49 protein-coding genes are annotated in these 50,532 nt (G+C 73.6%); 24 read left to right on the forward strand and 25 right to left on the reverse strand.

Annotated features, from left to right (window positions below; all coding sequences use genetic code 11):
* Window positions 1-196: 196 nt before the first annotated feature.
* Together CFP66_RS44840 and CFP66_RS44845 are read right to left on the reverse strand one after the other, a co-directional pair.
* Window positions 197-577 (reverse strand): DUF3040 domain-containing protein, encoded by a 381-nt coding sequence (locus CFP66_RS44840; RefSeq protein ID WP_094931495.1) that lies wholly within the window; start codon window positions 575-577, stop codon window positions 197-199.
* A 385-nt stretch (window positions 578-962) separates the two neighbouring features.
* Complete coding sequence (locus CFP66_RS44845; protein ID WP_094931496.1) at window positions 963-1,727, reverse strand: bifunctional 2-polyprenyl-6-hydroxyphenol methylase/3-demethylubiquinol 3-O-methyltransferase UbiG; 765 nt, start codon at window positions 1,725-1,727, stop codon at window positions 963-965.
* A gap of 85 nt (window positions 1,728-1,812) precedes the next feature.
* On the opposite strand from CFP66_RS44845, the gene CFP66_RS44850 reads away from it, so the two are divergent.
* Window positions 1,813-2,685: a ParA family protein gene (locus tag CFP66_RS44850; RefSeq protein ID WP_094931497.1), complete on the forward strand. Its 873-nt coding sequence runs from the start codon at window positions 1,813-1,815 to the stop codon at window positions 2,683-2,685.
* Between the two features lie 228 nt (window positions 2,686-2,913).
* On the opposite strand, the gene CFP66_RS44855 is transcribed toward CFP66_RS44850, so the two are convergent.
* Entirely contained in the window at window positions 2,914-3,447 is a 534-nt protein-coding gene (locus tag CFP66_RS44855; RefSeq protein ID WP_143517617.1) for an SAV_6107 family HEPN domain-containing protein, read from the reverse strand.
* Window positions 3,448-3,466: 19 nt separating this feature from the next.
* Window positions 3,467-3,781, reverse strand: a complete 315-nt coding sequence (locus CFP66_RS44860; protein WP_094931499.1) for a hypothetical protein — start codon at window positions 3,779-3,781, stop codon at window positions 3,467-3,469.
* A 278-nt stretch (window positions 3,782-4,059) separates the two neighbouring features.
* On the opposite strand from CFP66_RS44860, the gene CFP66_RS44865 reads away from it, so the two are divergent.
* On the forward strand, window positions 4,060-4,644 hold the full coding sequence (locus tag CFP66_RS44865; protein WP_094931500.1) for an N-acetyltransferase: 585 nt from the start codon (window positions 4,060-4,062) through the stop codon (window positions 4,642-4,644).
* Window positions 4,645-4,766: 122 nt separating this feature from the next.
* On the forward strand, window positions 4,767-5,429 hold the full coding sequence (locus CFP66_RS44870; RefSeq protein WP_094931501.1) for a DUF3153 domain-containing protein: 663 nt from the start codon (window positions 4,767-4,769) through the stop codon (window positions 5,427-5,429).
* Window positions 5,430-5,503: 74 nt separating this feature from the next.
* Here CFP66_RS44870 and metF read toward each other — a convergent pair whose 3' ends face one another.
* On the reverse strand, window positions 5,504-6,415 hold the full coding sequence (gene metF / locus CFP66_RS44875) for a methylenetetrahydrofolate reductase [NAD(P)H] (RefSeq protein WP_233160258.1): 912 nt from the start codon (window positions 6,413-6,415) through the stop codon (window positions 5,504-5,506).
* 188 nt (window positions 6,416-6,603) lie between these two features.
* On the opposite strand from metF, the gene CFP66_RS44880 reads away from it, so the two are divergent.
* The 4 genes from CFP66_RS44880 to CFP66_RS44895 are packed head-to-tail and all read left to right on the forward strand — an operon-like array spanning window position 6,604 to window position 11,953.
* Window positions 6,604-7,827 (forward strand): polyprenyl synthetase family protein, encoded by a 1,224-nt coding sequence (locus CFP66_RS44880; protein ID WP_094931502.1) that lies wholly within the window; start codon window positions 6,604-6,606, stop codon window positions 7,825-7,827.
* On the forward strand, window positions 7,824-9,362 hold the full coding sequence (crtI, locus tag CFP66_RS44885; RefSeq protein ID WP_094931503.1) for a phytoene desaturase family protein: 1,539 nt from the start codon (window positions 7,824-7,826) through the stop codon (window positions 9,360-9,362). Before CFP66_RS44880 ends, crtI begins: the two co-directional genes overlap by 4 nt.
* A 28-nt stretch (window positions 9,363-9,390) precedes the next feature.
* Entirely contained in the window at window positions 9,391-11,034 is a 1,644-nt protein-coding gene (gene mptB / locus CFP66_RS44890) for a polyprenol phosphomannose-dependent alpha 1,6 mannosyltransferase MptB (RefSeq protein ID WP_198962124.1), read from the forward strand.
* The gene (locus CFP66_RS44895) at window positions 11,012-11,953 is read left to right on the forward strand and encodes a phytoene/squalene synthase family protein (protein ID WP_094931505.1); all 942 of its coding nucleotides are present in this window, start codon (window positions 11,012-11,014) and stop codon (window positions 11,951-11,953) included. The genes mptB and CFP66_RS44895 overlap by 23 nt, the downstream gene beginning before the upstream one ends.
* Window positions 11,954-12,135: 182 nt before the next feature.
* On the opposite strand, the gene CFP66_RS44900 is transcribed toward CFP66_RS44895, so the two are convergent.
* Complete coding sequence (locus CFP66_RS44900; protein WP_233160259.1) at window positions 12,136-12,492, reverse strand: Rv2175c family DNA-binding protein; 357 nt, start codon at window positions 12,490-12,492, stop codon at window positions 12,136-12,138.
* An 80-nt stretch (window positions 12,493-12,572) separates the two neighbouring features.
* On the opposite strand from CFP66_RS44900, the gene pknB reads away from it, so the two are divergent.
* On the forward strand, window positions 12,573-14,318 hold the full coding sequence (gene pknB / locus CFP66_RS44905; protein ID WP_143517618.1) for a Stk1 family PASTA domain-containing Ser/Thr kinase: 1,746 nt from the start codon (window positions 12,573-12,575) through the stop codon (window positions 14,316-14,318).
* A gap of 119 nt (window positions 14,319-14,437) precedes the next feature.
* Here the strand turns inward: pknB and CFP66_RS44910 are convergent, their stop codons facing one another.
* Window positions 14,438-15,826: a class II 3-deoxy-7-phosphoheptulonate synthase gene (locus CFP66_RS44910; RefSeq protein ID WP_094931551.1), complete on the reverse strand. Its 1,389-nt coding sequence runs from the start codon at window positions 15,824-15,826 to the stop codon at window positions 14,438-14,440.
* A 156-nt stretch (window positions 15,827-15,982) separates the two neighbouring features.
* Between CFP66_RS44910 and CFP66_RS48860 the strand changes: the two genes are divergently transcribed.
* Window positions 15,983-16,126, forward strand: coding sequence for a GPGG-motif small membrane protein (locus CFP66_RS48860; RefSeq protein ID WP_198962125.1), 144 nt, complete (start codon window positions 15,983-15,985; stop codon window positions 16,124-16,126).
* A 25-nt stretch (window positions 16,127-16,151) separates the two neighbouring features.
* Here CFP66_RS48860 and CFP66_RS44915 read toward each other — a convergent pair whose 3' ends face one another.
* The 3 genes from CFP66_RS44915 to CFP66_RS44925 form a co-directional block, all read right to left on the reverse strand.
* Window positions 16,152-16,640, reverse strand: a complete 489-nt coding sequence (locus CFP66_RS44915) for a polyadenylate-specific 3'-exoribonuclease AS (protein WP_094931507.1) — start codon at window positions 16,638-16,640, stop codon at window positions 16,152-16,154.
* Window positions 16,641-16,699: 59 nt separating this feature from the next.
* Window positions 16,700-17,464, reverse strand: coding sequence for a hypothetical protein (locus tag CFP66_RS44920; protein WP_094931508.1), 765 nt, complete (start codon window positions 17,462-17,464; stop codon window positions 16,700-16,702).
* 631 nt (window positions 17,465-18,095) lie between these two features.
* Window positions 18,096-18,869, reverse strand: a complete 774-nt coding sequence (locus CFP66_RS44925) for a 1-acyl-sn-glycerol-3-phosphate acyltransferase (protein ID WP_094931509.1) — start codon at window positions 18,867-18,869, stop codon at window positions 18,096-18,098.
* A 198-nt stretch (window positions 18,870-19,067) separates the two neighbouring features.
* On the opposite strand from CFP66_RS44925, the gene CFP66_RS44930 reads away from it, so the two are divergent.
* Complete coding sequence (locus tag CFP66_RS44930; RefSeq protein WP_094931510.1) at window positions 19,068-19,535, forward strand: hypothetical protein; 468 nt, start codon at window positions 19,068-19,070, stop codon at window positions 19,533-19,535.
* Window positions 19,536-19,544: 9 nt separating this feature from the next.
* Here CFP66_RS44930 and CFP66_RS44935 read toward each other — a convergent pair whose 3' ends face one another.
* Genes CFP66_RS44935 through CFP66_RS44960 form a run of 6 tightly spaced genes read right to left on the reverse strand, consistent with a single transcriptional unit; the run spans window position 19,545 to window position 23,770 of the window.
* The gene (locus tag CFP66_RS44935; protein WP_094931511.1) at window positions 19,545-20,498 is read right to left on the reverse strand and encodes an ROK family glucokinase; all 954 of its coding nucleotides are present in this window, start codon (window positions 20,496-20,498) and stop codon (window positions 19,545-19,547) included.
* Entirely contained in the window at window positions 20,492-20,851 is a 360-nt protein-coding gene (locus tag CFP66_RS44940) for a hypothetical protein (protein ID WP_094931512.1), read from the reverse strand. Before CFP66_RS44940 ends, CFP66_RS44935 begins: the two co-directional genes overlap by 7 nt.
* The gene (locus CFP66_RS44945) at window positions 20,848-22,071 is read right to left on the reverse strand and encodes an ArsA family ATPase (RefSeq protein ID WP_094931513.1); all 1,224 of its coding nucleotides are present in this window, start codon (window positions 22,069-22,071) and stop codon (window positions 20,848-20,850) included. The genes CFP66_RS44940 and CFP66_RS44945 overlap by 4 nt, the downstream gene beginning before the upstream one ends.
* A gap of 37 nt (window positions 22,072-22,108) precedes the next feature.
* Window positions 22,109-22,549, reverse strand: coding sequence for an SRPBCC family protein (locus CFP66_RS44950; RefSeq protein WP_094931553.1), 441 nt, complete (start codon window positions 22,547-22,549; stop codon window positions 22,109-22,111).
* 35 nt (window positions 22,550-22,584) lie between these two features.
* A complete protein-coding gene (locus CFP66_RS44955) occupies window positions 22,585-23,382 on the reverse strand; it encodes a metallophosphoesterase (protein ID WP_094931514.1) in 798 nt (265 codons plus the stop codon).
* A gap of 10 nt (window positions 23,383-23,392) precedes the next feature.
* The gene (locus CFP66_RS44960) at window positions 23,393-23,770 is read right to left on the reverse strand and encodes a polyketide cyclase / dehydrase and lipid transport (RefSeq protein ID WP_369805290.1); all 378 of its coding nucleotides are present in this window, start codon (window positions 23,768-23,770) and stop codon (window positions 23,393-23,395) included.
* A gap of 150 nt (window positions 23,771-23,920) precedes the next feature.
* On the opposite strand from CFP66_RS44960, the gene CFP66_RS44965 reads away from it, so the two are divergent.
* Window positions 23,921-25,744, forward strand: a complete 1,824-nt coding sequence (locus tag CFP66_RS44965; protein ID WP_094931515.1) for a long-chain fatty acid--CoA ligase — start codon at window positions 23,921-23,923, stop codon at window positions 25,742-25,744.
* Window positions 25,745-26,360: 616 nt separating this feature from the next.
* Here the strand turns inward: CFP66_RS44965 and CFP66_RS44970 are convergent.
* Both CFP66_RS44970 and CFP66_RS44975 read right to left on the reverse strand, forming a co-directional pair.
* Complete coding sequence (locus tag CFP66_RS44970; protein WP_094931516.1) at window positions 26,361-27,509, reverse strand: glycosyltransferase family 4 protein; 1,149 nt, start codon at window positions 27,507-27,509, stop codon at window positions 26,361-26,363.
* A gap of 94 nt (window positions 27,510-27,603) precedes the next feature.
* Window positions 27,604-28,599 carry an NlpC/P60 family protein gene (locus CFP66_RS44975; RefSeq protein ID WP_094931517.1) on the reverse strand — a complete coding sequence of 332 codons (996 nt, stop codon included), beginning with the start codon at window positions 28,597-28,599 and terminating at the stop codon, window positions 27,604-27,606.
* A gap of 938 nt (window positions 28,600-29,537) precedes the next feature.
* On the opposite strand from CFP66_RS44975, the gene CFP66_RS44985 reads away from it, so the two are divergent.
* Genes CFP66_RS44985 through CFP66_RS44995 form a run of 3 tightly spaced genes read left to right on the forward strand, consistent with a single transcriptional unit; the run spans window position 29,538 to window position 32,761 of the window.
* Entirely contained in the window at window positions 29,538-30,539 is a 1,002-nt protein-coding gene (locus CFP66_RS44985; RefSeq protein WP_369805291.1) for a sigma-70 family RNA polymerase sigma factor, read from the forward strand.
* Between the two features lie 52 nt (window positions 30,540-30,591).
* Window positions 30,592-32,010, forward strand: coding sequence for an MFS transporter (locus CFP66_RS44990; RefSeq protein WP_094931520.1), 1,419 nt, complete (start codon window positions 30,592-30,594; stop codon window positions 32,008-32,010).
* A gap of 1 nt (window position 32,011) precedes the next feature.
* Window positions 32,012-32,761 carry an isocitrate lyase/phosphoenolpyruvate mutase family protein gene (locus CFP66_RS44995; protein WP_094931521.1) on the forward strand — a complete coding sequence of 250 codons (750 nt, stop codon included), beginning with the start codon at window positions 32,012-32,014 and terminating at the stop codon, window positions 32,759-32,761.
* A 9-nt stretch (window positions 32,762-32,770) separates the two neighbouring features.
* Here the strand turns inward: CFP66_RS44995 and CFP66_RS45000 are convergent, their stop codons facing one another.
* Window positions 32,771-34,108 carry an NYN domain-containing protein gene (locus tag CFP66_RS45000; RefSeq protein ID WP_094931522.1) on the reverse strand — a complete coding sequence of 446 codons (1,338 nt, stop codon included), beginning with the start codon at window positions 34,106-34,108 and terminating at the stop codon, window positions 32,771-32,773.
* A 108-nt stretch (window positions 34,109-34,216) separates the two neighbouring features.
* On the opposite strand from CFP66_RS45000, the gene CFP66_RS45005 reads away from it, so the two are divergent.
* The 4 genes from CFP66_RS45005 to CFP66_RS45020 all read left to right on the forward strand — a co-directional run bounded on the left by CFP66_RS45005 (window position 34,217) and on the right by CFP66_RS45020 (window position 38,831).
* Window positions 34,217-35,932 (forward strand): DEDD exonuclease domain-containing protein, encoded by a 1,716-nt coding sequence (locus CFP66_RS45005; protein ID WP_094931523.1) that lies wholly within the window; start codon window positions 34,217-34,219, stop codon window positions 35,930-35,932.
* Between the two features lie 48 nt (window positions 35,933-35,980).
* A complete protein-coding gene (locus CFP66_RS45010; protein WP_094931524.1) occupies window positions 35,981-36,259 on the forward strand; it encodes an Lrp/AsnC family transcriptional regulator in 279 nt (92 codons plus the stop codon).
* Between the two features lie 96 nt (window positions 36,260-36,355).
* Window positions 36,356-37,837 carry an MFS transporter gene (locus CFP66_RS45015; protein ID WP_198962126.1) on the forward strand — a complete coding sequence of 494 codons (1,482 nt, stop codon included), beginning with the start codon at window positions 36,356-36,358 and terminating at the stop codon, window positions 37,835-37,837.
* 199 nt (window positions 37,838-38,036) lie between these two features.
* Window positions 38,037-38,831: a methyltransferase domain-containing protein gene (locus tag CFP66_RS45020; protein ID WP_094931525.1), complete on the forward strand. Its 795-nt coding sequence runs from the start codon at window positions 38,037-38,039 to the stop codon at window positions 38,829-38,831.
* 16 nt (window positions 38,832-38,847) lie between these two features.
* Here CFP66_RS45020 and trpD read toward each other — a convergent pair whose 3' ends face one another.
* Both trpD and CFP66_RS45030 read right to left on the reverse strand, forming a co-directional pair.
* On the reverse strand, window positions 38,848-39,894 hold the full coding sequence (gene trpD, locus CFP66_RS45025; protein WP_094931526.1) for an anthranilate phosphoribosyltransferase: 1,047 nt from the start codon (window positions 39,892-39,894) through the stop codon (window positions 38,848-38,850).
* Entirely contained in the window at window positions 39,887-40,342 is a 456-nt protein-coding gene (locus CFP66_RS45030; protein ID WP_094931527.1) for a hypothetical protein, read from the reverse strand. Before CFP66_RS45030 ends, trpD begins: the two co-directional genes overlap by 8 nt.
* 76 nt (window positions 40,343-40,418) lie before the next feature.
* Here CFP66_RS45030 and CFP66_RS45035 point away from each other — a divergent pair, with 76 nt between their 5' ends.
* From CFP66_RS45035 to CFP66_RS45050, 4 genes are read left to right on the forward strand one after another with little or no spacing between them, the layout of a single operon-like run.
* Window positions 40,419-41,042, forward strand: a complete 624-nt coding sequence (locus CFP66_RS45035) for a heme-copper oxidase subunit III (protein WP_094931528.1) — start codon at window positions 40,419-40,421, stop codon at window positions 41,040-41,042.
* A 33-nt stretch (window positions 41,043-41,075) separates the two neighbouring features.
* Window positions 41,076-41,915 (forward strand): c-type cytochrome, encoded by an 840-nt coding sequence (locus tag CFP66_RS45040; protein ID WP_094931529.1) that lies wholly within the window; start codon window positions 41,076-41,078, stop codon window positions 41,913-41,915.
* A complete protein-coding gene (locus CFP66_RS45045) occupies window positions 41,912-43,072 on the forward strand; it encodes a ubiquinol-cytochrome c reductase iron-sulfur subunit (protein ID WP_094931530.1) in 1,161 nt (386 codons plus the stop codon). The genes CFP66_RS45040 and CFP66_RS45045 overlap by 4 nt, the downstream gene beginning before the upstream one ends.
* A complete protein-coding gene (locus tag CFP66_RS45050; RefSeq protein ID WP_094931531.1) occupies window positions 43,069-44,775 on the forward strand; it encodes a ubiquinol-cytochrome c reductase cytochrome b subunit in 1,707 nt (568 codons plus the stop codon). The genes CFP66_RS45045 and CFP66_RS45050 overlap by 4 nt, the downstream gene beginning before the upstream one ends.
* A gap of 51 nt (window positions 44,776-44,826) precedes the next feature.
* On the opposite strand, the gene CFP66_RS45055 is transcribed toward CFP66_RS45050, so the two are convergent.
* The 3 genes from CFP66_RS45055 to CFP66_RS45065 form a co-directional block, all read right to left on the reverse strand.
* Window positions 44,827-45,960 carry a glycosyltransferase 87 family protein gene (locus CFP66_RS45055; protein ID WP_158228465.1) on the reverse strand — a complete coding sequence of 378 codons (1,134 nt, stop codon included), beginning with the start codon at window positions 45,958-45,960 and terminating at the stop codon, window positions 44,827-44,829.
* Complete coding sequence (locus CFP66_RS45060; protein WP_233160260.1) at window positions 45,960-46,166, reverse strand: DUF397 domain-containing protein; 207 nt, start codon at window positions 46,164-46,166, stop codon at window positions 45,960-45,962. The genes CFP66_RS45055 and CFP66_RS45060 overlap by 1 nt, the downstream gene beginning before the upstream one ends.
* Window positions 46,167-46,281: 115 nt before the next feature.
* Window positions 46,282-47,202 carry an alpha/beta fold hydrolase gene (locus CFP66_RS45065; RefSeq protein WP_094931535.1) on the reverse strand — a complete coding sequence of 307 codons (921 nt, stop codon included), beginning with the start codon at window positions 47,200-47,202 and terminating at the stop codon, window positions 46,282-46,284.
* An 89-nt stretch (window positions 47,203-47,291) separates the two neighbouring features.
* On the opposite strand from CFP66_RS45065, the gene CFP66_RS45070 reads away from it, so the two are divergent.
* The gene (locus CFP66_RS45070; protein ID WP_094931537.1) at window positions 47,292-47,747 is read left to right on the forward strand and encodes a MarR family winged helix-turn-helix transcriptional regulator; all 456 of its coding nucleotides are present in this window, start codon (window positions 47,292-47,294) and stop codon (window positions 47,745-47,747) included.
* A 120-nt stretch (window positions 47,748-47,867) separates the two neighbouring features.
* On the opposite strand, the gene CFP66_RS45075 is transcribed toward CFP66_RS45070, so the two are convergent.
* Window positions 47,868-49,325: a carboxyl transferase domain-containing protein gene (locus tag CFP66_RS45075; RefSeq protein WP_094931540.1), complete on the reverse strand. Its 1,458-nt coding sequence runs from the start codon at window positions 49,323-49,325 to the stop codon at window positions 47,868-47,870.
* Window positions 49,326-49,602: 277 nt separating this feature from the next.
* Here CFP66_RS45075 and CFP66_RS45080 point away from each other — a divergent pair.
* The coding region (locus CFP66_RS45080; RefSeq protein WP_143517619.1) for a DUF222 domain-containing protein at window positions 49,603-50,532 on the forward strand (930 nt) is incomplete at its 3' end.

Consider the following 50,532-nt stretch of genomic DNA (forward strand, 5'->3'; position numbering starts at 1 on the left):
TCACGCGAGTCGGGGCCCCAGTCACGCGAGTCGGGGCCCCAGTCACGCGAGTCGGGGCCCCAGTCACGCGAGTCGGGGCCCCAGTCACGCGAGTCGGGGCCCCAGTCGCGCGAGTCGGGGCCCCAGTCGCGCGAGTCGGGGCCCCAGTCGCGCGCAACCGCCCGGGACGGGCGGTGCGCGGGGAGTGCGCGGAGTGCTACTCCTGCTCGAAGCGGCGGCGGAAACGCTCTTCCATCCGCCCCGTGAAACGGTTCTTGTCGGGCTCGGCCGGCTTCGCCTCCGGCGCCTGGGTGCCGGAGGCCGACGACGTCACGGTGAGCACCGCTCCCCCGAGCATCATGAGGAATCCGACGACGCTCAGCACCGGGAAGCTGCCCAACCACAGCTGGGGCACGGCGACGCCCACGACGAGCAGCACGAGGCCGACGACGAACAGGGCCACGCCCTGGAGCCGACGCCGGCGTGTGGGTTTGCGCAACCGCCCACCGCGGACGGTCGACGCGAACTTGGGGTCCTCGGCGTAGAGCGCGCGCTCGATCTGTTCGAGCAGCCGCTGCTCGTGCTCGGAGAGGGCCACGGCTTCACCTCCGGCACTGGTCATTCCTGTCGGGTCATCTTCCATGGTGCCGGAACGACGCGACGAGCGCCCAGGCTGGGCGTCTAGTGCAGAGGATACGAGTCGGAGGGCCCGGCGACCACCCGGACTCGTCGAGCGGATGGGTCGATCTTCCGCGGATCGGTGGACGCGGAGCGTGCGCGGGGGCAACCGGGCCCCGCTCGCACGACGTCATCGCTGGTACAAGGGGTGGTGGAACCCCGTGCCGCACCCGTGGGCACAGCACGTGCCGACCTCATCACACCCGGTTGGACGAGCAGAATGTCGCTGGTGTCCGGAGCGTGACGATCAGCGGGCCACAGCGCGACGCACGGGATGTGGACGTGCGGAACCCGTGCCGGCCCCCTCAGCGCCGGCGGGCCAGTGCGTGCAGCCGCGCGGCCACGTCCAGCAGCGGCGCGGCGGCTGCGGCCAGGTTCTCCAACTCGGTCACCTCGCGCACGGTCGCCGGGCCACCGTCGCGCACCGATCCCGGCGTCCAGCCCTCGAGCACACCGTCGCCCTGCAGGACCTCCACCCGCAGGTTCCCGCCCGCCTCCACGAGCGCGCGCAGCGTGTCGGCGTCCAGCCGCCTGCGCAGCGCGTCGTCCGGGCCGAACCGCCCGTCGGGATCGGTGAGCACCGCGCGCGCCTCGTCGAGCCTGCCGGCGAGGGTCCTCGAGAGGACGGCGGCGTAGCGACCCGTGACGAGCACGGAGACGGCGCCGCCCGGCGCTGTCGCCGCCGTCAACGCGGCGAAGGCGGCTGCCGCGTCGTCGACGACCTCGAGCAGGCCGTGACCCAGCACGAGATCTGCGCCTCCGGTGGGGGCGACGTCCGCGAGCGCGTCGACGTCACCCTGCACCGGCGTGACGAGCTCGTGCACGCCCGCGTCCCGTGCCCGGCGGTGCAGGGCCGCGAGGGCGTTGGGGCTGTAGTCGACGACAGTGACCGCACAGCCCAGCAGGGCGAGCGGCACCGCCCACGCGCCGCTGCCGCCACCGACGTCGAGCACGCGCGGCGCGCGCTCCGGCCGCCGGTCGCGCACGCGCGTGACCTCGGCCGTGATCACACGGTGCACGGGACCACCGCCGGCGACGCCGGGCACCTCCGCCGTCGGACCACTCAGCATGCGAGCCTCACGGCGGCAGCGTAGAGCGTGGCCCTTCCCGCGGGGCACGCCCGGGCGTTCACCGGAAAGGGGGTAGGTTGGCGCCGTGCTGGTGGTCGCCACGTTGAGCCTGAAGGGCGGAGTCGGCAAGACCACCGTCGCACTCGGGCTGGCCGGGGCCGCCCAACAGCACGGCGTGCGCACGCTGCTCGTGGACCTCGATCCACAGGCGAACTCCACGATCGCCCTCGACACCGCGCCCACCCTCGCCACGGTGGCCGACGTGCTCGACGAACCCCGTCGGTCCGTGCTGGACCGCGCGATCGCGCCGAGCGGGTGGGGCGACGGGCTCGACGTGCTGGTGGGCGCCGAGCAGACCGAGCGGCACAACAACCCCGATCCCACTCCCAAGCAGCTGGGCCGGTTGCGGCGGGCCCTGCAGCGCCTCGTGGAGAACGACGGGCTGCTCGGCGACACGTTCGGCTCCGCCGAGGTCGACGACCCCTACCGACTCGTGATCATCGACTGCCCGCCCTCGCTGGGCCAGCTGACCCGCAGCGCGCTCGCCGCCGCTCACCGCGCCGTGCTCGTGACGGATCCGACGATGTTCGCCGTGTCCGGTGTGCAGCGCGCCTTCGACGCGGTGCAGACGGAGCGCCAGCGCGGCAACTCCGAGCTCCAGCCGCTCGGTGTGCTCATCAACCGCGTGCGCCCTCGCAACTCCGAACACGAGTTCCGCATCGGCGAGCTGCGCGAGCTGTTCGGACCACTGGTGCTCAGCGGGGTGCTCCCCGACCGCTCGGCGATCCAGCAGGCCCAAGGTGCGTGCCTGCCCATCCAGCGCTGGGACACCCCCGGCGCCCGCGAGGCTTCGGCGGTGTTCACCCTGCTGCTCGGCCGGGTGCTGCGCAGCGACCGCGTCCGCCGCGACGGCACCGCCCCCGAAGCCGCACCCATCGCCCCGCCGGCCACACACTGACCCCTCTGGGCGGGAGCACGATCAGCCCTCACGACCAGCCACAGCGCAACACGCCGCTCACCGCCCGTTGATCGTGCCGATCCGCACACCACGGCGATCGCCACGACACCGACGTACGCCTCAGAAAGATCGATCGCTGCGACTCGCACACCACGACGCCCGAACGACCCTGACGTACGCCTCGCAAAGATCGAGCGTTGCGACTCGCACACCACGGCGGCGCGGGGATCAGCGCAGCGGCACCGCGGCCGTGACGATGCCGACGAACTGTTCGGCCTGCCGCAGCAGGTCGTCGGCATCGCGGCGGCTGACGAGCCGGGCGATGCCGGCCTCGGCCGCCGCACGGGTGTCGGAGCACGAGGCGAAGAACAGCGCCCACTCCGCGAACTCGGGCGCGACCTCGGCGAGCAACTGCCAGACGTTGCGCGTGGAACCCCTGCGCGGCCGGGGCCGTGCGCGGACCGCGAGCACGGCGGCCCCGGCCCGCAGCGCGGCGAGGTACGCCGCCGGGTAGCGGAGCAACGGGTCCTCCACGCGGTGGGCCTCCGCGAGCCCGTCGGCCGCCTGGCGCAGCAGGCCCAGCGCGGCCCGCGAGGTGGGCGCCGGCGCCGGGCGCGCACCCGGACGCCCCGGAGGAGGTCCGCTACCCGCCGCCCGCGACCGCGGCGCGGAGGGGCTGCGCGGCTGTGGCACCCGCGCGGCGCCCCTGCCCACGGTGGTGGACGTGGTGGTGGATGTGGTGGTGGACGTGGCGGTCGTCATCATCGCCTCCCGAGGTCTCTCACTCCGCAACCCGCACGAGGTCCCACACCCCGGGGCCGGCACGCATGCGCAACACGAACTCGCGGGCCGGCGCCTCGGGCTCCCCCGCCGAGCGGGCGACCACCCGCCAGCAGCGCATGCGGTCACCTCCGACCGGCATCGGGGACGGGAACGGCCAGGGCGACTCCTCGATCCAGCGCTCCCGCACGTCGGTGACGAGGTAGCGCGGACTGCGACGCATCGGCCTGCGCTGGAACTCGACGGGCTCGCCGTCCTGCCACCGCACCTGGATGGGAGTCGGCTGCCGGGATCCGAACAGGCTGAACGCATTCATCGCATGTCTCCCCGCGCCTCTGCCGTGCACCCGCTCGACCGGCACCGGAACAGCGCGACTGCCTCGGACCGCGACCTCACCAGCTCGCCCACCGGCATACGCTCCTCCCGCCCGGCTTCGCCGCACCCGGTGGCGGGGCGCTTCCCCCGCCCCACCGACCGGGGCGTCGAGATCGAACACATGTTCGATCGATGTCCAGTACAGCGCGCCCCGGGCTCCGCGTCAAGTCCGGGGACCGCGAGCGGGACTCCTGACACCGGACGTGGTGTGATGGACGGGTGACCAGGGCACCGGCGCGCCAGCTCGTCCAGCTCGGGCCGGACGACCTCGCCGACCGGCTCACCGAAGCCCTGCACGTCTACGTCTCGGCCATGGGCTACCCCAGCAGCACCGCCCGACATCGACGCACTCTCTGGCTGGAACACGTGCAGCGGCCCGGTTGGCGGGCGGTCGGCTGGCTGGACGCGTCCGACACGCTCCTGGGCATCGCCTACGGGTACTCGGGCGGGCCGGGCCAGTGGTGGTACGAGGAGGTCCGCAGAGGGCTGGCCCCCGCGGGGCCGGCCGCGCAGAGCTGGCTGCAGGACTACTTCGAGCTCACCGAACTGCACGTCCACCCCGACGCGCAGGGCCACGGGCTCGGCGAGTCGTTGTTGCGCGCGCTGCTGAACGGGGTCCCCAGCGCACGCGTCCTGCTCTCCACCCCCGAGTACGGCGTCGACACCCCCGGCCGCGCGTGGCGGCTCTACCGCCGGGCCGGTTTCCAGGACGTGCTGCGCCAGCACCGCTTCACCGGCGACTCCCGCCCGTTCGCCGTGCTGGGCCGCCACCTCCCCATGGATCCGCCGCCGCCGCGGACGTGACCGCACGCGGCCGTCCCCGCAGCGGGGCCGAACCGGACGCGACCGTCCACCGTCCGGGGCCGATCCGGCGACCCGTGCGCCGCGGCGCGGGAGGCGTCGGTGGGGTTTGGCACGATGCACGCGTGCCGACCGTCGCCTCCCGCCCTCGCGTCCTGCCACTGTTGCTCGTGCTGCTGGTGGCCACCGTCGCGCTGAGCGGGTGCGCACGGGTGCGCGCCGCGCTGGCCGTGCAGCCCGACGACACCGTCACCGGGCAGGTCGTCGTGGCCACACCGGAGACCGGCCCGGACGACCCGGGGCCCCCGATCGCCCTGCCGCCCGACCTGGAGTCCGAGGTCGACGTCTCGGAGTACCAGCAGGACGGCTACACCGGGTCGATCCTGCGGTTCGACGGGCTCACCTTCCCGCAGATGAGCGAGCTGATCGCCGCGGCGGGGCCCGGGGGCGACGCGGTCCGCTTCGAGATGCGGCGGGCGGGCAGCCGGGTGCTGGTGAACGGGGCCGTGGACCTCACCACCGTGGCCGTCGACCGGGCCGATTTCCAGCTCAAGATCGGCTTCCCCGGGCAGGTCCTCGAGTCCAACGGCGACGGCGACTCCAGCGAGGTGAGCTGGACGTTCACGCCGGGCGAGGTGGGCGATTTCTCCGCGGTGGTGGCCTATCCCGACCCGGGGGCGCCGTCACCGGTCAACTGGACGCTCGGGCTGTTCGCCGTCGTGGCGCTCGCGTCCGGCGTGGTGGTGCTGCTCGCCCGCCGCACCCGCAACACCCCGGTCAGCCCCTAGCTCGCTGGGGCCGGGCATGGTCAGCTGCGAGGCATGCGCGGTGACGACCGCCCGCAGGACCGGCGCCATCACGATCAGCCGCTGACGGGCACAGCCCCCGCCGGCTCGGCACGGCGGGCGCCCAGCCCGAGGCGCTGCACCAGCTCCACAGTGGCCGTGGAGCGGTTCAGCGTGTAGAAGTGCAGCCCGCACACGCCCTCCTCGAGCAGGCGGCTGCACATCTCGGCGGTGACGTCCATCCCCGCGGCGCGGAACGCGGCCGGGTCGTCGGCATAGCGCTCCATGCGCTCCACCAGGCCCGGCGGCAACGGCGCGCCGGAGAGCTCCGGGCCGCGGCGCAGGGTGCGAACGGTGGTGAGCGGCATGATCCCGGGCAGCAGCGGCACGTCGCAGCCGGCCGCGGCCATCCGGTCACGCAGCCGCAGGAAGCCCTCCGGTTCGAGGAACAGCTGGCTGATCGCGAAGTCGGCGCCGGCGCGGACCTTGGCGACGAGGCGGGCCAGGTCGTCCTCCGGGCTCGGGGAGCGCGGGTGGCCGTAGGGGAAGGCGGCCACGCCCACGCAGAAGTCACCCAGCCTGCGCACCAGCTGCACGAGCTCGTCGGCGTAGTTCAGGCCCTCCGGGTGGGCGATCCACTCGCCCAGCGGGTCGCCAGGGGGGTCCCCGCGCACTGCGAGCACGTTGGGGATCCCCGCCGCGGCGTAGGCGCCGATCACCTGCCGCAGCTCCGCCACCGAGTGCGAGACGGCGGTGAGGTGGGCCATCGGCACGAGGGTGGTGTCGGTGGCGATCCGCGCGGTGGTGCGGATCGTGCGGTCCCGGCTGGAGCCGCCCGCGCCGTAGGTGACGGAGACGAACGCGGGATCCAGCGATTCGAGACGGCGGATCGCCCGCCACAGGTCGGCTTCACCGGCCTCGTCCTTGGGCGGGAAGAACTCCACCGAGAAGACGGGCCGATCGCCGCGGATCCGCTGGGTGACCTTCACGCCGTGCAGCGTAGTCGGGCGCTGCGCGCGGCTGCCTCCGCTCCGCTCCGGCGGGCTCGCGCGCCTGGTCAACCGCCGACCGGCTGCGCCTTCAACGCGCCGGATGTCGCATCCGCCGTTAGGCTCGCCCCCGTGGCCCGCTCACGAGGACCTCGGCTCCCCCGCCCGCGACGTGCCCGGATCCAGCGATGAACCGGGCCGAGGCCGTGCGGCGCGACGGCTCCGCGCCCGGCGGTCCGCCGTCCCGCGGACCCGGCACACCGGGTGGTTGGCCCGACGGCAGCGGGCCCCAGAACAGCGGGCCCCAGAACAGCGGGCCCGACAACAGCGGCCCCGACGACTCCGGTCTCGTCGCCGCGGTCGAGGCCGCACTCACGACCTACCTGGCGGGCCGCACCAGCGAGGCGGCCGGCATCGACCCGGCGTTCGGCGAGGCCGCCGAGGCGCTGGCCGCGTTCGTCCTCGGCGGCGGGAAGCGGGTGCGCCCGACGTTCGCGTGGTGGGGCTGGCGCGGCGCGGGCGGTGCGGTCGAGTCCCCCGAGGCACTGGCCGTGCTGCGCGCGATCAGCGCGCTCGAGCTCATCCAGGCGTGCGCGCTCGTCCACGACGACCTGATGGATGCCTCCGCCACCCGGCGCGGCCGCCCGACGGTGCACGTCGAGTTCGCCCGCAAGCACGCCGCGGCACGGTGGCGCGGGCAGCCGGCGCGCTTCGGCGCTGCCGCCGCGATCCTGCTCGGCGACCTCGCGCTCTCGTGGGCCGACGACATGATGCACGCGGCGGGGCTGTCCCCGGCGGCGGAGCGGCGCGCGGCGCCGGCGTGGCGCGCGATGCGCACCGAGGTGCTGGGCGGGCAGTACCTCGACGTGCTGCACCAGTCCACCGGCGACACCTCCGCCCGCGCCGCCTTGCAGATCGACCGCTACAAGACCGCCGCCTACACCGTCGAGCGCCCGCTGCACCTGGGCGCGGCGATCGCCGACGCGCCTGCCGAGCTGGTGAGCGCCTACCGCCGCTTCGGAGCCGACATCGGCGTGGCGTTCCAGCTGCGCGATGACCTGCTGGGGGTGTTCGGCGATCCCGAGGTCACCGGCAAGCCGGCGGGCGACGACCTGCGTGAGGGCAAGCGCACGCTGCTCGTGGCGGTGGCCGTGGAGCGCGCGGAGCAGCGAGGCCTGCGGGCGGCGCACGAGGCGATCCTCGAGGCCGTCGGCGATCCGCGGCTGGACGCCGACGGCGTCGAGCGCGTGCGCGGCCTGCTCACCGAGCTCGGCGCCGCGCAGGCGGTGGAGCAGCGGATCGCCGCTTTGACCGGGTCCGCCCTCGACGCGCTGTCGGCCGCGGACGTCGCCGAGCCGGCCGCGGCGCAGCTCGCCGAGCTGGCGATCACGGCCACGCGACGCCGGAGTTGACCCGCCGGATCCCCGGGCGCACCGATCACGTGGTGGTCGTCGGCGCCGGGCTCGCCGGCCTGTCCGCCGCGCTGCACCTGCTCGGCGCGGGCCGGCGGGTCACGCTGCTGGAGCGCGCCCAGCACCCCGGCGGCCGGGCCGGACGGCTGGACCTGCGCACCGAGCGCGGCACCTACCGGGTGGACACCGGGCCCACCGTGCTGACGATGCCCGACCTGCTCGACGAGGCCTTCGCCGCCGTCGGCGAGAAGACGCGGGAGCGTCTCGACCTCGTCGCGCTCGACCCCGCGTACCGCGCGTGCTTCGCCGACGGCTCCACGATCGACGTGCACACCGACGGCGCGGCGATGGCCGAGGAGGTCCGGGCGACCTGCGGCCCGCGTGCCGCGCAGGGGTACGTGCGGATGCGCGAGTGGCTCACCCGGCTCTACCGCGCGGAGATCGACTCGTTCATCGGCGCCAACCTCGACTCGCCACTGGACCTGCTGGGCCGCGACCTGGTCCGGCTCGCGGCGCTGGGCGGGTTCGGCCGGCTCGGGCCGCAGGTCGCCCGGATGCTCCCCGACGAGCGGCTGCAACGGATCTTCTCCTTCCAGGCCCTGTACGCGGGCGTGCCGCCGCACCGCGCGCTGGGCGCGTACGGCGTGATCGCCTACATGGACACGATCGGGGGCGTGTTCTTCCCCCGTGGGGGGATGCGACAGGTCGGCCAGGCGATGGCCGACGCGGCGGTCGCGGCCGGCGCGGAGATCGTCTACGGGCGCGCGGCCACCGGCTTGGAACGCCGCGGTGAGCGGGTCAGCGCCGTCCGGCACGAGGCGGCGGCGGGTGGCGACGGCGACCGGACGCCGTGCGACGCGGTGGTGCTCACCCCGGACCTGCCCGTCGTGCACCGCCTCGTCGGGCGCGCACCGCGCCGGCCGGTGCCGCTGCGGTGGTCCCCCAGCGCGGTGGTCCTGCACGCGGGCGTGCGCCGGGCCCGCTCCCAGCCGGCCCATCACACGATCTCGTTCGGTGCGGCGTGGGAGCGCACGTTCGCTGAGATCATCGACGAGGGACGTCTCATGAGCGACCCGTCGTTGCTGGTCACGCGGCCCACGGCCACCGATCCCGGGCTGGCGCCCGACGGGTCGGACCTGCTGTTCGTGCTGGCGCCCTGCCCCAACCTCGACCGGGGCCGCATCGACTGGGCCCGCGTCGGCCCGGCCTACCGGGACGAACTGCTCGGTGTCCTCGCCGCCCGCGGCCTCGACATCCCGGCCGGCGAGCTCGAGGTGTCCCGCCTCGTGACGCCGGCGGGCTGGGCCACGGCGGGGCACGCGGCGGGCACCCCGTTCTCCGCGGCCCACACGCTCGCGCAGACCGGACCGTTCCGACCCCGCAACCTCGTTCGCGGGCTCTCCAACGCGGTGCTCGCAGGTTGCGGCACCACACCGGGTGTCGGGATCCCACCGGTCCTGATCTCCGGCCGGCTGGCGGCCGAGCGTGTCACCGGCCCGCTCCCGCGAGGCCACAGGGTACCCACCGGCCCCTGACACCAGGCATGCGAGCATGGATCGCGTCATGAAGCCACCACCACCGGTCGACGGGCCGACGCTCCCCGACGCGGCAGCGGAGCGCGCACTCGCCCACGACGACGCGCCCACGGTCCGCGACGCGCTGCCTGCTGCGCCCCCGGACGAGCCTGCCGCTGCGCCGCAATCGTGGCGCGACCGCTTCGGTCGCCCGCCCCGCGGCCCGCTGCTGCTGGGTCTCGCCGCGTCCCTGCTGATGGTTATCGGCGGCTTCGGCGCGGGTGGCGTCCTGATCCACGACCCGCTGCTGTCGAACTCGCCCCTGGGCTTCTGGCGCTACGGCCACGGCCGCGATCTGGCCGCCTTCACGGTCTACCTCGGCGTCGGGCTGATGGTGTGGGCCTGGGTGCGTCTGGGACGCGACGTGCTGGCGCACCGCGTCGGCGGGCGGGGCGTGCTCACCGTCTCGGGTGTCTGGATGGCGCCGATGCTGGTGTCGACCCCGCTCTTCACCCGCGATGTGTACAGCTACCTCGCGCAGGGCGGGCTGCCGCTGGCCGGCTTCGACCCCTACGCGGTGGGCCCCGAGGTGATGCCGGGGCTCTTCTCCGACAACGTGCACTACTTCTGGCAGGACACGCCCGCCCCGTACGGGCCGCTGTTCATCCTGATCGCCAAGGCCGTGGCGTGGCTGGCCGGCGACGGGATGATCCTCGGGGTCGTCCTGATGCGGCTCGTGATGCTGCCGGGCCTGCTGCTGCTGGTCTGGGCCCTTCCGGAGCTGACCCGCCGCCTCGGCGGCCGCGTCCCGGTGGCACTGTGGGTGGCCGTCGCCAACCCCCTGATGGTCGTCCACATGGTCGGCGGGGGCCACAACGACCTGCTCGTGGTCGGCCTCCTCGCCGCCGGTGCGCTGGTCGCCCTGCGCGGCGGGCACATCGCGGGGATCGCGCTGGTCACCGCCGCGATGGCCACCAAGGCGAGCGCGGGCATCGCCCTGCCGTTCCTCGTACTGGTGTGGGCGGCGCACATGTCCGGCTCGCAGCGGGCCCGGATCGTCAAGGCCACCGCGGCGGGTGTGGGCGTCTTCCTGGTGGTGTTCACGGCCTGCACGGTGGCCGCGGGCGTCGGGCTCGGCTGGCTGCCCGCGTTGAGCGCTCCGTCGATGATCGTGAACTGGATGTCGATCCCCACGGCCGTCGGCGAGTTCACCCACACGTTGGTGGCCGGGATCGTGAACGTGCCGAAGCAGCCGTTCATCAACGTCGCCCGCGCGCTCGGCGGGCTCCTGCTCGTCTACATCGCCGCCACCCAATGGTGGTCGGCCCGCGACGGCGGCCCCGACGCGGTGCGCCGGGCCGGCGTCGTGCTGCTGGCCGTCGCCGTGCTCTCCCCCGCCACCCTGCCGTGGTACGTGAGCTGGGGCATGGCGCTGCTCGCGGCCACCGCCTGGTCCCTGCGCGGCCTCACGGTCACCGTGTTCCTCTCGGTGATGCTCACGATCGCCTACTACTCCCACGGCGAGGACGCCCTCTACGACGCGCCCTACCTCCTGACGTGGGCCCTGGTTGCCGTCGTCGCCGCGGTGTCCCTGCGGCGGCCGGATCCGCTGCGGCTCGCCGGAGCCGCTCGCCGGCGTCCCCGGCAGGCGGCCGACGCGGTCCCCGCCGGTGCCGGGTCCGGGGCACGCTGAGCTCGACGCCGCCGGCGTCGACGATCCGGCGCTGCGGGTCGCCTACGCGACCTGCCGCGCGCTGAACGCGCGGCACGGCCGCACGTACTTCCTGGCCACCCGACTGCTCCCGCCGCAGCGGCGGCCCGCGGTGCACGCCCTCTACGGGTTCGCGCGCTTCGCCGACGAGATCGTCGACGACCTGGGCGACGGCTCGCCCGCCGCCGAGCGGGCGGCACGGCTCGACCTGCTGGACACGCAGCTGCGACGGGCGCTGGCCGGCGCTCCACCCGCGCACCCCGTGCTCGCCGCGGTGGTGGACACGGCGCGGCGTTTCGCCATCGACCCCGCCCACTTCACCGCGTTCATTGCGTCGATGCGGATGGACACCGCCGTCACCGACTACGCCACCTTCGACGAGCTCGCCGCCTACGTCCACGGTTCGGCGGCCGTCATCGGGCTGCAGATGCTGCCGGTCCTGGGCACGACGGTCCCGCGCGCCGAGGCCGAGGGGCCGGCCGCGGCGCTGGGGGTGGCGTTCCAGATCACCAACTTCCTGCGCGACGTCGGCGAGGACCTCGACCGCGGACGCATCTACCTGCCCGCCGACGAGCTGGCCGCCTTCGGGGTCGACCGGGAGCTGCTCACGTGGTGCCGGCGCACCCGGCGATCCGACGCCCGGGTGCGCCGGGCCCTCGCACACCTCGTGGCACACACGCGCGCGGTGTACCGGCGCGCGGCACCGGGCATCGACATGCTGGAGCCGGCATCCCGGGCCTGCGTGGCATGCGCCTTCGCCCTCTACCGCGGGATCCTCGACGAGATCGAGGCCGCCGGGTACCCCGTCCTGCACCGGCGCGTGTCGGTCCCGGCCCGCACCCGTGCCGCGGTGGCCGTCCCCGGCCTGGTCCGCGCCCTGGCGGCCCGAACGCGCACCTGACGGGCGACACCGCTACCCCCACACCCCGACTCGCGGGTGAGGGGCCTCGACTCGCGGATAGGTGCCCCGCCTCGGCGAGTCGGGCCCTGAGGCGCGCGAGTCGCGTCCCCCCACCCGCGAGTCGGGGCCCTCCACCTGCGAGTCGGGGTGTGGGCGCGCCGATATCGCGCTGCGGGTGCGTGTCAGAAGGCCATGGCCTGCGCTCGTCGCTTGACCTCGCGGTGCCGGCCCGCACGCAGGGAGGCGACCGGTGTGCCCGGCAACGAGTCGTCCTCCTCGAAGAGCCAACGCAGGATGTCGGGGTCGGCGTAGCCGCCGTCGCGCAGCACGGTGATCGTGCCGGCGAGGCCCTTGACCACCGCACCGTCCTCGCCCAGGAAGGCGGACGGGACGACGACCTCGCCTTCCCGTCGGAAGGACAGCAGCTGGCCGTCCTTCACGAGCTGGTGCACCCGCGACACCGGCTGGTTGAGCAGCTCGGCGACCTCCGCGACGGGCAGCGTCGCTACATCCTCGGACAGCCCGAACACCTCGTTCACGGGGCGATACCTTGCCACACGAAGGGGCATGCAGGCGCGGCGCGTCGAAGAAGATCCCACAGCAGCGGTACCGTCATCACGTGAACGCCCCGCCCGCCGCGCTGCTCGACGCGCGCTACCGGCTGGGCCCGCTGCTCGCCCGCGGGGGAATGTCCGCCGTCTACCGGGGCACCGACATCCGGCTGGACCGACCCGTCGCGATCAAGGTGATGGAGCCGCGGCTCGCGGCCGACCCCGCCTTCCGCGCCCGGTTCGAGCGCGAGGCCCGATCGGCGGCGCGGATCGACCACCCCGCGGTCGTCGACGTCCACGACCAGGGCGAGCACGTCAGCGACACCGAGATCGGCTTCGGCGACGGCCCGCTGCTGTTCCTCGTCATGGAGCTGGTGGAGGGCGGCACGCTGCGCGACGTCCTGCGCTCCCGTGGGGCGCTCGGCGTGCCGGCGGCGTTCGCGGTGATGGAGCCGGTCCTCGCCGGGCTCGCCGAGGCGCACCGGCTCGGCATGGTGCATCGGGACGTCAAGCCGGAGAACGTGCTGATCAGTCGCACGGGCGAGGTCAAGGTGGCCGACTTCGGGCTCGTCACCGCGGCCGCCCAGTCGGGCGCCAGCAGCGCCGGCATGATCATGGGGACCGTCGCGTACCTGTCTCCCGAACAGGTGGCCACCGGCGCCGCCGACGCCCGCAGCGACGTCTACGCCGCCGGCATCCTGCTCTACGAGCTGCTCACCGGCGCCCCGCCCTACACCGGCGACACGGCGATCTCGGTGGCGTACCGGCACGTGAACTCCGACGTGCCGCCGCCGTCGCAGATCGCCGGCGACGTGCCTCCCGAGCTGGACGCGCTGGTGGTGCGCGCCACCCGTCGTGACCCCGCCGCACGACCCGCCGACGCCGCGGCCCTGCTGGCCGAGCTGCACCGGGTGGCGGTGCGGCTCGACGTGCCGCGGGTCCCGCCGCCGGTGCCGCCGGCGCGCCCCGTCGAGGAGCAGGACACGGTTCCCGCAGCTCCGCACCGTCTCTCCGGCGGCACCACGACGAGCGCCGCCGCCGGGCCCGGCGGCACGCGCACCATGCCCCGCCCGGTCGACGACGGCCCGCCGCCCCACCTACGCGCCCGCAGGCGCAGCAGGCGGGCCTTCGCGGTCTGGATCGCGATCGTCCTCGTGCTGGCGATGCTCGTCGGTGTCTCGGCGTGGTGGCTGGGCAGCGGCCGCTGGACGGCGATGCCGCGGCTGGTCGGCCTCGAGCAGTCCGCGGCGCAGCAGGTGCTCGCCGACGCCGACCTCGTCGGGCGCCTGGCCGAAGCCCACCACGACGACGTCGACGCGGGGCTGGTCAGCGCCACCGACCCGGCGCCGGACGCGCGGCTGCTGCGCGGCAGCACGGTGACCCTCACGGTCTCCTCAGGACGCCCGACCGTGCCCGAGATCGCCCCGGGCACCGCGGTGGCAGCGGCGGAGCAGGCGATCCGTGACGCCGGGCTCACGCCCGTCCGCAGCTCGGAGGCCGTGGAGGACAGCGAGTCGGTGCCCGAGGGCGCCGTGGTGCGCACCGATCCGGAGGCCGGCGACGAGGTCGCGACCGGCGGGCCCGTCACGATCGTGGTGAGCAGCGGCGAGGGCGAGTCCGAGACCGTCCGGGTGCCGATGGTGATCGGCGAGGACTACGAGGACGCCGCCGACATCCTCGACGACCTCGACCTGGACGCCGAGGAGGAGGCCGCGTTCCTCATCGGCCGGGAGAACGGCCGCGTGATCGGCCAGGACCCCCCGGCCGGGGCAACGGTGGACAGGGGAACGACGATCCACCTGAGCACGGTCTAGCGGCAACGCCCAGCTCGCACCTTGGAGCCTTTCTGCTGTTCAGCGGCCGAAAGACAGCAGTACGGCTCCAATGTGCGGTCAGGAAGGTGCGGTCAGCAAGGCGCGGTCAGCAAGGCGCGTCAGCCGCGCAGCATCTCCGCCACCAGGAAGGCCAGCTCCAGCGACTGCTGGGTGTTCAGGCGCGGGTCGCAGGCCGTCTCGTAGCGACCCGCCAGGTCGGTGTCGGAGATCTCCTGCGCACCGCCGAGGCACTCGGTGACGTCCTCCCCGGTGACCTCCACGTGGATGCCGCCGGGGTGGCTGCCCAGCGCGCGGTGGACCTCGAAGAAGCCCTGCACCTCGTCGACGATCCGGTCGAAGTGGCGCGTCTTGTAGCCGGTGGTGGACTCGACGGTGTTGCCGTGCATCGGGTCGCACTGCCAGATGACCTTGTGGCCGGACGCCTCCACCTTCTCCACGATCGCCGGCAGGACGTCGCGGACGCGCCCGTTGCCCATCCGGCTGACGAGCGTGAGGCGGCCCGGCGTGGCGTGCGGGTCGAGCCGCTCGACGTACTCGACCGCCAGCTCCGGCGTGGTGCTCGGGCCGATCTTGAGCCCGATCGGGTTGGACAGCAGTTCGGCCAGCGCGATGTGGGCGCCGTCCAGCTGGCGGGTGCGCTCCCCGATCCACAGGAAGTGCGCGGACAGGTCGTACAGCCGCGGCTCGGGACGGCTGGCGTCCAGGCGCAGCAGCGCCCGCTCGTAGTCCAGGAGCAGCGCCTCGTGGCTGGCGTAGAACTCCACGCTGTGCAGGTTGTGGTCGTCCACCCCGCACGCGTCCATGAACCGCAGCGCGCGCTCGATCTCGGCGGCGATGTCCTCGAACCGCTCCCCCGCGGGTGAGGTGCGCACGAAGTCCTTGTTCCAGTCGTGGACCATCGTGAGGTCGGCCATGCCGGTGGCGGTGAGCGCGCGCACCAGGTTCATCGCCGCGCCCGCGTTGGCGTAGGCCCGCACCATCCGCGACGGGTCGGGCACCCGCGCCGCCGGGTCGGCCACGAGCGAGTTGACGATGTCACCGCGGTAGGTGGGCAGGCCGAGCGCGTCGAGCGGGGCGCTGCGCGGCTTGGCGTACTGCCCCGCGATGCGACCCACCTTCACGACCGGCAGCGACGCGCCGTAGGTCAGCACGATCGCCATCTGCAGGATGGTGCGGATCGTGGCCCGGATGTGCGGCTCGGTGTTGTCGACGAAGGTCTCCGCGCAGTCGCCGCCCTGCAGCAGGAATGCCTCGCCCCGCGCCACGGCCGCCAGCCGCTCCTGCAGCCGGTCGACCTCCGGCGGCAGCGTCACCGGCGGCACGCTCTCGAGCACCGTGCGGACGTGCGCGACGTGCGCGGGGTCGGGCCACTCGGGCTGCTGGGCCGCCGGCCTGGCGAGCGCCTCGTCGAGCCGCGCCCGCAGGTCGGACGGCAGCGGGGGCAGCTCGGGCAGCACCTCGACCGGTGCGTCGACGGTCCAGTTCACGAGGTCCAAGAGTAGGCCGTGCGCCCCCGGCGCCGAGCGCCGGACCCGCACTGGTCCGGACGGCGCCCTCCCGCGGCGCCCCCGGCGGACCGGGAGTGGCTGTGATCACCCGATCGGCCCGATTCCACACGGGACTCCACGGGGCACTCCTTCGCCATGGCAACTCTTCTGTGGATCCTCGCAGTGGTCCTCGTCGTCGCCGGCGTCTTCGCGATCCTGCGCAAGCAACTCATCTGGGGCATCGTGCTCATCGTCGTCGGCCTGCTGGTCGGCCCCGGTGGGGTGAGCATCTTCGCCTGATCCTGGCGGCGGTGCCGGCGCGCTGCTACCGCGCGGCCACCGCCGCCTCGATGGCGTCCCAGCGTCTGAGGTTCAACCTGGCGTCCGCGAGCGCATCGTGGGCGTCGGGGGTCGGTGACGGGAGCGGAGGACGCCCGGCGTCCTCCCACCGTTGCCGCAACTCCCGGGTGAACCGCGGCAGCGCCCGCGGCAGGGCCGGCATGGCCCCCCACAACTGGCACAGCGCCACGTGGTCGTACGCCGCGATCCACGCCCACAGCTCGACCTCGCCGGGCGCACCGGTGAGGAACTCCAGCAGTTCGGCGCGCAGCCGCGTGCGCGACCGCCACGACTGATCAGCGGGCGAGGGCAGCTTGGGTAGCACGTTGGCACGCACCCATGGGCCGGCCCGCTCCGGGTCGAACTCCGTGGAGACGGCGTAGAACTCGCGCCCGTCCTCCCCGACCACGCCGATCGACACCAGGTCGATCGTCGTCCCGTCCTCGATGAACTCGCAGTCGTAGAAGAACCGCACTTCCGCAGGTTAGAGGACGCGGTTCGCGACGCTGCGGGCGCTGCCGTTCGCCTGCGTCGTCACTCGTCCTCCTGCTCGGAGGCGTCCGCCGACTTCTCCGACTTCTCGGCCTCGTCGGAGTCCTCGTCCTCGTTCTCGCCGGCCTTCGCCGCGGCGGCGCTCTCGGCCACCGACGGCGGCGCCGGCGACGACGCCGCGACACTCGCCGGGGCCGAGGACGGCGCGGTCGTCGGCGCCGGCGCATCCGCGGCAGCCGAGGGTCGCCGCGGCGGGTCCTGGGTCTGTGCCCGCGGCGCCCGCGTCCGCTCCCGGGTGGCACGGGGCGGCTCCGTGGCACGCGCGACGGGCTCGGGCTCGGCGCTCGGCTCGGGGCTCGGTGCCGCAACCGCAGAAGGCGGCGGTGGTGGCGCCGAGGTCTGCACCGGGGCGATCCGCGGTGTCGCGGCGTGCTGGTCGGTCGTGGGGCCACGCAGCCAGGACGCCCACGCCGACGTCGCGGCGATCACCACCACCGCGACCACCGCGAACACCGCCCACGGGGCGAGGTTCGCGATCCCGGACCGCTGCACGACGGGCGCTGTGACGACCCTCGGCAGCTCCGTGGTCGGCCGGTCGTCGTCCAGGACCATTGCCGTCGGCTCGTCGATTCCGGCCGGGTCGTCGCGGACGGGGTCGCGGGCCGGGTCGTCGTCGGTGGCGTCGTCGAACGGTCGTCGGTCGCTCGAGGCCTCGTCGCGGGCGTCGTCGAACGAGATGTCGGTGCGGAGGAAGTCCTCCGCCGAACCCGGGACGAGTGCGTCGTCACGCAGAGGATCGTCCGACACAGCCACACCCCATCATCGCCCCGCGCGTTCGGCGTATTACATCCTGCGACCGGCGGAGCGGTGGTTGGTACTCCCCGGTGTGTGGTCGTGGACGTTCACCAGGCCCCTGCCGCGCCCACGCACCCCCTTCGCCGCCCACGCCACCCGTCGACGGGTGGGCGGCGCGAATCCGGGGCGTGACCGGACACGGGCGCGGTGTGGGGCAGCGGTTGCGAGCCGGGGACGGCGCGCCCACAGGAGTTTTCATGACCAGATGGACGTGAGGGTTGTTCCGCGGACGTGAGAGGCGGACTTGATCAGCGAGAGTGACGCCAGGGCTGCAGATCGAGGGCGTTGCCGAATCGGACCCGGGGATGCCAGACGGTGATCGCGGCGAGAAGTACCAGACCGTCGCCGCGACAGCACCCACGCACCGCTCGGACCGATCACCAGGCTGCGGTCGCTACGAGAAGCACACCACTGCGACAGCGCCCGCACCCAGGTACTGATCGGATCGATCACTGCCGGCCGTATGCCGGTCTGATCGAAACGGCCACGAGCTCGGCCTGACGCCCTCACACCACTCCTGGCGGTCCTCACAGCGAGCAGCACGCGAGCGCCACGGCGTGCAGCGGCTCACATCGGCGAACGCCTATCCGGCACGGGTCCCGGGGACGCGGCTCGCGTCGCGGCCGTCACCGCCTTCGCCGTCAGCCGCCGCCGGAGGGTCGGTGGGGGCCTGCTCCGCCGCGGCCGCCCGTTCCTTCACCGACGCCGCGTAGAGGTCGACGTAGGTCTGCCCGGAGAGCTCCATCAGCGCGTACATGATCTCGTCGGTCATCGACCGCTCGATGAACCGGTCACCCGCCATGCCGGCATACCGCGAGAAGTCCAGCGGCGTGCCGATCTTGATGCGCACCTTCCGAGGCCGCCAGATCCGGGAGCCGATCGGGTTGACGCGGTCGGTGCCGATCATCACGACCGGGATGACCGGCACCCCGGCCTCCAGCGTCATCCGTGCGACGCCGGTCTTGCCCTTGTACAGCCTCCCGTCGGGCGACCGGGTGCCCTCGGGGTAGATGCCCAGCAGCTTGTCCTCGCGCAGCAGCCGGACGGCGGTGTCCATCGCGGCCTGCGCCGCCGACCCCCCTGACCGGTCGATCGGCACCTGGCCCACGCCGGTGAAGAACACCTTCTTGATCCACCCGATGAGCCCCGGTTGGGTGAAGTACTCGCGCTTGGCGAGGAACGTGATCCGCCGCGGGACGAGCAGGGGCAGGAAGAACGAGTCGGCGACGGCGAGGTGGTTGCTCGCCAGGATGGCGCCGCCACGTTCGGGAACGTGCTCGAGGCCCTCGATCGAGGGCCGGAAGAACAACCTCAGCAGCGGACCGAGGAGCACGAACTTGGACCACCAGTACAGCACTGGGCGTGCCCCCTCCACCTCGACCGCGCCAGCCTACGGACGCTCCCGATGCGCCGACAACGGGCACTTGCGATCGAGGGCGAACTCCTCCCCATCGTCGCCGCGGCGTGTCAGGATGGGGGCCCCCGCCGCGTGCGCTCCCCGGCTCCACGGCGACGCGCCCGGGCCGAGCGGCCCGTGCAACAGGGAGGAGGCCGCGTGAACCGGGATCCCGACGAGCGCGCGCAGCCCGACGGCGCCGGGCCCGACGAGTTCGAGGCCATCGTCGCCGGCTGGCGCCGCGAGGGACAGGTGCCGGAGTGGCCGCCGGACATCGATCCGGCCGCCAGGTCGTTCGAGTCACCTCGGGCCCTCGACCCGTCGCCGCCCCCTGACCCGGCGCCGCCCGCTCCGCTGCCCACCCCGCTGCCCGACGACGAGCACTTCGTCCCACCCGAGCCGCCGCCCCTGCCCCGGCTGGGCCCGCCGGCGCTGGTCGGGCTCACCCTGCTCGCCCTGGGCCTGGTGCTCGTCGTGTCCCCCGGCCTGCTCGGTGTGTCGGAGCAGTACGGGCTCCCGCTGGGGCTCGTGGGGCTGGCCGCGGGGCTCGGCTGGCTGGTGCTGCGCCTGTGGCCCGACCCGCCCGACCGCGGCGGTGGCGAGGACGACGACGGCGCGATCCTCTGACCCGTCCCGTCAGGGTGTGGGCCCGGCCAGGTCGCGGGCCAGCTGTGCGGCGCCGACCACGGCGGCGGCCTCGCCGAGCTGCGCGGTGCGGATGCGGGCCAGCGGGCGGCGGCCGGCGCCGGTCACCGTCGCCGCGTAGTGCTCGCGCGCCTCGTCCAGGAACAGCGGCGCCGACACCGACACCCCGCCGCCGATCACCACCAGCTCCGGGTCGAAGACGTCGGCCACCAACGCGAGCCCCTGCCCGAGCCAGCGGGCGAGCTCGTCCATCGCGGCGCAGGCCACCGGGTCGCCGTCGCGCGCCGCTCCCGCCACGCGCTGCCCCGTGACCCGACCCGGGTCCCCCGCCACGAGGCGGCGCAGCAACGGTGACCGTCCCGGGTCGCGCGCCAGGAGCTCCACGGCCGTGGTGGCCAGCGCGGTGCCGCTGCAGTAGCGCTCCCAGCAGCCGTTCTTCCCGCACGGGCACGGCCGGCCATCGGGCACGACCTGCAGGTGCCCCAGCTCGGGGGCCACGCCGAACGCGCCGCGGTAGAGCTCGCCGTCGATCAGCAGGGCCGAGCCGATGCCGGTGCCCAGCGCGACGAAGACCACCGTGGACGCGCCGGATGCGGCCCCGAAGTGCCGCTCCGCCAGTGCCGCGGCGTTGGCGTCGTGCTCGACGACGACCGGGAGGCCGATCCGCTCGGCGACGCGGTCGGCCACCGGCGTGTCCCGCCAGGACAGGTGCGGCGCGAACCGGACGCTGCGCCGGTCCGGTGTGACGAACCCGGCGAGCGCGAGGCCGACCGCACCGACCCGGTGCCGGGCCGCGAGCTCGCCGATCACGCCGGCGAGCGCCGCCTCCAGGGCGGCCTGGCTGCGCGGCGTCGGGGTGCGCGCCGTGTCGTGGACGTTCCCCTCGGCGTCGACCACCCCCGCCCGGACGCTCGTGCCGCCGACGTCGACACCGATGGTCAGCACGAGGCCTGCCGTTCGACGTGGATGCGCTGCACCCGCCGCGTCGGCGCCGGCTCGGGCGGGGCGGCGGGCGGCCCGGCGTCGGGTGCGCCCTCCTCCAGCGCCGCGCGCAGGACGGCGACGAGGCCCGTCGCGTGCTCGGCCAGGCGTGCCGCCAGCTCCGGGCGCTCGCCGCGCACGGCCGCGACGACGGCGCAGACCGGGCACACGGCGCAGGTCTCGGCCCCGGTGGCAGTGGGTTCCTCGCGGAGGCGCGCCAGCACCGGGTCGACCTTGTCGAGGGCGCTCAGCGCGAGGGCGCGCAGCTCCTCACCGATGTCCGCGCCGGCTCCCGGGTGCGCGTCGCAGCCCGTCACCGGAGCCAGACCGCGGGATCGGGCACGAACGCGACGCGCAGGTCGTCGCCGTCGAGTTGCGCACCGGTGGCGATGCAGCGCCGCAGCACCGCCGGCAGGGCGAGCACCCGACGCGTCCCGCCTGCCGTGACCGCCAGCTCGTCGTCGATGCGGGTGATGTCCAGCTGCCCCTGACCGGCCCCGGGCAGCGCCACGACCAGCTCGAACGCCGAGTCCGGAGAGGTCCCGCTGCCCGCCGTGCGCCGGACCTGCAGCAGTGGCTGCGCCACCTCGTCGGGGGTGGCCGCCGGGTCGTCGGCCTCGTAGAGGGATCGGGCGAGTTCGTGCAGCGCCGGCAAGCCGGTGGGTTCGGACGCGGTGTACTCGGCGACGCGCAGCGCCACCGGGAGCACTTCCAGATCGGCGAGGACCCTCCGCTGCTCGGCGTGCCGCTCACGCAGCCACCGCCCGGCGGGCCCGCGCAGCGACGCCGGCGCCTCGGGCAGGACCCGGTTGGCCACCAGCCCGTCCACGCGCAGCCCGTGCAGGGCCAGCGCGGTGAGGGTGCGGCGGGTCTCGGCGACCACCACCCGTTCCGGGGTGAGCACGAGCCGGATCGACGTCTCCGGGGCGGCCAGCAGGTCGCGCAGGCCCGTCAGCTGCTCGGCCAGCGCGTCCAGGGCGTCGACGGCGCGGTCCCAGGCCGGCTGCGCGTCGCGGCCCGCGCCCGCCAGGCCGGTGAGCAACCCGCGCACGGCGCGGCGGTGGGCCGGGAACAGCCGCTCCAGGTAGGCGGAGAACGCCTCGGGCAGGCCGAGAAGGCGCAGGGTCTCCGCGGTGGGGCCGCAGTCGACCACGACGACCTCCCAGAGGCCGCTCTCGGCGAGCCTGCGCACCTCGCCGAGGGCGAGCATGTCGTCGACGCCGGGCAGCACGGTCAGCTCGTCGGCCACCAGCTCGTCGACGCCGGCGCCGGCCAGCAGCGTGCTCAGGTGCCCCTGCAGCCGCGCCCACGCGCCGTCCAGCAGCGTCCTGGCGTCGACGTGCGCGGCGTACAGGCCCGCCTCCAGCTCGACGGGCTCACCGCCCAGCTCGACCTCGAACGCGTCGCCGAGCGAGTGGGCGGGATCGGTGGAGACCACCAGCACCTTGCGGCCGGATCGCGCGAGCGATGCGGCGGTGGCCGCGGCGAGGGTGGTCTTGCCGACGCCTCCCTTGCCGGTGAACAGGACGACGCGCACGACGCGGAAGGGTAGCCGCGGGATCAGGCGCGAGCTGTCACGGGGCGCTCTCCACGCGGCGCTTCAGCCCCTTGAGCGCGGTATCGATGATCACCTTCTCCGCCTTGCGGCGCAGCATGCCGATCATCGGGATGTTCAGGTCGACAGCCAGCGAGTAGGTCACGGTGGTCCCGCCACCCTGCTCCACGAGCGTGTACGAGCCGTTCTGCGCCTTCTGGATCTGCCCCTTGACCAGCGTCCAGCTGACCGACCGGCCGCCGGGCGCCCAGGTGTAGTCCAGCGTGTAGGAGTCCTTGATCGGCCCGGCGTCCATCGTGAACCGCACGCGCTCCGCGTTCCCGTCGTCGCCGTTGCTGAGCACCTCGACGCTCTTCACCTGCGACGCCCAGTCGGGGTAGGCGGGAAAGTCGGCGATCACGGCCATCACGCGCTCCGGTGGCGCGGAGATGGTGATCGAGGAGGTCGTCGCGTCGGCCATGCCGGGCACGTTACCGGTGGGTTCGCCGAGCGCGGTCACCAGCGCAGTACGTGAGGGACGCCGGTGGTCCGGAAATGCCCGACGTTCACGCACTCGGTGCGCCCCACCCGCACCCGGGGCGCGAGCGGCTGGTGGACGTGACCGAACAGCGCGGCCCGCGGACGGTCGCGGCGCACGACATCGAGCAGGGCCCGCGACGCCGCCTCGGCACGCCGGGTGACCACGTCGTACGCCAGCTCGGGCACGGCGGGCGGCACGTGGCTGCACAGCACGTCGAGCGGCTCGATGCCGTCGAGGCCGTGCACGGCCGCCGCGAACTGCTCGGCCGGCACCACGTGCGGCGTCCACGGGCCGCTCCTGCGCGGCGAGACGCCGGGCGGCAGCGGCGCGCCGCCCACGAACCCGAAGCGCAGCCCGCCGATCGTCACGACCTCGCCGTCGACCAGCTCGAGACCGGGACGGGAGTACTCCGGCCACAGCTGCGGCACGTCGACGTTGCCGGGGATCGCGTAGGTGGGCGCGGTGATCGCGGCGAACACCCGGTCGTACTGCTCGCGCACCGCCTCCTGCACGACGGCGGGCGCGTCGGGCACGCGGGCCCACGCGTCGCGGATGTAGGCGATGAGCTCGTCCCGGGCACCCGCCGTGCGCAGCCGCGCGAACTCGCTGCTCACCTGGGCGCCCAGCACGCGACCGAGGATGCCGCCCGTCGGGTCGCGGTAGTCGACGTAGTCGACGAGGTCACCCAGGACGATCAGCGCGTCGGCGCCCTCCCCCGCGCGCGCCAGCGCGTCCGCGGCGCCGTGCACGTCGGAGACCACGTGCACACGCATGGCACCCAACCTACCGACGCGGAGGCTCCCCCGGCTCACGACCCGCCTCCAGGCGCTGCTTGCACGCGAACGCGATCGCCTTGGCGGCTCGCCGGCGACGGCGGACCTCGGCCGCGGCGCGCCGCGGCGACGCCGGACGCGGGTGGCCGTCGGGGCCCGGCGGATCGGCGCGCAGGTAGTAGTGCAGCACGGTGCCGTCCAGCACCGGCTCCAGCCAGACCTCCATGCTCCCGACGAGCGCCCCGAGCACCGTCCAGCGCATGCCCTCGTCGCCGCGGTCGGCCATGACCTGCAGGTGCAGGTCCGGCCAGAGCCGCGGCCACTGCGCAGGCGCGGCGAACTCCGCCGCCACGACCGCGGGCGGCACGGCGAGGAACGTCTCGTCCATCACGTCGACCGAGGGCACGGACGCCAGCCTGCCCGACGCGGAGCGTGCACACGGATCCCGACCCGCCACGACGACGTTCGGCCCTGACGGCCGGGGCTACCGCGGGGTAAGTTGCGCTCACCAGAGCCAGTGCCGGTCAGGAGGTCCTGCGTGCGCGAGTACAGCGTCCCCGCCACCGTTCGCGTCGGTGACGAGGAGAACCTCCTCGACGCGGTGTTCGACAACGCCGAGCGACACGGCTCCTCGGTCGTCTACCGGCTCCGCGACGGCTCCGGTGGCTGGTCCGACGTCACCTGCGCGCAGTTCGCCGAGCAGGTCGTCTCCGCCGCCCGCGGTCTGGTCGCCGCGGGTGTGCAGCCGGGGGACCGCGTCGCGTTGCTCTCGCGCACCCGCTACGAGTGGACGCTGCTCGACTACGCGATCCTCGCGGCAGGCGCGGCCACCGTGCCCATCTACGAGACGTCGTCGGCCGAGCAGGTCAGCTGGATCCTGTCCGACTCGGGTGCGGTCGCTGTGGTCGTCGAGTCGGGCAAGCACGCCGCGGTGGTCGAGAGCGTGCGCACCGGCTGCCCGGATCTTCGGCACGTGTGGCAGATCGAGCCCGGCGAGGGCGGGCGCGCCGCCGTCGACGAGCTGGGCGCGCTGGGCACCGACACCCCGGCCGACGAGGTGCGCGCCCGTGCCGCTGCCGTGCGCGCCGACGACCTCGCCACGCTGATCTACACCTCCGGCACCACCGGCCGGCCCAAGGGCTGCGAGCTGAGCCACCGCAACCTCGTCAGCGAGGTCACGGCGTGCGTCGCGGTGCTGAAGGAACTGCTCACCGACGAGGGCTCGGTGTTGCTGTTCCTGCCACTCGCGCACATCTTCGGCAAGGTCATCCAGTGCGGCGCCCTCGCCGAGCGCACGGTCGTGGCGCACACCCCCGACGTCTCCCAGCTGCTGCCGGACCTCGCGGCCTTCCGGCCGACGTTCCTGCTGGCCGTCCCCCGCGTGTTCGAGAAGGTCTACAACGGGGCGCGCCAGCGCGCCCACGACGACGGCAAGGGCCGGATCTTCGACGCCGCCGCCGACACCGCCGTCGCCTGGAGCCGTGCGCAGGACACCGGCGGACCCGGGCTCGCCCTGCGGCTGCGGCACGCGGTGTTCGACCGGCTCGTCTACGGCAAGCTGCGCGCCGCCGTCGGCGGCAACGTCGTGGCCGCCGTGTCCGGCAGTGCCCCCCTCGGCGAGCGGCTCGGGCACTTCTTCCGCGGGATCGGGCTGCCCATCCTCGAGGGGTACGGGCTCACCGAGAGCACCGCCGGCGTCACCCTCAACGCGCTCGGTGCCCAGCGCATCGGCAGCGTCGGGCGTCCGGTGCCCGGCCACGCGGTCCGGATCGCCGACGACGGCGAGGTGCTGCTCAAGGGCCCGATCATCTTCCGCCGGTACTGGCGCAACGAGACCGCCACCGCCGAGGCCCTCGAGGACGGCTGGTTCCACAGCGGCGACCTCGGCGAGCTCGACGACGCCGGCTTCCTGCGGCTCACCGGCCGCAAGAAGGAGATCCTGGTCACCGCGGGCGGCAAGAACGTCGCCCCCGCCGTGCTCGAGGACCGACTGCGCGCCCACCCCCTGGTGAGCCAGTGCATGGTGGTGGGCGACGGCCGGCCGTTCATCGGCGCGCTCATCACGATCGACGCCGATGCCCTCCCCGGATGGCGCGAGCGCGCCGGCAAACCCGCGGGCGACGGCGTCGCCGACCTCGTCGACGACCCGGACCTGCGGGCCGAGGTCGCCGCCGCGGTCGAGGAGGCGAACAAGGCCGTCTCCCGCGCCGAGCAGATCCGCGAGTTCCGGATCCTCCCGGTCGACTTCACCGAGGCCGGCGGCGAGATGACCCCGACGTTGAAGGTCAAGCGCGCCGTGGTCGCCAAGACGTTCGCGGACGACATCGCGAGCATCTACCACACCACGAAGACCCCCGCCTGACCCACTCCGCGTGCCACGCCCACGCCTCCGCACAGCCACTCCCAGGCCTCCGCACGAGCCACTCCCAAGCCCTGCCGCGAGTCGCGCGCTCGGCGTACACGAGTCGCGATCCGGGTACCGCGACACCTCGGCTCGACGTGCTGGGGTGCCGGCTCGGGCCACGGCAGGTGTCGCGCGGCCTGCGTTGGCAGACGATCACCGGCAACGTCGGCCCCGGCTCGACGAATCCGGGAGCGCGTCGCACCGAAGCCGCCCCTCGGCGCCCAGGTCTTGATCGTCGGATGGGCGCACAACCGGCCAGATACGGCCGCGACCGCGCCCGAACGACGATCAAGCGCCTCCGTCGTCCCGGGAACGGGCAGCAGATCACCGGTTCGGCGCAGGGACGGCGAGATACCGCCGCAGCTGCACCCGAACGCTGATCTTCGCCACCGGATGCCGCGGGGACGCTCCCTCCCAAGAGATGCAGCCCGCGCCGCCCGACTCGCGCCCCCAGCTGCCCGACTCGCGATGTCAGGTGCCCAACTCGCGCCCCCAGCTGCCCGACTCGCGGTGTCAGGTGCCCAACTCGCGCCCCCAGCTGCCCGACTCGCGGTGTCAGGTGTCCGACTCGCGGTCAGGGGGGTGTGGGGAGGGGGGTGCCGGCGAGTAGGGCGCGTAGCCGGGTCACGCGCGCCGGCCACGTCCACTCCCGCTGCATCCAGGCCCGGCCGGCCGCGCCCATCGCCCCAGCCCGGTCCGGATCGGCGAGCAGGCCCGACAGCGCAGCGGCCACCGCACGCACGTCCCGCCCGTCGACGACGTGGCCGGTGCGGCCCTCCTGCACCGTCTCCGGTGCGCCGCCGGAGGTGCCGGCGACGACGGGCAGCCCTGCGGCGGCGGCCTCCAGCGCCGCGATACCGAGGCCTTCGACGTCGAGGCCGCCGCCCCGGGTGCGGCAGGGCAGCGCGAAGACGTCGCCGACGGCGTGGTGGGCCGGCAGCTCCGACGCGGGGACGGGCCCGGTGAAGACCACGTGCGCGGCCACGTCGGCGGCGCGCGCGATCCGGTGCAGCCGCGCGGCGTCCGCGCCGCCACCGACGACCAACAGGCGCGCCCCCGGCACCCGAGCCCGCACCAGGGGCAGTGCGCGGATCAGAGCGTCCTGCCCCTTGCGCGCCACCAGGCGGGACACGCAGACCACGAGCGGCGCGTCACCGAGGCGGTGGCGGTGGCGCAACTCCGCGCGCGCGGCGGGGTCCGGCCGGAAGCGGTCGGTGTCGATCCCGGACGGCAGGACCTCCAGCGCCGCGCTGCGGCCGAACGCGGCCGCCACCCGGTCCCGGGTGTAGCGGGAGATGGTCGTGAGCACGTCGGCGTCCGTCCCGATCCGGCGCAGTGCCTGCCGCGCCCCGGGCAGCATCGACCACCCCACCTCGTGGCCGTGGGTGCTGCCCACGACGCGCTCGACCCCGGCCCGCTCGCGCAGGTACGGGCCCAGCAGGGCGAGCGGGGCTGCGGCCCCGAACCAGACGGTGCGCGCACCCTGTTCCCGGGCCAGTGCCGCGGCGCGCCGGGCGACGTCGGGCGTCGGCAGCATCAACGAGGTCGGGTGGCGGTACACCGGGTAGGGCGCCGCGGCGTCGAACGCGGCCGCTCCCGCCCACGCCGGCGCGTAGACGGCGATCTCACCCGCGGGCACACGGTCGGCGAAGGCCCGGAGGTAGGTCTGGATGCCGCCGGTCCGGGGCGGGAAGTCGTTCGTCACGAGCAGCGTGCGCTCCACCGCTCGACGCTATCGCCGCGGTCGAGGTGAGCGGGCGGCGGCCGGTCGCCCGGCCGGCCGCCGCCCGTTCCGGGGAGCGGACGAGGTCCGTGTCTTACAGGCGTCGTGCGCTGGCGAGCTTGCGGGAGGTGATGCTCGAGTACTTGACGACGTCGCCGGTCTGCGGCGCGTTGATCATCTTGCCGTCGCCGACGTAGATGCCCACGTGGCTCACCGGTGAGTTGAAGAAGACCAGGTCACCCGGGCGGAGCTCACTGCTGGAGACCGGGGAGCCCACCCGTGCCTGCTGGCTGCTCGACCGCGGCAGCGTGACGCCCGCCTCCTTGAAGGCCCACGACGTGAGACCCGAGCAGTCGAACGAACCCGGCCCCTCGGCACCCCAGCGGTAGGGCTTGCCGAGCATCTGCTGCGCGAACCGGATCGCTTCCACGCCCGCTCCGCTGCCGGTGATCGGGCCGCTCGGCCCCCCGACGTCGGAACCCCTGCGCGCGCGCTGCTCCTCCGGGGTGAGGCGGTCCAGGAGGCGCTCCGCCTCGTCGATGCGCTTCTCGGCATCGCGCTTGCGGTTCTCGATCTCCTCCTCGGCCTGCGCGGCCTCGTCGGCAGCGCCTTGCGCACGCGACACGGCCGCGTCGGCCTCCGCCTGCTTCCGTGCGGTGTCGTCGACCGTGGCGAGCAGCTGGTCGAGCGCTTCGCGGTAGTCCATCGCGACGGTCTCCAGCGCGGACATCTGGTCGAGGAACTCCTGCGGCGAGCCGCTCGCGAGCAGAGCGTTGAGCTGGTCGAGGTTGCCGCTCTCGAAGGCCGACATCGCCATCGCGTCGACCTGGGCGCGGAACTTCTCCTCCTCCGCGCGCGCGGAGTCGACGGCGGCGCGCGCGGGCTCGACGGCGGCCTGCAGCTCGGCCAGCTCGGACTGCCGCGCCGCGAACGTGTCCTTCGCGGCGTGCCACTCCTCGGTGAGGCCTTCCGCCTCTTCCTGCACCTGCTTGAGCTGTGCGGCGGCACCGGCCGCGTCCTCGGGCGGCGCGGGCTGGGCGACCGCGGGAGAGGTGGCGAACAACATCGCCATCACCGCCAGCAGCACCACCGATCCGACCGCGGCAGACCTGCGGCGGTGACGTACTCGTCGCTCGGACGGTCGCACCCGGGACCGGGGACCCGGAGAGGTACGTCGACGCGGCTCCACGCGGACGGAACTCCTCTCAGCACTCCGCGCGGCCGCCCGATCGGGCGAAGGACGGCACCGATCGGCCTAGTGCGCGGTGACCTCACGTTGCCATCCGCGGTCGAATGGCTGACGAGCCGCAAGGTCTCGCGGAGATTACGGAGCAGCGACCCGAGCCTCCAAATCGGGGGTGCCTCGGCGTGGCGCGTTCCCGCCCGTCACCCACAAGCACGGAGCGAAGCGATCATGCGTTCTACAACGCCGTGATATCACCCTGCGTCACGAACCGTTCCCGCTTCTCCGGCGTCCGGGGGCGTTCGGCGCGTACGGGGAGCCACCAGCCGCAATCTCGGCACCAGCCCTTGATCGGCGAGTACGGCGAGCGCTCGTCGCTCTGGTGCGTCGAGCTGCACGATCGGCGCGCCGGACGGCGCCTCCGGCAGCCCCGGTTCGTCGGTGCTCTTCGTCTCGGACCCCGCGGGCGGGCCCAGCAGCACGCCGATCACGCAGTCGCCACAAGCCGATCCGCGTACCGCGCAGCCATCACAGTCGATGATCATTTCTGCTCCCTCGACGGTTCGGCCGGCTCCATGGCCGTCCGATTCCCAGCACGTTAGGAGCGACCTCCGACAATTCCGGGCCGTCACGGCGCACGCACCCCCGGCCGGGCGACGAGCCGCGACGGAACGGCCGCGCTCAGTTCGGTGGAGGTCGGGTCGGCTCGCCCGCCCCTGTCCGACCAGTTCTGGGTGCCGGCGGTGTCCATACGTGGGAGAGGGACTGCAGGAGAGGGAGGAGTCACCATGCAAGGGCCACTACCGACCGGGGACACCGATGGTTCGGCCGGCGCCGAGGACCTGATGGAGCAGGCGCAGCGGGGTGATGGCGAGGCGTTCCGCAACCTGGTCGAGCCGTACCGACGTGAGCTCCAGGTGCACTGCTACCGCATCCTCGGCTCGGTGCAGGACGCCGAGGACCTCCTCCAGGAGACGTTGCTGGCGGCATGGCGGGGGATCGGCGGCTACGAAGGACGCGCGTCGGTACGGACCTGGCTCTACCGGATCGCGACCAACCGCTGTCTCAACGCACTGCGTGCCGGCGCTCGCCGCCCGCGCGAACGCGTGGCCCACCAGACGGAGGTCCCGTTGCCCGAACCGTCGCACCGCCGGCCGGAACCGAGCTGGCTGGAGCCGTATCCCGATGTGATGCTCGACGAGATCATCGACCAGCGGCCCGGACCGGCGGCGCGGTACGAGGTCAGGGAGTCGCTGTCGCTGGCGTTCCTGGCAGCGCTGCAGCAACTTCCACCGAGCCAACGGGCTGTCCTGGTACTGCGCGACGTTCTGGGGTTCCGGGCTGCCGAGGCGGCGGACATGCTCGACATCAGCGAGAACGCGGTGACCAGCGCGCTGAGACGGGCGCGGGCCACGCTGGCGGACGAGCTGCCCGGTCTCGACCGGGAGAGCGCCCCTCTCCCGAACTCCCCGCAGGAGCGCCGGATCGTGGACGACTTCGCGCGCGCCTTCGAGGCCGGAGATGTCGATGCGGTCGTGGCCCTGCTGACCGACGACGCGTGGTTGACCATGCCGCCACTGACTCTCGAGTACCAGGGCCTGGACGCTGTTCGGCGATTCCTGGCCACGGTCGCGATGCGGGACGACCGTCGGTACGTGCTCGTCCCCACGCGCGCGAACGGCCAGCCCGCGTTCGGCTGCTACCTGCGTGACCCGCGTACTCCGATCCTGCACGCCCACGGGTTGTTCGTGCTGACGCCGGCGGGCAACCGGATCGCCGCGCTGACCCGGTTCGTGGACAACTCGCTCCTCGCGAGATTCGGACTCCCCCGATCGCTGCGCGTGTGATCGACCCTCGAAGAGCCTTCGGCGGAGGAGAGAGATGAGTGGCGGAGAGCGAATGTCATCGAGGCAGGCCTGGGTGTTGGGGCTCGCCTCGCTCGGGTCGTTCATGATGGCCCTGGACAGCATGGTCGTGACGACGGCGCTGAGCTCGATCCGGCAGGATCTGGCGGCGTCGGTCGAATCGCTCGAATGGGTCGTCAACGCCTACAACCTGACGTTCGCGGTGCTGCTGTTGACGGGGGCCGCGCTGGGCGACCGGTTCGGTCGCCGACGGGTGTTCGTGGTCGGGCTGGCGGTGTTCACGGTCGCGTCGGTGGCCTGCGCGCTGTCGCCGGACGTCGGGGTCCTGATCGCGTCCCGGGCGCTGCAGGGTCTGGGCGCCGCAATGGTGCTGCCGCTGTCGCTGACCCTGATCAGCGCCGCGTTCCCGCCGCAGCAGCGGGGCCGGGCGATGGGGTTGTACCTGGGGCTCACCGGCCTGGCGACGTTCAGCGGCCCGTTCATCGGGGGCGCCGTCTCCGAGGGGCTGACCTGGCAGTGGATCTTCTGGCTCAACCTGCCGATCGGCGTGATCGCGATACTGCTCACGGCGCATCGGGTCGACGAGGGCGTCGGCCCGAACAGCAGGCTCGACCTGGCCGGGGTCGTCCTCGTGACCTCGGGGGCGTTCGGCATCGTCTGGGCTCTGGTGCGTGGGAACGTGGCGGGCTGGAACAGCACGGAAGTGCTGTGCGCGCTGGTGCTCGGTGTCGTGCTGGCGGTCGCGTTCGTGTTCTGGGAACGTCGCGCCGCGGCGCCGATGCTTCCCATGCGGTTCTTCCGGCTGAGGGCGTTCGCCACGGCCAACCTGGCGAACTTCCTCGTGTTCGCCTCGCTCTACGGCACGATGTTCTTCCTCGCCCAGTACTTCCAGGTCGTGTGGGGGCAGGGGCCGCTGGTCGCCGGCCTGATGCTGATGCCGTGGACCGGCACGCTGATGGTGTGCGCGCCGATCGCCGGGCGGTTGGCGGACAGGGTCGGCGAGCGGAATCTCGTGGTCGGCGGGCTGCTGCTCCAGACGCTGGGTATGGGCTGGATCGCCATGACCGCCGATACCGACTCGGGCTATCTCGACCTGCTGCCCGCGCTCGTCATCGGCTCGGTCGGGACCACCATGGCGATGCCGGCGGCACAGAAGGCGGTGGTCGCAGCGGTGCAACCCCGAGAGATCGGACAAGCGTCCGGCGCGTTCATGATGCTGCGGATCCTCGGAGGCGTGTTCGGCACCGTGGTGACGGTCGCGGTCTTCGCAGGTGTCGGCGGCTACGGATCGGCGGAGGAGTTCGGTGCGGGTTTCTCGGCGGGGATGACCGCAGTCGCGGCATTCGCGTTCATCGGCATGCTCATCGGCCTCGGTATGCCGGGCAGGCGGCCGGTCGCCACGGCCGCATCAGCGCAGGCGGCGAGCGCCGCACCACAGCGTGGAGGTTCCTGACATGGCAGATCTGAAGGCGGCGGCCGAGAGGCTCCGCGAGTTGCACGACGGCGAGATGCTCGTGCTGCCCAACGTGTGGGACGCCGCCAGCGCGGCGGTCGTCGCCGATTCGGGGTTCCCCGCGGTGGCCACCGCCAGCAACGCCATCGCGGCGATGCTCGGCTACCCCGATGGTGAGGGTGCGCCCTGGCAGGAGATGTTCGCGGCAGCCGGCCGGGTCGCGCGGGCGGTGTCGGTGCCGGTCACGGTCGACGCCGAGGCGGGGTACGGCATGCGGCCACGTGAACTGGTGGACCGGCTCCTCGAGGTCGGTGCCGTCGGCTGCAACCTGGAGGACACCGACCACCGCGCGGGCGGCCTGGTCGAGGCGGGTGCGCAGGCGACGTGGCTCGCCGGCGTCCGCTCCGCCGCAGACGACGCCGGCGTCCCGATCGTCGTCAACGCCCGGGTCGACGCCTTCCTCCCCGCCGGCGGGATCCCCGAGCAGGATCGGGTTCCGGAAGCGGTGCGGCGGGGCCGGATCTACCTCGACGCCGGTGCCGACTGCATCTACCCGATCGGCATGCGGAACAGGAGCGAGGTCGCCACGCTCGTCGACGAACTGCCCGGTCCGGTGAACGGCAACTCCGGCGACGGTCTGGGCTTGGCCGTTCTCCGGGAAGTGGGCGTGGCACGGGTGTCCTACGGGCCGCGCTTCTACCGTGCCGCGCTGGCGCAGCTGAGGAGCGGCGTACAGGAGCTGCTGGCCTGATCGCCGGGCTCAGCCGCGGACGAGACGCGTGAGCAGCACCGCGGACGCGACGGCGTGCGCCCCGCACGCCCGCACCGACTCGACGACGGCCCGGTCGGACGTGGCCACGACGACCGGCCTGCCCTGCGGCTCGGCGGCCACGAGGTCGCGGATCACGTCGTCGGCGAGCACGCCGCGGTCGCTGAACAGCACGCGCACGCCTCGCGAGCCGCGCGGGGGTGCGGTGATCACACCCGCTCCGTCGAAGACCACGGTGACCTCCACGCCGGTGCGCGCGGCGAGCGCGCCGAGCTGACCGACGAGACGGGCGCGCTGGTCGGCGAGCGTGAGCTCGGGGTAACCGGTCTTGCTGACGTTGTAGCCGTCGACCACCAGGTGCAGCGACGGGACGGCGAACAGCGCGTCCAGCTCGGTGGCCGAACCGACGGCGCCGCCGCCCCGCGCCGTGCGGGCGCCGGCGACGAGATCGGCGGGCCGGGGTCCGCCGCCGCCGAGCGCGAGCTCGCGGCGCAGGCCGGTGAGCGCGCCGCCGAGGGTGTCCATGAGCAGGGAGAGCCGCATCTCGTCGGCCTTGCGCGCCTCCCGCGCCGCCTGCCGGGCGGCGGCCACCTCGGCCGCGGCGCGGTCGGCGCGGCGGCGCTCCGCCTCGGCGCGCTCGCGCTCCCGGTCGCGCTCGGCGATGGCGGCGGCGAGGTCGCGCTGGGCGCTGCGGCGCACCTCCTCGACCACGTCCTCGGCGGCGGTCCGCGCATCGGTGGCCGCTCGCAGCTTCGCGCCCTGCTCGGAGACCCGGCGCCGCAGCTGCTGGTACTCCGTGTCGCGCTGCTGCCCGGCCGTGCGCGCCTGGGCGCGCGCCTCGGTGAGCTCACCGCGCAGCCGTTCCAGTTCCGCCGTGAGCTTGTCGACCCGGGACACCGCCGCGTCGCGCTCGGCCCGCACCCCCATCGCCTCACCGCGGCGCGCCGCGGCGGCGACGGCCTCGCCCGCGTCCGCGTCGTCGTTGAGCAACGCGGCGGCCGCTGCCATGACCGGGTCGTCGGCCGCGGTCGTCAGCTCGCCGGGGCGGTGCTCCTCCCACCACGCGACGACGACGGCGCGGAACATGGCCGAGGAGGACAGCTCGGCCGTGAGCGCGGGCCCGCCGAGCTTGGCCCGCTTGGCCGGGGTGAAGCGGGCGAGGCGACGCAGCGGGACCGGGACGTCCGAGCTGGGCAGACTGCCCACCGCGGTGGCCGCCAGCTCCGCGAGCCGGGAGCGCACCGCGTCCGGCAGCCGGCCCCAGTCGACGGCGGACGGCGCGGCCCCACCCTGCTCGGGCAGGCCGTGCGCGCCGTCGGACCTCGACATCGCTCCAGGTTAACCGGGTTCCCGCCGGTCCACCGGTGACGCGACGGTCACAATCCGTACCGGCGGCCCGAGCGGGACTGTCGGTGGCCGCCGCTAGCGTCCGCCGCCGTGCACGCCCGACCGTCCCAACTGTCGTTCGACGAGCTCGGCACCCCGCTGCGTGAGGTCACCTTCGTGGTGCTCGATCTGGAGACCACCGGCGGTTCGGCCCGCAACGACGCCATCACCGAGGTCGGCGCGGTCAAGGTGCGCGGCGGCGAGCAGGTCGGCGAGCTGGCCACGCTGGTCGATCCGGGCACGGGGCTCCCGCCCCAGATCGTGGCGCTCACCGGCATCACCTCGGCGATGACGGCCGGCGCACCGCAGCCGGCGCAGGTGCTGCCGTCGGTGCTGGAGTTCCTGCGCGGCAGCGTCCTGGTGGCGCACAACGCCCCGTTCGACTCCGGGTTCCTGCGCGCCGCCTGCGAGCGCCACGGCCAGGTGTGGCCGCGTCCTCCGCTGCTCTGCACGGCGCGGTTGGCGCGCGCCGTGCTCTCCCGCGACGAGGCGCCGAGCGTCCGGCTCGGGGCGCTGGCCGCGCTGTTCGGCACGGAGACGCAGCCCACGCACCGCGCGCTCGCCGACGCCCGCGCCACCGTCGAGGTGCTGCACCACCTGCTCGAGCGGGTCGGCAACCTCGGTGTGCAGAGCCTCGAGGAGCTGCTCGCGCTGGCCCGGGAGTCGGCCCCGCACCGGCCCACGCAGCGGCAGCGGCAGAAGCGGGTGCTGGCCAACGGGGTGCCCTCGGCGCCGGGCGTCTACCTCTTCCGCGGCCCGCGCGAGGAGGTGCTCTACGTCGGCACGAGCGGCGACCTGCAGAAGCGCGTGCGCAGCTACTTCACGGCCGGGGAGCGGCGCAGGCGCGTGCGCGACATGGTCGCGCTCGCCGAGCGCGTCGACACCGTCGTCTGCGCCCACGCCCTCGAGGCGTCGGTGCGCGAGCTGCGGCTCATCGCGGCCCACCAGCCCCGCTACAACCGCCGGTCGCGCCGCCCGAACCACACGTGGTGGGTCACCCCCACCGCCGAGGCGTTCCCGCGCCTGTCCGTCGTGAACACGCCACGGGACGGAGCGCTCGGCCCGTTCCCGTCCCGGCGGGCGGCGGCCGCAGCGGTCGACACGGTGCTCGACGTCGTGCCGCTGCGGCCGTGCACGCAGCGCATCCCCGCGACGGGGGCCTCGGCCACCCCGTGCGCCCTGCACGAGCTCGGCCGTTGCGCCGCGCCGTGCGCGGGTCTGCAGACGCCCGAGGAGTACGCCCCGGCGGTGGGCGCTCTCGGCGATCTCATCGACGGCCGCGACGACGCCGCCCTGCACTGCGCGGCCGGCGAGATCCACGCGCTCGCGGGCCGGGAACGGTTCGAGGCCGCGGCGGGGCGGCGCGACCAGCTGGCGGCGCTGGTCGTGGGCCTCGGTCGGGCGCAGCGACTGGCCGCTCTCGCCGCGCTGCCCGAGCTGGTCGGCGCCCGTCCCGACGGTCACCGCGGCTGGGAGATCTCGGTCGTGCGGTACGGGCGCCTGGCCGCCTCGGGGGTGGCCCGCCGCGGGGTCGCCCCGATGCCGGTGATCGACGCGCTCCGGCTCGGCGCGCAGACGGTGCTGCCGGGGCCCGGGCCGTTGCGCGGGGCGCCCGTGGAGGAGGTGCGGCTGCTGCACCGCTGGCTGACCACCGGCGGCACGCGGCTGGTGGCCAGCGAACCGTCGTGGAGCGAGCCCGCCCGCGGCGCCGGTGCGTGGGGCGCGTGGGCGGAGCGCGCGCGGCCGGTGGAGGTCGAGGTGGACTAGTGTCCGGCGCGTAGGAGCCGAACCGAACCGATCCCGAGGGGGAGCGTCGTGATCACCGCGATCGTCCTGGTGCACACCGCCGCCGACCGCATCCCCGAGACCGCGCAGGCCATCGCGGATCTCGACGGGGTCAGCGAGGTCTACTCGTGCGCGGGCGACGTCGATCTCATCGCCGTCGTCAAGGTCAGCGAGCACGAGGAGCTCGCCGACGTCATCGCCGGGCGCCTCAGCAAGATCGACGGTGTTCGCCGCACCGACACGCACATCGCCTTCCGCTCGTACTCCCGCGCCGACACGGAGGCCACCTTCTCGGTGGGCCTCGACTGACCTCGGGGTTCGGGGGCGCCGACCGCGGGTAGTCGGTCGCTCGTGGACACCGTCACAGCCGTGCGCAGGTCCGGCGCCTGACGCCGGTTGCCGACCGTGCTGACGCAGCTGTGGCGCAACCCGCCGCTCGCCGGGCGGTGGTCGGCCGCCGTGGCCATGGCGCTACTCGGCCTGGGGCCCTTCGTCCTGTTCTCGACGGCGTCGTTCCCCCTCACCCCCGTGCTGCGGCCCGAGCTCGGGGCGGCCCCCGCGAGCCTGCAGCTGGCCAACGGCCTCGCCAACGCGGCGTACGCGCTGAGCGTGGTCGTCGCCGCCGACCTCGTCCAGCGCCTGCCGGCGCACCGGCTCTACCTCGCGTGCACGGCGGGCTTCGCCGTGGGCTCGGCGATCGCCGCGCTCGCGCCGGGCGCCGGCTGGTTCGCCGCGGGACGGGTCCTCCAGGGCGCGGCCACGGGGATGCTGCTGGTCGTGGCGCTCCCCCCGCTGGTCACCCGGCACGGCGCGGCCCGGGTCCCGCTCACCGTGGCGCTGGTCAACCTGGGCCTGTTCGGCGGCGCGGCAGCGGGCACCACCGTCGGGAGCCTCCTGACCGGCCCCGGCCAGTGGCGCCTGCTGCTCGGCGCGCTGGCCGTCGTCGGGCTCGGCGGGTTCGCGATGGGCGTGCTGGGGTTCGAGCGCGCCGCGCCACCCGACCCGCGGATGGGGTTCGACTTCTCCGGGATCCCCCTGGCCGCGGCCGCGACGATCCTGCCGTTCGTCGGCGTAAGCCTGCTGGCCGGCGGTGGCGGGTCCGTCGCGGTGCCGGTCGTGGTCGTCGCCGCGGGCCTGGCCGCCCTCGTGGCGCTCGTCGTGCGCGAGTACCGCAAGGAGCATCCGCTGATGCCGGTCCGGCTGATCGCCCACACGCTGCCCGTCACGGGCATCGGCAGCGCGATGCTCGCCGGGGCAGGCTTCACGGCCGTCCTGGAGCTGTCGGTGATCCGCCTGCGCGACGTCGACGGGCTGGGCACGGCGACGGTGGGCGGCGTGCTCGTCACGCAGGTGGTCGGAATGGTGGTCGCACTCTGGCTGATCACCCGCGTGCTCCCCACCCGCTGGCTGCCCGTCCTCGTGCTCGGCGGGCTGCTCACGATCTCCGCCGCGGGGGTTCTGCTGGCCACGGCGGGCACGTTGCTGCCCGCCGTGCCCGTCGCCGCGGTCACCGGCCTGCTCCTGGGGCTCGGTGCCGGAGCGGGGGTCGGGCCGGGCCTGTTCCTCGGCGCCCTGAGCGTGCCTGCGCCGCGGCTGGGCCCGGCGTTCGCCCTGGTCCAGCTGCTGCGTGCCGAGGCGGCGTTCCTGTTCGCCCCGCTGGTGATGCGCCTGGCCACCGCGGCACCCGACACCGCCGCCGGCGTCCGGCAGGTGGCGCTCGTCGTCGCCTCCACGACGGCGGTGGGCGCGCTCCTGCTCACCGGCGTGCTGCTGCTGGGCGGCTCCCGCCCGCAGGCACCGGACCTGCAACGCTGGGTCGACGGCGATGGGCCCGCCTACCGGTCCCCCGCGATGGTCGCGCTCCTGCGCAAGAGCCGGGAGAGCTGAATCACACCGCTCTTCGGGGAACTGATTCACATTGTTCGCCGAATTGCAATACGACTTCTACCTAGTGGTAACCAAAAAATTTTCCGGTGCGACAACGTCTCGGATCGCGTCCTTCGCACTACCCTGAAATTCGATCGCCGTGGCCGTACCCTGGGCCGATGCCGGGTCGGCCGCGTCATCACATCGAATTCGGAGGTGGATGACCATCAGCTCGAGCCACGTGAGCCCGGTCGAGAAGAGAGCGTCCCGCTGGCAGATCTTCCTCCCCGAGGACCTCCGACTGGGACAGGACGAGGAGTGGTGCGATGCGGTGCTCGACGGAAAGCGCATCCGCATCCGCTTCCACGACTACCACCTGATCTACGAGATCCCCGGCCTGTACGAGCAGCTGTTCTACGAGACGCTCGAGTGCGTGTCCCCGCGGATGGTCCGCACGTTGCTCGCCCGTGCACTGGCGGAGCAGGGCATCGACCCGGCGGAGCTCCGGGTGCTCGACGTCGGCGCCGGCAACGGGATGGTCGGCGAGGAGATCCGCGCGCTCGGGGCGGGCCGGGTCCACGGCATCGACATCCTCGAGGAGGCCGCGCAGGCCGCGGCACGGGACCGGGCCGGCGTCTACGACGGCTACCTGGTGGCGGATCTCACCGCACTGGACCCGGGCCGGCGCGAGGAGCTCGCCGCTCTCGAGTTCAACGCGATGACCACGGTCGCGGCGCTCGGGTTCGGCGACATCCCGCCTGCGGCGTTCGCGGCAGCGTTCAACCTGGTCGGGGATCCCGGGCTGATCGCGTTCACGATCAAGGAGGATTTCGTCGGTGCCGACGACCCGAGCGGCTTCAACCGCTTGATCGAGCGGATGCTCGCGGAGGACGTGATCACGCCACTCGTCCACGAGCGCTACCGCCACCGGCTCTCGGTCCGGGGTGAACCGCTCTACTACGTCGCGTTCGTCGCGCGGAAGCTGCGCGACATCCCCGGACACTGGGTCGACTGACCGGTTCGGGCCGCGGTCAGGGCCTGCGTGCCGTGGAGAACTCCACCCAACGGGCCAGCAGGCGCTCGGCAGCCCCCGAGTCGATGGCCGCGGCAGCGCGGGCGAGCGCCGCCGGGAAGGCGTCGGCCAGCTCCGGCGGCGCGCCGTCGAACGCGATGAGCGCGCCGGCGGCGTTGAGCAGCACCGCGTCGCGCACGGGGCCGGTGCGCCCGGCGAGGAGATCGTTGACGACGTCGGCGTTCTCGGCCGGGCTGCCGCCGCGCAGGTCCTCGCGGGAGGCCGGGGCGATGCCGAGCGCGGCGGGGTCGAGGCTCTCCTGCCGCACCTCTCCCCCGCCGACGACCCAGACGCTGCTGGTGGTCGTGGTCGTGAGCTCGTCGAGGCCGTCGTCGCCGCGCACCACGAGCGCTGAGGCGCCGCGCCCGGCGAAGACCTCGGCGATCACCGGGGCCAGCCGGGCGTCCGCGCACCCGACGAGCGCCGCGAGCGGCTGGGCGGGGTTGGTGAGCGGCCCGAGCACGTTCATGGCGGTGGGGATGCCGAGCTCGCGGCGCACCGGCGCGGTGTGCCGGAAGCTCGGGTGGAACACCGGCGCGAAGCAGAACCCGATGCCGATCTCGGCGACGCACGCCTCGACGCCGGCGGGCGGCAGGTCGATGGCCACGCCCAGCGCCTCGAGCACGTCGGCCGCCCCACTCGACGACGAGGCGGCCCGGTTGCCGTGCTTGACGATCGGCGCGCCCGCGGCCGCCACCACCATCGCGGTCATCGTGGAGATGTTGACGGTGTGGGCCTGGTCGCCCCCGGTGCCCACGACGTCGACGGCCGGACCGGGCACGGTGACCCGCCGGGCGTGGCGCAGCATCGCCTCCGCGAGGCCGGCGATCTCCGCGGCCGTCTCGCCCTTGGCGCGCAGGGCGACGAGGAAGCCGGCCAGCTGGGCTGGCGTGGCCTCGGCCGAGAGCACCCGGTCCATCACCCATGCGGTGTCGAGCGCGCCGAGGTGCTCGCCGCGGATCAGCCTGGCGAGCAGGGCCGGCCAGGTGTGCCCGGAGTCAGCCACGAGCGGAGCCGAGGGGCGCTCCGCCTGCGCTCCGCACGGCGGGCGCCGCGGACTGCCGCAGCACGTCGGCCACCGTCTCGGCGGCGGTGAGCGGGTCGAGGGGGTGCACGAGCACCGCGTCGGCCTGTGACCAGGTGGCGAGCCACCTGTCGTCACGCCTGCGCACGGTGACGACGATCGGCGGGCAGTCGTCGATCTCGTTCTTGAGCTGGCGGGAGATGCCCATACCGCCGGTGGGCTGCGCCTCGCCGTCGAGGATCGCCAGGTCGAGCTCGCCCGCGTCGGCGAGCTGCAGCACCTCGGCGATCCCGCTCGCTTCGACGAACGTCACCCGACCGAGATCGGGGGCCGGACGCCGACCGACGGCCATGACGATGGCCTCCCGCACCTCGGGGCGGTGGCTGAACACCAGCACGGTCAGGTTCTCGCGCGCGACGGGGCTGCTCACACCGACGAACTGTAGTGCGGCGCGCTCGCCCGTCCGGTAGCGCCTGCCCGGGGGTAAGGACGACAGGCTGTAGAAGATGGGTCATACTGCCGAGGTGACGACTGCGGCACCCAACATCAGCGCGCGCATCCACTCGCTGAACCGCCCGAACCTGGTCAGCGTTGGCACCATCGTCTGGTTGTCCAGCGAGCTGATGTTCTTCGCGGGGCTGTTCGCGATCTACTTCACGGCCCGGGCGCAGAACGCGCCGACGGAGACGTGGCCCCCACACCCGACACACCTGAACGTCCCGTACGCGCTCGTGGTGACGATCATCCTGGTGCTGTCGTCGTTCACCTGCCAGTTCGGTGTGTTCGCCGCCGAGCGCGGGGACGTGTTCGGGCTCCGCCGCTGGTACCTGCTGACCCTGGCGATGGGCACGATCTTCGTGCTCGGCCAGGGCTACGAGTACTACCAGCTGGCGCACGAGGGCACCACGCTCTCGTCGAGCGCCTACGGCACCGTCTTCTTCCTGACCACCGGCTTCCACGGCCTCCACGTCATCGGCGGGCTCGTCGCCTTCGTCTTCCTGCTGATCCGCACGAAGCTCAGCAAGTTCACCCCGCAGCAGGCCACCGCCGCCATCGTCGTGTCCTACTACTGGCACTTCGTGGACGTGGTGTGGATCGGCCTGTTCACCGTCATCTACTTCATCAAGTGATCCCCGAGCGCTAAGGGCTGGACGACGCCGACGATGACCACCACACCTCCTTCGAAGCCCCGCGGACCGCGCAGCCGGTTCCGCCGCCGTGTGGCCGGCGCCGTGGCGCTGGGCATCGGGTTGCTCACCGCGGGCGGCCTCTACACCGCCTTCGCCCCGGAGCCCCAGGTGGCCACGGCGCAGGAAGGCGACTCCGCCCTGATCGCGAAGGGCCAGGAGCTCTACAACAACCACTGCATCTCCTGCCACGGCTCCAACCTGCAGGGCGAGGAGGACCGCGGCCCGAGCCTCATCGGCGTCGGTGACGCGGCGGCGTACTTCCAGGTCTCCACGGGCCGCATGCCGCTGGCCCGGCAGGAGGCCCAGGCGGTCCGCAAGCCGCCGCTGCCCCACTTCGACCCGGCCACGGAGGAGGGCGCAGCCAACCTCGACGCGCTGGGCGCCTTCATCCAGGCCAACGGCGGCGGCCCCACCCGTCCGGGTGCCGAGGGCGCGGCCCTCGTGGGCGCCGACCCCGCGCGCGGCGGCGAGCTGTTCCGCCTCAACTGCGCGTCCTGCCACAACTTCACGGGCCGTGGTGGCGCCCTCTCGTCCGGCAAGTTCGCGCCGGACCTGGACGCCTCGACGCCCACGGACGTCTACACCGCGATGCTCACGGGCCCGCAGAACATGCCCAAGTTCTCCGACCGGCAGCTCGCGCCGGACGAGAAGGAGGACATCATCGCCTACGTCGAGTCGGTGACGAACGGCAACAACAACCCGGGCGGTCTCGCGCTCGGTGGGGTCGGCCCGGTGTCCGAGGGGCTCATCGCCTTCATCGTCGGCATCGCCGCCATGATCGGTGTCGCCATGTGGCTGGGAGCCAAGTCATGACCACCTCGAGCCAGCACCCACCCGCCCTCGGCACGGAGAACCCGCAGCCGCCCGCGCCCACCGCGGCCGAGGTCGAGGACATGTCCGTCGAGCAGCGCGCGCGGCTCGCCGGCACCCTCGACGACGTCGACGTCGTCCACAACCAGCCCAAGTGGCCGCTGGCCGGCACCCGTGCGGAGAAGCGCGCCGAGCGCGCGGTGGCGATGTGGTTCGCCATCTCCACCCTGGCCGGGCTCGCCTTCCTCGTGGCCTTCCTGTTCTGGCCCTACGAGTACAAGGCGCCCTCGGAGGAGGGCTACACGCTCTACGCCCTCTACACGCCGGTCGTCGGCGGCATGTTCGGGCTCTCGGTGTTCGCGCTGGGCATCGGCGTGATCGCCTACATCAAGAAGTTCTTCCCGGACGAGGTGTCGGTGCAGCAGCGCCACGACGGCGCCTCCGACCAGGTCGCGCGGCTGACCGTCACCTCCCAGCTGATGAAGGCCGGTCAGGACACCGACATCGCGCGCCGGAAGCTGATCGTCCGGGCCGCCGGTGGCGCCGCGGGCGTCCTCGGCCTCGGCCTCGGCGTCGCGGCCGTCGCGCCGCTGGTGCGCAACCCGTGGAAGGGCGGCGACGAGGCGGCGCTGTGGGTCACCGGCTGGCGGCCGGTGAATGGCGAGACCGTCTACCTGCGTCGCGACACCGGCGACCCGCACGAGGTCTCGCTCGTGCGCCCGGAGGACCAGGCGCCCGGCTCGATGGAGACGGTGTTCCCGTTCCGCGAGTCCGACCGTGACGACGAGGAGGCGCTCATCCACGCGCTCCGCGCCTCGGACGCCCCGGTCATGCTGATCCGGCTGCGTCCCGGCCAGCCGGTCGTGCAGCGGGGCGGCCAGGAGGACTTCCACTACGGCGACTACTACGCCTACTCGAAGATCTGCACCCACCTCGGCTGCCCCACCTCGCTCTACGAGGCGCAGACCAACCGGATCCTGTGCCCCTGCCACCAGACCCAGTTCCTGGCCACCGAGTACGGCAAGCCGATCTTCGGTCCCGGAACGCGGCCGCTCCCCCAGCTCCCGATTACGGTCAACGACGAGGGATACCTCGTTGCGACGAGCGACTTCCACGAGGCGGTCGGCCCGGCCTTCTGGGAACGGAGGTACAACCCGTGAGCGCCATCACGACACCCACCGGCTCAGGTGGCAACGCGCAGGTGATCGCCGCATTGGACGGCGTCGACCAGCGCTACCACCCGGCTGCGGGGATGCGGAAGCAGTTCAACAAGGTCTTCCCGACGCACTGGTCGTTCATGCTCGGTGAGGTCGCGCTCTACAGCTTCATCGTCCTGCTGCTCTCGGGCACGTACCTCGCGCTGTTCTTCGACCCCTCCATGGAGGAGGTCGTCTACAACGGGGCCTTCGAGAACCTGCGCGGCGTCCACATGTCGCGGGCGTACGAGAGCACGCTGGAGATCTCGATGGAGTTCCGCGGCGGGCTGTTCGTCCGCCAGGTGCACCACTGGTCGGCGCTGCTGTTCATGGCCGCGATGGTCGTGCACATGTTCCGGACCTACTTCACCGGCGCCTTCCGCAAGCCGCGCGAGGCCAACTGGGTGATCGGCGTCCTGCTGCTGTTCCTCGGCTTCTTCGCCGGCTTCACCGGCTACTCGCTGCCCGACGACCTGCTGTCCGGCACGGGCCTGCGGATCGCCTCCGGGTTCATGCTCGCGGTCCCGGTGATCGGCACCTGGTCCCACTGGGCGATCTTCGGCGGGGAGTTCCCCGGCACCGAGATCATCCCGCGCCTCTACATCGTGCACGTGCTGCTCATCCCGGGCATCCTGCTCGCGCTGATCGCGGTGCACGTCGGGCTGGTCTGGTACCAGAAGCACACCCAGTTCCCGGGCCCCGGACGCACCGAGGGCAACGTCGTCGGCGTCCGGATCCTCCCGGCGTTCGCGGCGAAGGGCGGCGCGTTCTTCGCCGTCACCGTCGGCGTCATCGGGATCATGGGCGGGATCCTGCAGATCAACCCGGTCTGGAACTTCGGGCCCTACAACGCGGCGCACATCTCCGCGGGGTCGCAGCCCGACTGGTACGTCCTCTTCACCGAGGGCATGCTGCGGATCTTCCCCCCGTGGGACATCCACATCTTCGGCTACAACATCCCTCCGGCGTTCTGGGCGAGCCCCGCGTTCCTCCCGGTGCTCTACACGCTCGCGGGCGCGTACCCGTGGATCGAGCGCAGGTTCACCAAGGACACCGCACTGCACAACCTGCTGCAGCGGCCGCGGGACGTGCCGGTGCGCACCTCGCTGGGCGTCATGGGCATCTCCTTCTACACGATGCTCGTGCTCAGCGGCAGCAACGACCTGATCGCCTACTTCTTCGACGTCTCGCTGAACGCCACGACGTGGGCGGGTCGCATCGGCGTGCTGGTGGTGCCCCCGATCGCCTACTGGGTCACCTACCGGCTCTGCCTGGGCCTGCAGCGTTCGGACCGCGCGGTGCTCGAGCACGGCATCGAGACCGGCGTCATCAAGCGGCTGCCCCACGGCGAGTTCGTCGAGGTGCACCAGCCGCTGGGCGGTGTCGACTCGCACGGCCACGCGATCCCGCTGGAGTACCAGGGCGCTCCGGTGCCCAAGCGGATGAACCAGCTGGGCTCGGGCGGCTCGCCCGTCCCCGGCTCGCTGCTCACGCCCGACTCCAGCACGGAGACGGCGGCGCTGGAGCAGGCCCGCGCCGAGGGTGCCGCTGCCGAGGAGGCCGCCCGCAACGGCCACCACAACGGCCAGCACGGCGACGCCGAGCGCGAGGCCCGCACCGAGCAGCGGGAGGCGCTCTCCGGCAGCACGCCGGAACCGCGCCACTAGCGCGCAGCACGAGAACGCGATGATGGCCCCGCCGGCCCGCCGGCGGGGCCATCATCGTTCGCAGGCTCGGACCCGCACCGGCGAGGCGGGCACGGCCAGGAGCGCGACCGCCGGCACGACCGAGAGCAGCAGGTACGCGTCGGGCCAGAACGAGATCAGCCCGGTGGCCGGGATCGGGCCGACCGCCGGACCGGGCAGCCTGGTGACGACGGCGGCGGTCACGACGAGGACGCCCCCGAGGCCCACCGCCGCCCACCGCTCCCCCGCCACCGCCCGGGCCCCGAGCAGCACCGCGAGCGGCACGACCCACACGTAGTGGTGCGACCACGCGAAGGGTGCCAGAGCGGCCGAGGCGAGCCCGCACAGCGTCACCGCGAGCACTTCCCGACCGCCGCGGTGCGCGCGCACCGCCAGCACGACGGTGACCGCCCCGAGCACGGCGGCGCCCGCGAGCCACGGCAGCGGGCCCTCGATGCCGAGGCGCCCGAGCATCCCGTTCAGCGAGTGGTTGCTCGGGCCGGCGACGTCGGAGATCCGGTCGGCCGAGGCGAACGTGCCCTCGAACCAGAACGCCACCGAGTCGGCGGGCGCGGCCAGGAAGCCGAGCGCCCCGGCGGCCACGAAGGTCGCCACGGCGGTGGCGGCGGCCCGCCACCGCCGCGTGACCAGCAGGTACCCGACGAACACCAGCGGCGTCAGCTTCACCGCCGCGGCGAGGCCGACCCCGACCCCCCGCCACCGGCTCCCCGGCCGGCCCAACAGGTCGCCGACGACGAGCGCGAGCAGCACGATGTTGATCTGGCCGAGGTAGAGCGTGGTGCGCACCGGGTCCAGTGCCGTGGCGAGGACCGCGATCAGCGCGACCGCCGGCAGGCCCGCCCGCGGCGCGCAGCGGTGCACGACGTAGGCCAGCAGGGCGACGCCCACGGCCGTCCAGAGGAGCTTCAGCAGGCCCAGCGGGAGCAACGCGAGCGGGGCGAACAGCACCGCGGCGAACGGCGGGTAGACGAACGGCAGGTCCAGCAGCACGCCGCCCTCGTAGAGCGGCTGCCCGGCCAGCACGTGCTCACCGCCCGCGCGGTAGACCTGCAGGTCGATCAGCAGCACGTGCGCGTCGGGCCACAGCGCGAGCACGACGGCCTGCGCCACCAGCACCAGCGCGGCCGCCCCGGCGAGGAGCGGCACTACTCGGGGAGGTCGAACTCGCCGGCGTCGACGCCCTTGACGAACGCCTCCCACTCCGCGGCCGTGTAGACGTGCGGCTCGCAGTCGGGGTCACCGGCGCGGCGCAGCGCGGCGCCCCCGTCGGGCAGCCGGGCGACCTCCACCGCGTCGTCCCCGTCGCTGGCGCTGCTGCGCATCCAGACGACGTCGTCGGGCACGCGGCTCACCGGTCGTGCTCCCCCTGGGCGAGACCGGGAACCATGGCGCCACCTCCGGCTGTGCGTTCTCGTCGGAGACCCCACCGGCGGACGTCCCACGCCCCGGCCGAGGTCGGAGGGCAGTCTAGTGCTCCCTACTGGTGCTCCCGCGGAGCTGCCCCGGCCCGACCGGGAAGCTGTCTCGGCGCTCGACGTCGCCGTAAAAGGCGAGGAGGGCCTGCGCCAGCCGGGCCGGCGCCTCCATCGCCACGTAGTGCCCGATGCCGTCGAGGGACGCAGCGGTGACGTCCGTGGCGACCTGCCGCATCGTCGACGCCGTGAAGCCCCCTGACCGGCCGCCCACCGCGAGCGTCGGGGTGCTGATCTGCGGCGAGGCGAGCGCCACCATCTCGGCCCCTTCCCGCAGCATCGACCGGTAGAGCCCAGCGGCGCCGCGGAACGCGTCCGGCCGGGCGTAGGTGCGCACGAGCTCGTCGACGTCGGCGGGCGTGAACGCGTCCGGCGTCGCGCTGAGGCTCGGGATGGCGTACCCGGCGAGGAACTCGCGCTCGCGCCCGGCGAGCAGCATCTCGGGGATGCCGGCGGTGACGAGGACGCCGATGTGCCAGGCACCGCCGCGGGTGACGTCGGCGAGCGCCTCGAGGCCGAACCCGGGAAGGCCGGTCTCGACGGCGGTGTAGGTGCGAACGAGTTCGGGATGTGCGGCGGTGAGCCGGAACGTCGTGGGGCCGCTGATGTCCTGGCCGGTCAGGTGGACGGGGCCGAGATCGAGCCGGGCGATCAGCCCGCGCAGATCGGCCGCGGCGGTGGCGCTGTCGTGGTCCTCGCCCGCGGTGGCGGAGTCACCGAAGCCGCGCAGGTCGACGGCGAACACGCGGTGGTGCTCTCCGAGGAGCGGGATCAGCTCGTGGAAGACCCACCACGTCTCGGGGAACCCGTGCACCAGGAGCACCGGTGACCCGGTGGTACCCGCGGAGACGTAGTGCAGCTCGGTGCCGTTGACGTGGACGCGGTGGTGCTCGACGCCGGGCGGGGTCCGGATCATGATTCTCCTCCAGATATTGGACAAGCTCCTTGTCCAAGTTAACGATAGACAAGGAGCTTGTCCACTCGATGCGGGCTTATGCTCCGCCCATGGAGCGATCTTCCGGCGCCGAGCTCGCGCTCCTCCTGCTCCGCGGCTTCCGGGCGATGGTGGACGACGTCACGCGCGAGTTGGCGAATCGCGGGCACGCCGGCGTGCGGCCGGCCGACGAGTTCGCCCTGCGTGCGGTCGACGCGGGAGCCGACACCGCCTCCGAGCTCGCGCGGCGCCTGTCGATCACCAAGCAGGCCGCCGCGCAGCGGATCGCCGTTCTGCAGCAGCTGGGGTACGTCGATCGCGAGCTCGATCCGAACGACGCCCGCCGCAAGCGACTGCAGGTCACGGCCCGCGGCCACGAGATGATGACGATCGGCGGGGCGCTCCTGGACGACGTGCGCGACCGCTGGGCAGCCGAGATCGGAACGCCGGCGCTCACCGCCCTCGAAGCGCACCTGGCGCGGCTGACCGAAGGGACGCCGCCTCCGGCCGACGACGTCCGGGACTAGCGGTTCCCGCCGGAACACCATGGGCAGCACATCTCCGAGCCACTTCTCGTAGCGATCATCATCGGAGGGCACGCCGGACCGGCGATCGTGTTGGCGCCATCACGGCCTATCGCTGCAGCACTACGCGCCGGCTGCCCCGGCGGCGATCTCGCGGAGGGCGGTGACGCACTCGTCGACCACGCGGCGCACGAACGCCCGCGGATCCTCGTGCGCCGCAGGCCGTTCCGGCACCACCGTGTGCACCGTGCCGTCCTCGAGCAGGTCGAAGGCGCCCACCCGCTGCCGCTGCGCCATGAGCGGCGCGTGGGCGGTGTCGTGGTGGACGATCTCGCTGGCGCCCTCCGGAGGCAACGGGGCCAGCCAGGCGTGCTCGGCGGCGATCACGCGGTCGGCAGGCAGGAGTGCGAGCGCCGCGCCGCCGCTGCCCTGCCCGAGCAGCACCGACACGGTGGGCACCGTCAGGCTGGTCATGTCGGCGAGGCAGCGGGCGATCTCCCCGGCGAGCGCGCTCTCCTCGGACTCCGGCGACAGGTCCGCCCCGGGTGTGTCGATCACCGCGACGACCGGGAGGCGCAGCTCCTCGGCGAGCCGCATCCCCCGGCGCGCCTCGCGGAGCGCGGTGGGCCCCAGCGGCCGCTCCGGGGTCTGACGGCGGCGGTCCTGCCCGATCAGGACGCACGGCGTGCCGCCGAACGAGGTGAGGGCGAGCAGCAGCGCGGCGTCACGCTGACCGTCACCGGTGCCGCTGAGCGGGATGACGTCGTCGGCGCCGAACCGCAGCAATTCGCGCACACCGGGACGGTCGGGCCGGCGTGTCAGCAGCACCGACTCCCAGGTCGGCGTCGTGCGCCGCGCCGGCTCGGCGGGCTCGGGCGCAGTCACTCGCGGCGGCACCCCGCGCCCGGGCTCGACCCCCTCGGGCCGGAGCAGCCGCAGCACCCGACCGGCCACGGCAGCCAGCTCGTGCGGCGCGACGACGGCGTCGATGACGCCCTTCGCCACGAGGTTCTCGGCGACCTGGACGCCGCCCGGGAACGGCGTGCCGGTGATCGCCTCGACGACCCGCGGGCCCAGGAAACCGATGAGCGCCCCGGGCTCCGCGACCGTGACGTGTCCGAGGGAACCCCAGGACGCGAAGACCCCGCCCGTCGTCGGGTTCCGCAGGTAGACGAGGTAGGGAAGGCCAGCGGACTTGTGCGCCACGAGAGCCCTCGAGATCGAGATCATCTCGACGAACGCAGGCGTTCCCTCCTGCATCCGGGTGCCGCCGGAGGCGGTCGCGACGAGCAGCGGCAGGCGTTCCCGCGTGGCCCGCCGGACGGATGCCACGATGCGGCGCGACGTCGCGCGCCCGATCGTCCCCCCGAGGAAGGCGAACTCCCCCAGGATCACCGCCACCGGGACACCGTCGATCACGCCCGCGCCCGTCGTGACGGCCTCATCGGCGCCGGAACGTTCCCGCGCCGCCGCGAGCTGCGCGGCGTACTCCGGGTCGACGCCCGGATGCTCGATCGGGGTGTCCCAGCTGACGAAGCTGTCACCGAGGGCGAGCCGGATCAGCTCCCGTGCGGTCGTCATCAGGTGCCCCTTCCTCGGAACAGGTCGAGCGTCAACAGGAGCGCGACGTCGCAGACCGTTCACCTCTCGAGGTGACCACGGACGAGTACGAGTGTCTCATCGACCAGCCCTCCCTCCTCGGCGTCGAGGACGCAGCTCCCGCGTTGCGTCCGACGTACACAGACAACTCGTTGTTCTGCCACATCGATCATCTCGCCACGCACCGTTCACTATTGCAAACGGTGGACCACCCGAACAGACCCATGCCATCGAACACCTGTTCGACTAAACTGGAAGTGTGTCCGCCGTCGCCGCCGCATACGAACACCTCCAAGAGGCGTTCGACGCATTCCGGCAGGCCGCGGAAAACCCCCTGACCTCAGACGCGGAACTGCTGTCGGTACTCACCATCGGCGAAGGCATGTCCCGACAACACGACCACCTCACCGTCTCCACCACCGCCGCCCTGCAACGGCGCGGCACGTTCACCGAACGCGGCTACCGCAAACCCGAAGGCGCACTGACCGACCTTCTGGGCTGCGACTCCTACGAAGCCCGCCGCCGCGTGGTCGCCGCCGAGCAGGCGTGCGAGCAGATCGGGATCGACGGCACCGTGCTCCCCGCCCGGCTCCCCGCCACGGGGAAGGCGTTCGCCGCCGGGCAGGCAGGGCTGCGTCACGTCGAAGTCATCGCCGCCCTGCTCAACACTGCGGAGGCTGGGCGGATCACCGACTGGCAACGCGCGGGGCTGGAAGAGCAGCTGGCCGGTATGGCCACCGAATACTCGCCCGGACAGCTACGCAAGATCGGCACCCAACTGCTGGAAGCGCTGGACGGCGACGGTCCCGAGCCTGATGACAATCCGCCGGAGCCGGTCAACCGGCTGCAGGTCCGTAAGCGTCGCGACGGGTCGGGCGGGACGATCAGCGGGCAGTTCGACGACGCGGCGATGTTCGACGCGATCGCCACCGTCATCGACGCCAAGGCGAAGCCCCTCGGCCGGGATGATCAACGATCGACGGGGCAGCGTCAGGCCGAAGCCCTCGCCGACGCGTGTGGGTTCGTCCTCGCTCACGCCGACCACGCCACCCTGCCCGACGCCGGTGGGCGGCGGCCGCACTTGAACGTGTTGATCCGGCTCGAGGACCTCGAAACCCGCGCCCGGTCGGCGATGCTCGACTTCGGCGGCCGCATGACCGCAGAGTCGTTGCGGATGCTGGCCTGCGAC

It is taken from the genome of Pseudonocardia sp. MH-G8, from assembly GCF_002262885.1.
Classification (GTDB): domain Bacteria; phylum Actinomycetota; class Actinomycetes; order Mycobacteriales; family Pseudonocardiaceae; genus Pseudonocardia.

Coding starts and splice junctions, on each gene's coding strand:
- CFP66_RS44845 (WP_094931496.1), bottom strand. CDS start 1,727: ATGCTGAGTGGTCCGACGGCGGAGGTGCCCGGCGTCGCCGGCGGTGGT.
- CFP66_RS45000 (WP_094931522.1), bottom strand. CDS start 34,108: ATGTCGAGGTCCGACGGCGCGCACGGCCTGCCCGAGCAGGGTGGGGCC.
- CFP66_RS45075 (WP_094931540.1), bottom strand. CDS start 49,325: ATGACGACCGCACGGGAGCTGATCCGGCTCGCCCTCGGTGACAGCTTC.
- CFP66_RS44855 (WP_143517617.1), bottom strand. CDS start 3,447: ATGACGACCGCCACGTCCACCACCACATCCACCACCACGTCCACCACC.
- CFP66_RS44950 (WP_094931553.1), bottom strand. CDS start 22,549: ATGGCCGACGCGACGACCTCCTCGATCACCATCTCCGCGCCACCGGAG.
- CFP66_RS44955 (WP_094931514.1), bottom strand. CDS start 23,382: ATGCGTGTGCACGTGGTCTCCGACGTGCACGGCGCCGCGGACGCGCTG.
- CFP66_RS45020 (WP_094931525.1), top strand. CDS start 38,037: ATGACCATCAGCTCGAGCCACGTGAGCCCGGTCGAGAAGAGAGCGTCC.
- CFP66_RS45045 (WP_094931530.1), top strand. CDS start 41,912: ATGACCACCTCGAGCCAGCACCCACCCGCCCTCGGCACGGAGAACCCG.
- CFP66_RS44880 (WP_094931502.1), top strand. CDS start 6,604: ATGAACCGGGCCGAGGCCGTGCGGCGCGACGGCTCCGCGCCCGGCGGT.
- CFP66_RS44985 (WP_369805291.1), top strand. CDS start 29,538: ATGGAGCAGGCGCAGCGGGGTGATGGCGAGGCGTTCCGCAACCTGGTC.
- mptB (WP_198962124.1), top strand. CDS start 9,391: ATGAAGCCACCACCACCGGTCGACGGGCCGACGCTCCCCGACGCGGCA.
- CFP66_RS45070 (WP_094931537.1), top strand. CDS start 47,292: ATGGAGCGATCTTCCGGCGCCGAGCTCGCGCTCCTCCTGCTCCGCGGC.
- CFP66_RS44860 (WP_094931499.1), bottom strand. CDS start 3,781: ATGAATGCGTTCAGCCTGTTCGGATCCCGGCAGCCGACTCCCATCCAG.
- CFP66_RS44960 (WP_369805290.1), bottom strand. CDS start 23,770: ATGGACGAGACGTTCCTCGCCGTGCCGCCCGCGGTCGTGGCGGCGGAG.
- CFP66_RS48860 (WP_198962125.1), top strand. CDS start 15,983: ATGGCAACTCTTCTGTGGATCCTCGCAGTGGTCCTCGTCGTCGCCGGC.
- CFP66_RS45035 (WP_094931528.1), top strand. CDS start 40,419: ATGGGTCATACTGCCGAGGTGACGACTGCGGCACCCAACATCAGCGCG.
- CFP66_RS45040 (WP_094931529.1), top strand. CDS start 41,076: ATGACCACCACACCTCCTTCGAAGCCCCGCGGACCGCGCAGCCGGTTC.
- CFP66_RS44990 (WP_094931520.1), top strand. CDS start 30,592: ATGTCATCGAGGCAGGCCTGGGTGTTGGGGCTCGCCTCGCTCGGGTCG.
- CFP66_RS44995 (WP_094931521.1), top strand. CDS start 32,012: ATGGCAGATCTGAAGGCGGCGGCCGAGAGGCTCCGCGAGTTGCACGAC.
- CFP66_RS45065 (WP_094931535.1), bottom strand. CDS start 47,202: ATGATCCGGACCCCGCCCGGCGTCGAGCACCACCGCGTCCACGTCAAC.